Source organism: Ramlibacter sp. (genome assembly GCF_035627355.1).
Taxonomy (GTDB): Bacteria; Pseudomonadota; Gammaproteobacteria; order Burkholderiales; family Burkholderiaceae_C; genus Ramlibacter.
Map to the genome: position 1 here is coordinate 1 of NZ_DASPLW010000007.1, position 53,065 is coordinate 53,065.

Sequence of the window (53,065 nt, forward strand, 5' to 3'; positions counted from 1 at the left end):
CGCGGCGACCGCGTCAAGGGCCCGATCAAGTCGATCACCGACTTCGGCGTGTTCGTCGGCCTGGCCGCCGGCATCGACGGCCTGGTGCACCTGTCCGACCTGTCCTGGAACGAGCCGGGCGAGCAGGCCGTGCGCAACTACAAGAAGGGCCAGGAAGTCGAGGCCATCGTGCTGGCCGTCGACGTGGACCGCGAGCGCATCAGCCTGGGCATCAAGCAGCTCGACTCCGACCCGTTCACCACCTTCGTGTCGGTGCACGACAAGGGCTCGGTCGTCTCGGGCAAGGTCAAGACCGTCGACGCCAAGGGCGCCGAGATCGACCTGGGCAACGAGATCACCGGCTACCTGCGTGCCTCCGAGATCAGCCGCGACCGCGTGGAAGACGCGCGCAACGTGCTCAAGGAAGGCGACGAGGTCAGCGCCGTGGTGGTCAACATCGACCGCAAGACGCGCAACATCCAGCTGTCGGTCAAGGCCAAGGACATGGCCGACGAGCAGGGTGCCATGGCCAGCCTGAGCCAGCAGTCCGCACGCGAGAACGCGGGCACGACCAACCTGGGCGCGCTGCTCAAGGCCAAGCTGGATCGTTGATGGGGACCGGCTTCGCCGCCGTCCGCGGCGGCGAAGCCTCCGAGTGCAGCGAGCGTCATGACACGCAGTGATCTCGTCGAGGAACTGGCCGCCCGCTTCGGCCAGCTCACCCACCGCGACGCCGAGTACGCCGTGAAGGCCATCCTCGACGCCATGGGCGACGCGCTGGTGCGCGGCCACCGCATCGAGATCCGCGGCTTCGGCAGCTTCTCGATCAACCGGCGGCCGCCGCGCCTGGGCCGCAACCCGCGATCGGGCGAAAGCGTGCAGATCCCGGAAAAGCGCGTGCCGCACTTCAAGCCCGGCAAGGCCCTGCGCGAGTCGGTGGACGAGCGCACGGCGCAAATGCAGCGGGACGAGTAGCCCCTAGAATTCGGCGACGCCCCGGAAGCCGAATGAAATACCTCACGTGGCTGCTCAAGGCAGCCATTTTTTTCACCCTTTTCGCCTTCGCGCTGAACAACCAGCACGTGGCGACCGTGCACTTCTTCTTCGGCACGTCCTGGAGCGGCCCGCTGGTGCTGGTGGTGCTGGCGGCCTTCGCCGCCGGCCTGGTGGTCGGCGCGGCCGGCATGGTGCCGCGCTGGTGGCGCCAGCGCTCCGCCGCGCGGCGGAGCGGCGAAGCACCCTTGACGTCCATGGGCGACGACAGCCATGGAATTTGACCTGGCCTGGGTCCTGTGGGGGCTGCCGATCGCCTTCGTGCTCGGCTGGGTCGCCTCCCGGCTGGACCTGCGCCAGCTGCGCATCGAGAACCGGCAGGCGCCCAAGGCCTACTTCCGCGGCCTGAACTTCCTGCTCAACGAGCAGCAGGACCAGGCCATCGACGCCTTCATCGAGGCGGTGCGCAACGACCCCGACACCTCCGAGCTGCATTTCGCGCTGGGCAACCTGTTCCGCCGCCGCGGCGAATACGAGCGCGCGGTGCGCGTGCACGAGCACCTGCTCTCGCGCGGCGACCTGAGCCGGGCCGAGCGCCAGCGCGCCCAGCATGCGCTGGCGCTGGACTTCCTCAAGGCGGGGCTGCTCGACCGCGCCGAGGAGGCCCTGCGCAAGCTGGAGGGCTCCGCCTACGAGGGCCAGGCGCTGCTGGCGCTGCTGTCCATCTACGAGCGTTCGCGCGACTGGGCCCAGGCGGCCGAGATCGCGCGCCGGCTGGAAGCCTCCGGCCAGGGCAACTTCGACAGCCGCAGGGCCCACTACCTGTGCGAGCAGGCCGCGCTGTCCGATGCCGGACCGGCCGAGGCCCTGCTGCGCCAGGCCCGGCAGGTCGCCCCGGCGGCACCCCGCCCGGCGATGGAGCTGGCGGCCCTGCAGCGCAAGGCCGGCGATGCCGTCGCGGCCTTCGAGACGCTGGCCGGACTGGGCCAGTCCTCGCCCGCGGCCATTCCCCTGATGGCGCGGCAGCTGGCGCAGTACGCCGGCGCCTGCGGCCGGGAGGCCCAGGCCCTGTCCATGCTCAAGCACAGCTATGAGCTGTCGCCGTCGCTGGACGTGCTGGACGCGATCGTTTCGCTGGAGCCCGGTGCGCACCGCGACTGGTACGTGCGCCACCTGGAGCGCGAGCCCTCGCTGGTGGCCGCGGCCAAGTGGCTGGCCGATGAAAAACTGGAGCACCAGAACTACCATGGCCGGGTGCAGCGCGCGCTGGAACATGCGGCCAAGCCGCTCACCCGCTACCGCTGCGCCGCGTGCGGCTTCGAGGCCAAGCAGCATTTCTGGCAATGCCCGGGCTGCCAGGCCTGGGACAGCTACCCGCCCCGCCGCGTAGAAGAGCTCTGACCCCTTCACGAATGACGCATCCCTCCAAGCAACAGCTCGCCTCGGCCCGCGTCCTGGTCGTCGGCGACGCCATGCTCGACCGCTACTGGCATGGCGCGGTCGAGCGCATCTCGCCCGAGGCGCCGGTGCCGGTCGTCAAGGTCAGCCGCGAGGAAGAGCGCATAGGCGCCGCCGCCAACGTAGCCTACAACGTGGCCACCCTGGGGGCCCGCGCCAGCTTCCTGGGCGTGGTCGGCGACGACGAACCCGGCCGGCGACTGCAGGACCTGCTGCAGTCGACCGGCATCGAGGCCCACCTCAAGCGCGATCCCGGGCTCAAGACCACGGTGAAGCTGCGCGTCATCGGCCGCCAGCAGCAGCTGCTGCGCATGGATTTCGAGAACGAGCCCGACCACGAAGCGCTGGCGCTGCAGAACGAGACCTTCGGCCAGCTCGCGCCGGACCACGGGGCCATCCTGTTCTCCGACTACGGCAAAGGCGGCCTGGCCCACATTCCGGGCATGATCGAGCGCGCCCGCGGGCTGGGCAAGCCGGTGCTGGTCGATCCCAAGGGGTCCGACTACGTGCGCTATGCCGGCGCGACGGTGATCACACCGAACCGGGCCGAGCTGCAGCAGGTCGTCGGCGGCTGGCGTGACGCCGGCCAGCTGCGCGAGAAGGCGCAGCGCCTGCGCCAGGAACTGCGGCTCGAAGCCCTGCTGGTCACGCTGGGCGAGGACGGCATGAGCCTGTTCGATGCGGCCGGCGAGCTGCACGAGCCGGCGCTGGCCCGCGAGGTGTTCGACGTCACCGGCGCCGGCGACACCGTGATCGCCACGCTGGCGACGCTGGTGGCCGCCGGGTTGCCGCTGCGCGAGGCTGTGCCGCTGGCCAACCGCGCCGCCGGCATCGTGGTCGGCAAGTTCGGCACGGCCACCGTCTCGTACGAGGAGCTATTCGGCGGATGAAGCAGGGACAGCCAGCATGAGAATCGTCGTCACCGGCGCCGCCGGGTTCATCGGCAGCAACATCGTCAAGGGCCTCAATGCCCGCGGCATCGACTCCATCATCGCGGTCGACGACCTGACGCAGGGCGACAAGTTCCGCAACCTGGCCGACCTGCGGATCGAGGACTACCTGGACCTCGACGAGTTCTACGAGGCGTTCGCCGACGGCGCGTTCGGCAAGGTCGAGGCCGTGTTCCACGAGGGTGCCTGCAGCGACACCATGGAGCAGGACGGCAAGTACATGATGGACAACAACTACGGCTTGTCCTGCTCGCTCTTCGAGTCCTGCCGCCAGCGCGGCACGCGGCTGCTGTATGCCTCCTCGGCGGCCGTCTACGGCGGCTCGGCCACGTTCCGGGAGACGCCCGAGTTCGAGGCGCCGCTGAACGTCTACGGCTACTCCAAGCTGCTGTTCGACCAGCGCATGCGCCGCGAGTGCGGCCCCGACTTCCGGCGCACCAAGCGCCAGGTCGCGGGCTTCCGCTACTTCAACGTCTACGGCCCGCGCGAGCAGCACAAGGGCCGCATGGCCAGCGTGGCCTTCCACCAGTTCAACCAGTTCCGGGAACAGGGCAAGGTGCGCCTGTTCGGCGAGTACGGCGGCTACGCGGCCGGCGAGCAGCGGCGCGACTTCGTCTTCATCGACGACGTGGTGGCGGTCAAGCTGTGGTTCTTCGACCACCCCGAGCAGTCCGGCATCTTCAACCTGGGCACCGGCCGCGCGCAGCCGTTCAACGACGTGGCGCTGGCGGTGGTCAATGCGCTGCAACCCGGTGGCGCGCAGGATGCGGCCACCGCGGCGGACCTGGGCCTGCTGGACTACGTCCCCTTCCCGGACGCGCTGCGCGGCAAGTACCAGTGCTACACGCAGGCCGACCTGTCGGCGCTGCGCGAGGCCGGCTGCGACCATGCCTTCGCGGACGTGCAGACCGGCGTCGCCCGCTACATGGCGGAGCTGTCGGGGCAGCAAGCCCCTGGCTGAGTCAACGCGGCAGGGGCCGCGTCGTTGTGGGTATCCATCCAACTGGAAGGAGGACATCCATGGCGAAACCCTTGCTGGCCGTCCTGGCCCTGCTCGCGACCACCGCGGCCCTGGCGGCGGTCGACGTCAACCAGGCCACCGAGGCCGAACTGGACAGCGTCAAGGGCATAGGCCCCGGCACCAGCCGCGTCATCCTTCAGGAGCGCAGGAAGGGCGACTTCCGCAGCTGGGACGACTTCATCTCCCGCGTCAAGGGGCTCGGTCCGGCGCGCGCCGGCCACCTGTCGGATGCCGGCCTGACCGTGGGCGGCAAGGGCTACACGCCGTCCGCGGTTGCACCCCGACCGGCCGCCAGCGCCGCGACGACGAAGAAGTAGTCCGCGCTCACACCCGCGCGATCAGGTCGGTGACGCCGGGGTCCATGCCCGCCTGGGACAGCAGCGTGGTCACCTGCCCGCGGTGGTGGGCCTGGTGGTTGAAGAAGTGGGTGAGCGCCTTCCAGGCCGGGTGCTCGCGCTGCACGCCCTTGCTGTTGGCGTAGCGCATGGTGGCCAGCGGGAAGGCGGGGTCCATCTCCGCCGTCCAGCCCTCGATCGCTGCATCCAGCGCGCGGCGCGCCTGGCGCAAGGCAGCCCAGTCCTCGTACAGCATGGTCCCATGCATGGCACCGGCCGGCAGCGCCAGCACCGCTTCGGTCAGGCTCGCGAAGGCCACCCCCTGCGAAGCGAAGCGGCGCAACCACATGCGATCGCCCCAGACCAGGTGGTTCAGCGTGGCGTGGATGGAGCCGAAGAATGCGCCGCGATTGCGCCGGCGCTCCTCGTCCGGCAGCCGCTCGCAGGCGTCGTACAGGCGTTCGTTGAACCAGCGGTTGTAGCCGGCGAGGAAGCGGTAGTTCTCGAGGAAGGCCAGGGAAGGGTCGGTGTCCATGCCCGGGCATTGTGTCCAAAGCGGGCCCGCATGCGGGTATGAACGGGCAGCCAGCCCGCACGGCCGAGGCGAGAATGCCGCCTCCGGCCCGCAGCGTCGCGGGCCGGTCCAAGGACTCACCCGGATGCGAAGACTGCTGGATCTCCTCTACGACGGCGCGGCCTGGCTGGCCGCACTCGCCATGATCGGCGTGCTGGCCATGGTGCTGCTGTCCATCGTGAGCCGCCAGCTGGACTTCCACGTACCGGGCACCGATGCCTATGCCGGGTATGCGATGGCGGCAGCCGGTTTCCTGGCGCTGGCCCACACGCTCAAGCGCAACGAGCATATCCGGGTCACCCTGCTGCTCGGCCGCCTGAAGGGCCGGGCACGACACGGGCTGGAGATGTGGGCCCTCTCCGCCGCAGTGCTGCTCGCAGGCCTGTTCGCGTTCTACTCGGTGCGGCTGGCCATCGTGTCCTACCAGCTGAACGACATCTCCACCGGCAACGACGCCACCCCGCTGTGGATCCCGCAGATCGCGATGGCGGTGGGCACGGTGGTCCTGCTGGTGGCCTTCATCGATGAATGGGTGCAGGAACTGCGCGGCCGCCGGGTCGGCGAAGGTTCGGGGGAGGCCCTGCACAATGAGTGACGTCGCCATCACCGCGCTGCTGATCGTCTCGCTGTTCGCGCTGCTGGGCAGCAGCGTCTGGATCGGCCTCACGCTGGCTGGCGTGGCCTGGATCGGCATGGAGCTGTTCTCCTCGCGGCCGGCCGGCGACGCGATGGCCGTCACGGTCTGGGGCTCGTCCTCGAGCTGGACCCTCACCGCCCTGCCCCTGTTCATCTGGATGGGCGAGATCCTGTTCCGCACCAAGCTGAGCGAGAGCATGTTCCGCGGCCTGGCGCCCTGGGTGGGTCGCCTGCCCGGCCGGCTGCTGCACACCAACGTGATCGGCTGCACCATCTTCGCGGCGGTCTCCGGCTCCTCGGCCGCCACCTGCGCCACCATCGGCAAGATGACGCTGCCCGAGCTCGGGCGGCGCGGCTACCCGGAAGACATCACCATCGGCTCGCTGGCCGGCGCCGGCACCCTGGGCCTGCTGATCCCGCCCTCGATCATCATGATCGTCTACGGCGTGACGGCCGATGTCTCGATCGCCCGCCTGTTCGTGGCCGGCGTCATCCCCGGCGTGCTGCTGGCGGCGCTGTTCTCGGGCTACCTCGGCCTGTGGTCGCTGTTCAACCGGCGGCGCGTGCCGCCGCCGGAGCCGGCGATGAGCCTCGTGCAGAAGCTGCACGAGTCGCGCCACCTGATCCCGGTGGTGCTGCTGATAGGTGCGGTGCTCGGCTCCATCTATGCCGGCGTGGCCACCGCCACCGAGGCGGCGGCCGTGGGCGTGGTGGGCGCGCTGCTGCTGTCCGCCGCGCAGCGCTCGCTGAACTGGACCACCTTCCGCGAATCGCTGATGGGCGCTACCCGCCTGTACTGCATGATCGCGCTGATCCTCGCAGGAGCCGCGTTCCTGACGCTGTCCATGGGCTACATCGGCCTGCCGCGCAACCTGGCGGAATTCGTCGGCTCGCTCGGCCTGTCGCCCTTCGGGCTGGTGGTGGCGCTGACGGCCTTCTACATCATCCTGGGCTGCTTCCTGGACGGCATCTCCATGGTGGTGCTGACCATGGGCGTGATCCTGCCCACGGTGCAGGCGGCACAGCTGGACCTGGTCTGGTTCGGCGTGTTCGTCGTCATCGTTGTCGAAATGGCCCAGATCACGCCGCCCGTGGGCTTCAACCTGTTCGTGCTGCAGGGCATGACCGGCAAGGAGATCACTTGGATCGCCCGCGTGACCGCGCCCTTCTTCCTGCTCATGTGCGTGGCCCTGCTGATGCTCTGGTGGTTCCCGGGCATCGCCACCTGGCTGCCGTCCAAGATGTGAGCCGCTGCGCACCGCCCCGGTGCGCGCTTGGGGTAACACCGCATCCCCGCGGCCGGGCGAGCCCGTATCCTGAGCCGGCTTTCCAGAACCAACTTCCCGGAGCGCACATGAAACTCAAGCTCGCCCTCACCGCCGCGGCACTGGCCTTCTCGGCCCAGGCCATGGCCCAGGCCAAGTGGGACCTGCCGGCCGCCTACCCGGCCAGCAACTTCCACACCGAGAACCTCAACCAGTTCGCCAACGACGTGGACAAGGCGACCGGCGGCAAGCTCAAGATCACGGTGCACGCGAACGCCTCGCTGTTCAAGGCACCGGAGATCAAGCGCGCCGTCCAGGGCGGCCAGGCCCAGATCGGCGAGATCCTGCTGGTCAACTTCCAGAACGAGTGGCAGATCTTCGGCGCCGACGGCGTGCCCTTCCTGGCCGACAGCTACGACGAGGCCATGAAGCTGTACAAGGCCCAGAAGCCGCTGCTGGAGAAGAAACTCGGCGAGCAGGGCATGATGCTGCTGTACGCCGTGGCCTGGCCGCCGCAGGGCATCTACAGCAAGAAGCCGATCAACTCGGCGGCCGACATGAAGGGGCTCAAGTGGCGCGCCTACAGCCCGGCCACGGCGCGCATCGCCGAACTGGTCGGCGCCCAGCCGGTCACCGTGCAGGCGGCCGAGCTGTCGCAGGCCATGGCCACCGGCGTGATCGACTCGTACATGTCCTCCGGCTCCACGGGCTTCGACACCAAGACCTACGAGCACATCAAGAACTGGTACGACACCCAGGCCTGGCTGCCCAAGAACGCGGTGATCGTCAACAAGGCCGCGTTCAACGCGCTGGACAAGGCCACGCAGGACGCGCTGCTCAAGGCCGGTGCCGACGCCGAGACCCGCGGCTGGGCCGCCAGCAAGAAGGCCAACTCCGACTCGCTGGACAAGCTCAAGGCCAACGGCATGCAGATCCACCAGCCCTCGGCCCAGCTCAAGGCCGACATGAAGAAGGTCGGCGACACCATGCTCAAGGAATGGCTGGACAAGGCCGGCCCCGAGGGCAAGCAGCTGGTGGACGCGTTCCGCAAGATGTAGGGGCTCCCCGCCCTTCCACGCAAAGCGCCGCCACCGCGGCGCTTTGCTTTTGGCGCCACGCCGAGGCGGCTGCGCTGCCTCAGAGGCGGACGTCCTTCAGGGCCTCGATCAGCACTCGCACGCGCTGCGGCACCATCCGCGCCCCCGGGTAGACGATGGACAGCGGCATGGGCGCTGGCCGGGAGCCCCGCAGCACCTCCACCAGTTCGCCGGCCGCGAGCGGCTCGCGCACGAAGTACTCGGGCACCTGCGCCAGGCCGTGGCCGAGCAGCGCCGCCTGCACCAGGCCTTCGCCATCGTTGATCCGCACGCGCGAGCGCGGGTGCAGTTCGACGGCGCGCCCCTGCTGACGGAACTGCCAGGGGCGATCGCGCCCGGTGCTGGGCATGCGGAAGACCAGCGCGTCGTGGCCGTCGAGCTGCTCGATGCGCCGCGGCGTGCCCCGAGCGGCTACGTACGCCGGGCTGGCCACCAGCACCAGCGATTGCGAGCCTATGCGCCGCGACACCAGGGTCGAGTCCTTCAGCTCCCCGATGCGAACGGCCAGGTCGATGCCTTCCTTGACCAGGTCGACGTAGCTGTCGTGCAGGCGCACATCCAGCGACAGCCCCGGGTGGCGTTGCAGCAGGCCGGCCAGCACCGGCAGGAACCAGCGGCGGCCCAGCACGATGGGCATGTCCACGCGCAGCGTGCCGGTGACCGCCTGCCGCACGCCCGCCGCCTCGGCCTGCAGTTCCTCCACTTCCTCCAGCAGGCGCCGGCAGCGGTCGAACAGGCGCTCGCCGTCCGGCGTGAGGCTGACCTGTCGCGTGGTGCGATGGAACAGCCGCACGCCCAGGCGCTGCTCCAGCCGGCCCACCGCCTTGGCGAGGGTGGACGGTGCGTTGCCGGTCTCGCGGGCGGCGGCCGCGAAGCTGCCGTGCCGGGCCGTGTCGGTGAAGGCGGCGATCTGCTGCAGGCTGTTCATGATCGAGGAAGGAATGTCTTCAATGATAAGGCACTGACTCCCCTTGTTCCCCGGAACCGGAGGCCGGACACTGCCGCCCACGACCTGCGCAGGCGTCATCCCCGTCCACCATCCAGGAGCCCTTCCATGTACGTCCTCGAGCAACCCCAACCCACCGAGACACCGATCCCGGGCGTGAGCCACGCCACCTGGGCCGGCCGCGACGATGGCCTGCAGTCGCTGAGCCTGTGGCGCCAGTCCATCGCACCGGGCGGCGCCACACCGCCGCATTCGCACAGCTGCGACGAGGTCGTCATGTGCCTGTCGGGCCGGGGCGAAGTCCTCATCGACGGCGTCGCGCACGCCTTCGGCCGCAACCAGACCATCGTGCTGCCGGCCGGCGTGCCGCACCAGATCGTCAACAGCGGCACCGAGCCGCTGGAATCGACGGCCGTGTTCGCGGCCACGCCGGTGCCGGTCACGCTGCCGGACGGCAATGCACTCGAGCTGCCCTGGCGGTCCTGAACGGGCATGAAAAAGCCGGGGCTCGCCCCGGCTCGTGGACAAGGGGCGGCGTTCCAGCCGCCGCTGCGTGCCTCAGATCCCCAGGATCTTCTTGGCCTCGGTCAGCGCCGCCATCGATTCGGCGTGCTTGCCTTCCTTGTGGAACTTCTCGCCATCGGCGCGCAGCTTGGCGACCTTGTCCGCGTCGGCCTTGGACAGCTGCGGCTTGGTCTGCAGCTTGGCGTCGATCTCCTTCATTTCGTTCGGGCAGTTCGTGGCCCAGGCGGCACCGGCCAGCATCAGGCCGAGGATCAGGACGAGTGTGCGCATGTCGGCTCCAGCGAGGTTTGGAAGAGCCGCACGCTACAACCGGCCGGCACCTGCCTGCTGCTGGCAAACCCTAGGCGGCAACACCTTGCAGCGTTCGTTGCACTGCTCATCCGCCCATGCGGCCCGGCGCGCACACCAGCTCACCCGGATCGTTGGCCTTGATCGCGAGCTGGTTCTTGGCCTGCGCCACGTCGAGGTCTCGCGGCAGCGGCACGCCGTTCTTCACGGCCAGGATCTCGGCCATGACGCTGACCGCGATCTCGGGCGGCGTCTTGCTGCCGATGTAGATGCCGATGGGCCCGCGCAGGCGCGCCAGCGAGGCCTCGGTCTGGCCGAAGTGCTCGATCATGCGTTCGCGCCGCGCATCGTTGTTGCGCCGGCTGCCGATGGCGCCCACGTAGAACGCTTCCGTCTCCAGCGCCTCCAGCAGCGCCAGGTCGTCGAGCTTGGGATCGTGGGTCAGCGCCACCACGCAGCTGCGCCGGTCGGGCCGGAAGGCCTGCACCACGTCGTCGGGCATGTCCTTGACCAGGGTGGCGCCGGGCACGTCGAAGCCACTGCTGTATTCCTCGCGCGGGTCGCACACCGTCACCGCGAAGCCGCTGAACAGGGCCATGGTCGCCAGGTACTCGGTGAGCTGGCCGGCACCGATCAGCAGCATGCGGTACTCGGGACCGAAGGTGTTGGCCATGCGCGCCTCGTCCACGGCCAGGTCCGACGGCGTGTCGGCCGTCTCCAGCGTGACGGCGCCGTCGGCCAGGCGCACGGTGCGCCGCATGAGCTGGCCGGCTTCGAGTGCGCGGACCAGCTCGTCGAGGCTGTCCGGATCGGGCTCGAACTCCAGCAGCAGCTCCAGCGTGCCGCCGCACGGCAGCCCGAAGCGGTGCGCCTCGTCGGCCGTGACGCCGTATTTCACGAAGGCGGGTGGACCGCCGGGAATGGACCGCGCCGCACCGCCGACGGCATCGGGCTGGGTGAAGCGGTAGATCAGGTCGTCCTCGATGCAGCCGCCCGACACCGAGCCGACCACCACGCCGTCCTGCCCCAGCGCCATGATGGAGCCGACCGGCCGCGGCGACGAACCCCAGGTGCGCACCACGGTGGCGAGCAGGGCCCGCCGCCCCGCACGGCGCCAGTCGCGCAACGTGCGCAGCACCATCACGTCCAGGTTTTCCATGCGCAGCCTCCTTGTGCTCAGAACCGGTAGGAGCCGCTGGCGCCCGCCAGCCAGCGCCGGCCGGGCGCCGGCTCGAAGAACCGGCCGCTGCCCTCGTTGACGATCACCGAGCCAGCGTGGGCATTGTCCGTGACATTGTCGATCCGGATGAATTCCCTGAAGGTCCAGCGGCCTGTCGCCTGCTCCAGCGACAGGCGCAGGCTGGCCGTGGACGCGGCCGGTGCAGCATCGCTGTTGGCGTCGTCCACGGGCAGGCGCGCCACGCGCCGCCATTCCAGCGCGGCCTGCAGGCCCCAGGGGCGATGCGCCCACGCCAGTTCGCCGAACAGCTGGGTGCGCGGCACGCCGGGCAGCCGGTTGCCCGCGAACGGGCCGCTGCGGTAGCGCGCATCGATGACGGTCGCGGCCAGCTGGGTGGACCAGCCCCCGTCCCAGCGCCCGCCGCCCGCCAGCTCCAGCCCCTGGCGGCGCGTGGCACCCGCGTTCGCGAACACGCTGCGTCCGCCGCTGTTGCTGGCCACCACGATCTCGTTGCGCGTGCGCGCCTCGAACAGGGCGGCGTTCAGCGTCCAGTCCCGCGCGATGCGGGCCTTGGCGCCCACCTCCCATTGGCGGCTGCTGGCCTCGCGCAAGTCGAAGTTCAGGCCCGGCAGGCCGCCGGGCCGGTAGGACAGTTCGGCGAGCGTGGGGGTCTCGAAGCCGCGGCCGGCGGACGCGTACAGGTTGACCGACTCGCTGAGGTGGTAGACGGCGCCCAGCGCCGGCGTGAAGGCCGCGAAGCGCACGCTGCCGCTGTCATCCGGATTGCCGGGCGCCACGAAGCGGTCGCGCGAACGCATGCGCACCGTGGAGTGGCGCACGCCGGCCGACAGGCTCCAGCGCTCGGACGCGGCCCACTCGGCCTGCAGGTACGCGTCGACGTTGCGCGCGAGGTTGTCCTCGTCGCGGCGCAGGGCCCCGCGCACGCCCAGCGTGCCGCCGACGAAGTTCTCGAACCCGCGCCGGTCCTCGCGCACCTGGTCCGCCGCCAGGCCGGCGGTGAGCGTCACGGGCCGATCGCGCCAACGCATGCGGCGAATCCACCGTGCGTCCAGTCCCTGGTAGCGCCGGTCCAGGTCCACCACCCCGCCGGCGTGGGTGGGCGGCACCTGCACCGCCACCGGGATGGACAGGAACTGCAGCGTGCTGCGCTCGCCCCGATAGGCGGTGAGCTTCAGGTCATTGCGCGCATCGATCCGATGGTCGAGGACCAGGCCCAGCTGCTGCTGGCGCACGCTCTTGCGCGTGTCGAACAGCGTGGCCGCCGCAACCGCCTGGCGCGGATCGGCCTCGAAGGCGGTTCGCGTGAGGCCCAACGGATCCTGCACGTCCGGCATGTCGACGCCGTTGCCCACCAGGGTCAGCCGGGTGTCGTCCGAGAGTTGCCAGCCCAGCTTGCCGTTGAGCGTGCTGCGGCGCGCCGCACTGTGCTCGCGCCAGCCGTCGGTGCGAAATCGCATCGCACTCAGGTGGTATTGCAGCCGGCCGGTCTCGCCCGACAGCCGCAGGTTGTGGCGCTGCACGCCATCGCTGCCCCAGGCCGTGGCCGCATGCGCAACCGTGTCCGGGCCGCCGTCCTCGGTGAACAGGCTGATCACGCCGCCAGAGGAGTTGCCGTACAGGGCCGAGAACGGGCCGCGCAGCACTTCCAGCCGCCCGGCTGAGGCGAGGTCGAAATGGGAGACCTGCCCCTGCCCGTCCGGCGCGGTGGCGGGTATGCCGTCCACGTAGAGCCGGATGCCGCGCACGCCGAAGGTGGAGCGGGCGCCGAATCCGCGTAGCGAGATCTGCAGGTCCTGCGCATAGTTCTGCCGGTCCAGCGCGACCACGCCTGGCACGCGCGCCAGCGCCTCGGAGAGGTTGACCTGCAGCTGGCCGTTGCGCAGCACGTCGCCGTCGATCACGTCGATGGACGCCGGCGTGCCGAAGGCGGGCTGCTCGACGCCGGGCTGGACGGTGACCGTCAGGGGCGCCAGGCTGCGACGGGGCTGGTTCGGGTCGGCGGGCTGTGCGGCGCCCTCCCCGGCCGCACCCAGCGCCGCGGCCCCGCTCAGCGCAACAGCCAGTAGCCTGCCGCGGCGACGACGGCGGCGATCGCGATCCAGAGCCATGGGGCCATTGTGGAACGCTCTGGCGCAGCCGTGGGGGCGGCTGCAGCTTCCGTCGCTTCGGCAGGCGCGGCCGGCGCGTAGCGCTGCTGCATCTGCGCATCGAAGCGCTTGAAGAAGTCCTCGGCCATGGAGCGCGCCACGCCGTCTATGAGTCGCTGGCCGACCTGCGCGATCTTGCCGCCGACCTGGGCCTGCACCGTGTAATCCAGCTGGCAACCACCTTCGGCCGGCGAGAGCTGGACCTTGGCCGTGCCCTTGCCGAAACCGGCGGCGCCGCCCTGCCCGTCGAAGGCCAGCGTGTAGCGCTCCGGCGGCTGCACGTCGGACAGGGTGATCCGGCCGGCGAACCTGGCGGACACCGGCCCCACCTTCACCGCCATGCCGACGTTGAAGCGGTCGTCCGCCACGCGTTCGATCCTGTCGCAGCCGGGAATGCAGGCCTTGAGCACCTCGGGGTCGTTCAGCCCTTCCCAGGCCTGCTGCTGCGTGGCCGCGATCGTGCGGCTGCCTTGCATGTCCATCGTCGTCGTCCTTTTTGTTCAGGTTCTCATCACGCCGGCAATCGCCGCCGCCAGGTCCTCGAGCCGGGCGAGGTTGTGCACGGCGAGCATGCCATGGGCCTTGCGGTGCAGCACCGCGGCGCCGCGCGCCAGTGGCTGGTAGCCGTCGAAGCGCAGCAGCGGATTCAGCCACAGCAGCCGGCGGCTGTGCAGGCGCAACCAGTCCAGCTCGCGCGCCAGCGCTTCCGGTTCGCCTGTGTCCAGCCCGTCACTGATCAGCAGCACCAGCGTGCGGCCGCCCACGAGGCGGCGGCGGTGCCGCTGGCGCAAGGCGGCCAGCGATTCGCCCAGGCGGGTGCCGCCGCCGTAGTCGTCGATGGCGGCGCCGGCCGCGGCCAGCATGTGGTCGGTGTCCGCCAAGCGAAACGCCGGGCCCAGGTCGCTGAGGTGCGTGCCGAAGGCGAACACCTCGCGCCGCAGGCCGCGCGTGGCGCTGTGCAGGAAGGCGAGCAGCAGCCGCGCGTAGCGCTCCATGGAACCGGACACGTCCACCAGCACCAGCAGCGGTAGCGGCGCGCTGCGGCGGCGGCGCTGCAGCAGGCGCAGCAGCTCGCCGCCGCTGCGGCCTGCCTCGCGCAGCGTACGCGCCCAGTGAGGGCGGCGCCCGCGCCCGCCGGCGAGCGTGCGGCGCGTGCGGACCTCGGGGATGGCCAGCGAGATCTCGCGCGCGAGCCGCTCGACCAGCCGGTACTCGGCGGCGCCCAGCGCGTTGAAGTCGGCGTGCCGCAGCCGGTCCTGCTCGCTGGCGGTCATCGCGGCGTCGAGGTCGACGTCCTGGTCCTTGCGTGGCTGGCCGGCCCCGGTGGCCGGCCGCGGCGGCGACAGCGCCTCGCGAACGCGCGGCCGCCGCGACGGTTCGGCACTGCCCGGCGTGCGCGGCAGCATCTGCGCCAGCAGCTTGGCGGCCACGTCGGGGTCGCGGAAGAAGGCTTCGAACAATTCGGCGAACACGGCCCGGTCCTGCTCGCGGCAGACCAGCGTCGCCTCCAGCGCGGCGGCGAGGTCGGCCTTGCGGGCGACGCCGATCAGCGAAGCCGCCTGGCCAGCCAGCGCGATGCGCGAGCTGTCCACCGGCACGCCGGCGCGCCGCAGGGCACGACCGAAGGCGGCGATGTTGGCGGCCAGCTTGCCGCTGCGGGCGTCACCGAGCTGCACGGCGCCCAACCAGTAAATCCCGGCCGTCGCCGGGAGGGCCGGACGGAGCGGCGGTCAAGCCGCCTCCGGCTTCAGCAGGGCGGCGGCCATGTCGCTGGTCAGCGCCGCCACGTCCTCGCGCTGCTTGAACAGGATGCCGGCGGTGTCGGTGACCACTTCGGGGTCCAGCGCCAGCGTGTCCAGCGCCACCAGGGCGCGCGCCCACTCCACGCTTTCTGCGATGCCGGGAGCGCGCTGGAACGCGTCGGCGAACGGCTGGCTGCGCAGCCGGGCGACGAAGTCGGCCACCTGCCGGGCCAGCGTCTCGCCCAGGCCCGGCACCTGCGCCTGCACGATCGCCAGTTCGCGCTCGCGATCCGGGTAGTCCAGCCAGTGGTACAGGCAGCGGCGCTTGACCGCGTCGTGCAGCTCGCGCGTGCGATTGCTGGTGAGGATGGTCACGGGCGGCACGGCGGCGCGCACCACGCCCAGCTCCGGGATGCTCACCTGGTACTCGCCCAGGTACTCCAGCAGGAAGGCCTCGAAGGGCTCGTCGGCCCGGTCCACCTCGTCGATCAGCAGCAGCGCGCCCGGCGCCGGCGCCTGCAGTGCCTGCAGCAGCGGCCGGCGGATCAGGTAGCGCGGCTGGTAGACCTCGCGCTCGACCTCGTCCGACGTCGCGGTGCCCTCCGCCGCGCGCATGTGCAACAGCTGCGCCGCGTAGTTCCACTCGTACAGCGCGTCGCGGTGCTCCAGACCGTCGTAGCACTGCAGGCGCAGCAGCTCGCGCCCCAGCGCCTGCGCCAGCGCCTTGGCGAGTTCGGTCTTGCCGACACCCGGCTCGCCCTCCAGCAGCAGCGGGCGCTGCAGCCGAAGGGCCAGGAAGGCGGCGGTCGCCAGGCGCCGGTCGGCGAAGTACCCGGCGCCGCGCAGCGCCTGCTGCAGTTCGTCGATGCTGTCGGGCACCGTCAGGCCAGTGCCCGCGCCACGGCGCGCTGGGCCATCACGCCGATCAGGTTGGCGCGGTAGGCCGCCGTGGCGTGCAGGTCGGTGGACAGCCCCTCGGCCGAGATCTTCACCTCGGCGGCCGCCTCCGGCGTGAAGTTGCGGGTGAGCGCCTGCTCCAGGCCCTCGTGCCGGAACACGCCGTTGCCGCCGCCGGTGACCGCGACGCGCACCTGGCTGGCCCCCTGCGCGACGAACACGCCGATCAGGGCGAAGCGCGAGGCCGGCTGGCGGAACTTCATGTAGGCCGCCTTGCGCGGGATCGGGAAGCGCACCGCGGTGATCAGCTCGCCATCCTCCAGCGCGGTGCCGAACAGGCCGGTGAAGAAGTCGTCGGCCGGGATCTCGCGGTGCGTGGTCTTGATCGTCGCGCCCAGCGCCAGCACCGCGGCCGGGTAGCAGGCGGCCGGGTCGTTGTTGGCCAGCGAGCCGCCGATGGTGCCCAGGTTGCGCACCTGCCGGTCGCCGATGCCGCCGGCCAGCTCGGCCAGCGCCGGGATGGTCGAGCGGATCTCGGCGTTGGCGGCCACTTCGGCGTGGCGCGCCATGGCTCCGACCACGAACTGGTTGCCGTCGCGGCGGATGCCGGACAGCTCGCGGATGCCGCCCAGGTCGACCACGTTCTCCGGGTTGGCCAGCCGCAGCTTCATGGAAGCCAGCAGGGTCTGTCCGCCGGCCAGCGGCTTGGCGCCCGCGGCCACCAGCTTGGCGGCATCGCTGAGGGTGGAAGGACGTTCGAAGGTGAATGCGTACATGGCTTTCTCCTCTGTTCGGGCGCTCAGGCGCTGGCCTGCTGGATGGCCTGCCACACGCGGGCCGGCGAGGCGGGCATGTCGAGGTCCTTGACGCCCAGGTCGCGGACGGCGTCGAGCACCGCGTTGATCACCGCCGGCGGCGAGCCGATGGCGCCGGCCTCCCCGCAGCCCTTGGTGCCCAGCGGGTTGTGGGTACACGGGGTGCAGACCGTGTCGAGCCGGAACTCGGGGATGTCGACCGCGCGCGGCAGCGCGTAGTCCATCAGGCTGCCGGTCAGCAGCTGGCCGCTCTCGCGGTCGTAGACACAGTTCTCCAGCATGGCCTGGCCGATGCCCTGCGCCAGCCCGCCGTGCACCTGCCCTTCCACGATCATCGGATTGATGATGGTGCCGAAGTCGTCCACCGCCGTGAAGCGGTCGATGCGTGCCACGCCGGTGGCCGGGTCCACCTCGACCTCGCAGATGTAGGTGCCCGCGGGGAAGGTGAAGTTGGACGGGTCGTAGAACGCGGTCTCGTTCAGGCCGGGCTCCAGCTTGTCGAGCGGGTAGTTGTGCGGCACGTAGGCCGTCAGCGCCACCTGGCCGAAGGGGATCTTCTTGTCGGTGCCCTTGACCTTGAACTCGCCGCCCGAGAACTCGATGTCGGCGTCGCTGGCCTCCATCAGGTGCGCGGCGATCTTCTTGGCCTTGGCCTCAATCTTGTCCAGCGCCTTCATGATGGCCGCGCCGCCCACGCTGATCGAGCGCGAGCCGTAGGTGCCCATGCCGAAGGGGATGCGGCCGGTATCGCCGTGCACCACGTCGACGTTCTCGACCGGGATGCCCAGCCGCGCCGCCACCACCTGTGCGAACGTCGTCTCGTGCCCCTGGCCGTGGCTGTGCGCGCCGGTGAACACCGTCACGCTGCCGGTGGGGTGCACGCGGATCTCGCCGCACTCGAACAGCCCGGCCCGCGCGCCCAGCGCGCCGGCGATGTTGGACGGCGCGATGCCGCAGGCCTCGATGTAGCTGCTGTAGCCGATGCCGCGCTTCAGGCCCTTGGCCTCGCTGGCCTTGCGGCGCTCGGCGAAGCCTTCCACCTCGGCCAGCTTGTTGGCCTTGTCCATGGCGGCCAGGTAGTCGCCGGTGTCGTACTGCAGCGCCACCGGGGTCTGGTACGGGAACTGGGTGACGAAGTTGCGGCGGCGGATCTCGTCCTGCGCCAGCCCCATCTCCCAGGCGCAGCGGGTGACCAGGCGTTCCAGCAGGTAGGTCGCTTCCGGCCGGCCCGCGCCGCGGTAGGCGTCGACGGGCGCGGTGTTGGTGAACCACGCATCGACCTCGACGTGGATCTGCGGCGTCGTGTACTGACCGGCCAGCAGCGTCGCGTAGAGGATGGTGGGCACCGCGGTCGCGAAGGTGGACAGGTAGGCACCCAGGTTCGCATCCGTGTGTACTCGCAATGCCAGGAACTTGCCGTCCTTGTCCATCGCCATCTCGGCGTGGGTGACGTGGTCGCGGCCGTGGGCGTCGGTCAGGAAGGACTCGCTGCGCTCGGCGGTCCACTTGATGGCGCAGTTGAGCTGCTTGGCGGCCCAGGTCAGCGCCACGTCCTCGGCGTACAGGAAGATCTTGGAGCCAAAGCCGCCGCCCACGTCGGGCGCGATCACGCGCACCTTGTGCTCCGGCAGGCCCAGCACGAAGGCCGTCATCAGCAGGCGCTCGACGTGCGGGTTCTGGTTGGCCACGTACAGCACGTATTCGTCGTTGGCGCGGTTGTAGGAACCGATGGCCGAGCGCGGCTCGATGGCGTTGGGCACCAGCCGGTTGTTGACCAGGTCGATCCTGGTGACGTGCGCCGCGGCGGCGAAGGCGGCGTCCACCTGGGCCTTGTCGCCGATGGCCCACTGGTAGCAGTGATTGTCGGGCGCCGCATCGTGCAGCGCCGTCGCGCTGCGCGCATCGCGCACGTCGGTGCAGGCCGGCAGCACGTCGTAGTCGACGGCGACCGCTTCGGCCGCGTCCTTGGCCTGCTGCAGCGTGTCGGCCACCACCATCGCCACCGGGTCGCCGACGTAGCGCACCTTGCCCTGCGCCAGCACCGGGTGCGGCGGCTCCTTCATGGGCTGGCCGTCGGTGCCGGTGATCAGCCAGCCGCAGGGCAGGCCGTTGACCTTGCCCTCCAGGTCGGCACCGGTGAACACCGCGCTCACGCCCGCCATGGCCTTGGCCGCGTTCGTGTCGATGGCATTGATCCTGGCGTGCGCATGCGGCGATCGCACGAACACGGCGCAGCGCTGGTTGGCCAGCTGGATGTCGTCGGTGTACTGGCCGGCGCCGGTGAGGAAGCGCACGTCCTCCTTGCGGCGGATGGACTCGCCGATGTGCGGCAGGCTGGCGAAATCGGAAGCACCCATGGTCGTTCTCCTTCGCTCAGGCGTTGGCGCTGGCGGCCATGCCCTGCTTGACCGCCTTGACGATGTTCTGGTAGCCGGTGCAGCGGCAGATGTTGCCGTCGAGCTGTTCGCGGATCTGCTGCTCGGTGGCGTTGGGGTTCTGGCGCGCGAGGTCGAGCGCGCTCATCACCATGCCGGGCGTGCAGAAGCCGCATTGCAGGCCGTGGCAGTCCTTGAAGGCCGCCTGCATCGGGTGCAGCGTGCCGTCGGGCTGTGCCAGGCCCTCGATGGTGGTGATGTCGGCGCCTTCCTGCTGCACCGCCAGCGTGTTGCACGACTTGATGGCGCGACCGTTCACGATGACGGTGCAGGCGCCGCACTGCGCGGTGTCGCAGCCCACGTGGGTGCCGGTCAGGCGCAGGTGCTCGCGCAGCGCCGTGACCAGCAGGGTGTTGGGGGGAACGTCGATGCGTTCGGCGCGGCCATTGACCGTGAATTGAACCTGCATTCGTGTCTCCTTGTTCATCGGGTAGCGGGTCATTCTTGGATGGCCCAGCCACCCCCTCCCTAGGCGAAACCCTGATTCGACCGGCCCTTCATCCGAAATTCTCAAAATGGAACAATGGCCGCTTCGCCGCGCGCGCAGCCCCCGGAACACACCCGATGAGCGCCACCGCCCACAGCCCCGCCGAACGGCGCCTGCTGCAGATCGAGCAGGCGCGGCGGGCCGTGCTGATGGAAGGCAGCTCGGCCACGGATGTGCTGGTCGACGCGTGGTTCGAGCGCAGCTGGATCGAACGCTCCTGGCGCCGCTGCCTCGGCTATGGGCACCGGCCCGAGCAGGCGGTGGCCTTCGACCTGGTGCCCGCGCCCGCAGCGCGCAGGGCGACCGAGGCCAGCCACCCGCTGTTGGCCGCAGCGCGACCGGTGCTCGACCGGCTGGCGCGCGCGATCGCGCACAGCCGCTACTTCGCCATCCTCACCGATGCGCAGGGCGTGGTGATCGACGTCGATGGGCCGATCGACCGCAGCGACCCGCGCGCCCACCTGATCACGCGCATCGGCGTAGACCTGTCCGAGCGCGCGGTAGGCACCACGGCCATCGGCGCCGCGCTGGGCGAATTGCAGCCGGTGTGGCTGCACCGCGGCGAGCACTTCTTCCACGACACCAGCGTGTACAGCTGTGCTGGGGCGCCCGTGTTCGACCCGGACGGCGCCTGCGCCGGCATGCTGGACCTGACCGGCATCGAAGCGCCGGAGCGGCCCGAACTCAAGCACCTGGCCGCGCAGTCGGCGCGCAGCATCGAGAACGCGCTGGTGCTGGCGCGCCCGCACGCATTGCTGCTGCGGCTGAACTGGCCCGGCCGCGCCTTCGACGACCAGGACGGCCTGCTCTGCCTGGATGCCGACGGCCGCGTGGTGAGCGCCAACCCGTCCGCGCGCGAGATGCTCGGTCATCCGGCCATAGGTTCCACCCACTGCAGCGAACTGTTCGCCGCCGCCTGGGAAGCCCTGTTCGATGCCGCCGGCGGACCGGCCATGGAAGTACCCTTGTGGTCGGGCCTGACGCTGCAGGTACTGTCGCAGCTGCCCGGCCAGGCCATGGAGCCGCGGCCCGCCGCGCCCGACCAGCGCCTGCCGCTGAAGGACCTGGAGACCGAGCTGATCCACAAGGCCGTGCGCGACGCGCGCGGCAACGTAATGGCAGCGGCCCGGATGCTGGGCATCAGCCGCGCGACGGTCTATCGCAAACTGGGCAAGCGCGGCTGAAGCTGGAGCGTGGCCGACTACGGCAGCGCAATCACCACCGCCGACGGATCGACCCGCGCGACGGCGGCATGGCCCGCCCGCAAGCCGCTCCCCGCGGCGGCGAAGCCGACCAGTTGCAGCCCGCCCGCCAAGGTCAGCGCCACCTCGCCACCCTGGGCGCGCGGCGCGCGGTTCACGGTGCCCGACAGCACGTTGCCGTTCCAGTGCGTGGGCGCCGCGGCACACACCTCGACCGCGGTGGCCTTGCACAGGGCCAGCACGTCCTGCTGCCGCGCCAGGCCCAGCAGCTGGGCGCTTTCGCGCGTGATCCGCGAGCGCAGCACCGCGCCGGCCAGTTCCAGTTCCACCTCCATGGCGCCCGCCTGCTGGCGCAGTCGGCGGATGCGGCAGGGGAAATGGTTGCGCATGCTGGTGCGCAGGCCCAGCGCGCCGAGTGCCGGCGCACCGGCGCGCAGTTTGTGGAGCACCGCGTCGCGGGCCCGGGCCACTTCGCCGGCCGCCCGCAGCACCTGCTCGCCCGAGGGCGTGAGGCGCGCGCCGCCGCCGCCCGCGCCGCCGACCGCGCGTTCCACCAGCGCCGTGCCGGCCAGGTTGCTGAGCGTGTCCAGCGCCTGCCAGGCGGCCTTGTAGCTGACGCCGGCGTCGCGCGCCGCCTGCGAGATGGAACCCACGGTCGCGACGCGGCGCAGGATCTCCACGCGCTTGTCCACCGAGGCCTGGCCGAGGGCGCCGGCGAGCTGGAGCTTCTTGCGGGGCATGGCCGGGATTGTGCCGCCTATACTGTCGCTATTCCATATTTGAATAGCGAGTGCCGCCATGCCGCGCATCCTGGCCGCCACCCTGCTGGTCCTGCTGGCCACCGGCCCGCTGGCGGCGCTCGCCGCCACCGTGCAGGTCGCCGCGGCCGCCAACCTGGCCGCCCCCATGAAGGCGATCGCCGCCGGGTTCCAGGCGGCCACCGGCCACCGGGCGAGCGTGGCGCTGGGCTCCACGGGCAAGTTCTACGCACAGGTCCGCAACGGCGCGCCATTCGAGGTGCTGCTGGCCGCCGATGACGAAACGCCCGCCAGGCTGGAACAGGAGGGCCTGGGCGTGCGCGGCAGCCGCTTCACCTACGCGACCGGTCGGCTGGCGTTGTGGAGCGCCGAGGCGGACGTGGTCGATGCACAGCTGGCGGTGCTGCGCCAGCCGCCCGCCGGCAAGATGGCCATCGCCGACCCGCGCATCGCGCCGTACGGTGCCGCGGCCCTGCAGGTGCTGGCGAAGATGGGCGTGCGGGACGACTGGCAGCCGCACCTGGTGCAGGGCGAGAACATCGGCCAGGCCTTCCAGTTCGTCGCCAGCGGCAACGCTCGCCTGGGCTTCGTTGCGCTGTCGCAGGTGATGAGCGATGGCCGCATCCCGCGCGGATCGGCCTGGATCGTGCCGCCCGGGATGCACGCGCCGCTGAAGCAGGACGCCCTCCTCCTGTCGCCCGGCGCGAACAATCCCGCCGCCCGCGCGCTGCTGGACTACCTGCGCAGCGACGCCGCGCGCACCGTGCTGCGCAGCTACGGCTACACCTTCTGAGCATGTCCTTCGCCGCCGACGACCTGCAGGCGATCCGGCTCACGCTGGAACTGGCCGCGACCACCACGCTGGTGCTGCTGGTGCTGGCCGCGCCGCTGGCCTGGTGGCTGGCGCGCACCCGCTCGCGCTGGCGCGGCCCGGTGTCGGCGGTGGTGGCGCTGCCGCTGGTGCTGCCGCCCACGGTGCTGGGCTTCTACCTGCTGGTCTCGCTGGGGCCGCAGGGCTGGGGCGGCCAGCTCACGCAGGCCCTGGGCCTGGGCCTGCTGCCCTTCACCTTCGGCGGGCTGCTGGTGGGATCGATCGTGTACTCGCTGCCGTTCGCGGTGCAGCCGCTGCAGCACGCCTTCGAGGCGGTTGGCCGGCGACCGCTGGAAGCGGCCGCGACGCTGCGGGCCGGGCCCTGGGATCGCTTCTTCCACGTGGTGCTGCCGCTCTCGCGCGGCGGCATCGTGCAGGCGGCGGTGCTCACCTTCGCGCACACGGTGGGCGAGTTCGGCGTGGTGCTGATGATCGGCGGCAACATCCCCGAGCAGACCCGCGTGGTGTCCACCCAGATCTACGGCCACGTGGAGGCGCTGCAGTACACGCAGGCCCACGCGCTGTCGGCGGCCATGCTGGCGTTCTCCTTCGCGGTGCTGCTGGCGCTGGCGATGCTCAACCGCCGCAGCACGCGGGTGCTGGGATGAACGCGCCGCTGGAGATCCGCGCCCGGCTCGCGCGCGGCGACTTCACGCTGGACGTCGACCTGCGCCTGCCGGGCTCCGGCATCACGGCGATCTTCGGCGCCTCGGGCTCGGGCAAGACCACGCTGCTGCGCTGCGTCGCGGGGCTGGAGCGGGTCGCGCCGGCCCGCATCGCGATCGCCCGCGAGGTGTGGCAGGACTCGGCGTCGGGCCGCTTCGTGCCCACGCACCGGCGCGCGCTCGGCTACGTGTTCCAGGAAGCCAGCCTGTTCGACCACCTGGACGTGCGCGGCAACCTGGACTTCGCGCGCCGGCGCAGCGGCGACGGGAGGACAAGCCTGCAGCCGCTGCTGGAGCTGCTGGGCATCGCCGGCCTGCTCGATCGCCGGCCCTGGCAGCTCTCCGGCGGCGAGCGCCAGCGCGTGGCCATTGCCCGCGCACTCGCGACCCGGCCGCGCGTGCTGCTGCTGGACGAACCGCTGGCGGCGGTCGACCTGTCGCGCCGGCGCGAGATCCTGCCCTGGCTGGAGCGCCTGCGCGACGAGTTGCGCATCCCGATGCTGTACGTCACCCACTCGGGCGACGAGGTGGCTCGGCTGGCCGGCCACCTGGTGCTGCTGGAGGCCGGCACGGTGCGCGCCAGCGGGCCGCTGGCCGAGGTGCTGTCGCGCGTCGACCTGCCGGCGATCCCGGCCGAGGAGCGCGGCGCGCTGCTGCACGCCACGATCGGCGAGCGCGATGCGGCCTGGCACCTGGCGCACGCCCGCTTCGCCGGCGGTGCCGTGTGGGTGCAGGACCCGGGACTGGCCCCCGGCGCCGCCGTGCGCGTGCGCGTGCTGGCACGCGACGTCAGCCTGGCGCTGCAGCCGCCGGAGCGCAGCAGCATCCAGAACGTGCTGCCGTGCACGGTGCGGGCGATCGTGCCGGGCGCGCATCCCTCGCAGGCGCTGGTGCAGCTCGCCTGTGGCGAGTCGCTACTGCTGGCGCGCATCACGGCGCGCGCGGTGGACCAGCTCGGGCTGGCGCCGGGCGCGACCGTCTGGGCGCAGGTGAAGTCGGCCGCACTGGTGGCGTGAGCGGCCCCGTCGTCAGTTCGACGTGCCGGCGTTCGGGAAGAACAGCTGCTCGCCCCCGATCTGGTAGCCGGCGATGGCCTGCTGGCCGGCCGGCGAGATGACCCAGTCGACGAACTTCTGCGCGTCGGCCGCCTTCACGTGCGGATGTTTCTTCGGATTCACCACCATCACGCCGTACTGGTTGAACAGGCGCTTGTCGCCTTCCACCAGGATCGCGAGGTCGCCGCGGTTCCTGAAGCTGAGCCAGGTGCCGCGGTCGGTCAGGACGTAGGCGCCGCTGGAGGCCCCGATGTTCAGCGCCGGCCCCATGCCGCAGCCGCAGGCCTTGTAGCCGCTGCCCTTGGCGTCGGCCGCGCCGGCCTGCTTCCAGTAGCGCAGCTCGGCCGAGTGGGTGCCACTCTTGTCGCCGCGCGAGATGAAGGGCGCGTTGGTCGCGGCGATCTTCTTCAGCGCCTCGACGATGTCGTTGCCCTGGGTCTTGGCCGGATCGGCCTTGGGGCCCACCAGCACGAAGTCGTTGTACATCACCGGGTAGCGGCGCTCGGCGAAGCCGTCGGCCACGAACTTCTCCTCGGCCACCCGGTCGTGCACGAACAGCACGTCGGCATCGCCGCGGCGCGCGGTGTCGATCGCCTGGCCGGTGCCGACCGCGACCACCTTGACGTCCAGCCCGCTGGCCTGCTTGAAGATCGGCAGGATGTGGCCGAACAGCCCCGACTGCTCGGTCGAGGTGGTCGAGGCCATGGTGATGGACTGGGCCGAGGCCCAGCCGGCGGCCAGGGCGACGCAGGCTGCGGCGAAGCCGCGCCGGATGGAACGGGTCATGCGCTTTCCCCCTTGACGAACAGGTCGGCTTCCGGCGACAGGCCGGCCAATCGGGAACGGTCGAAGAACTGCTCCACCGGGGCGTCGGCCCGGATGAGGCCCTGCTCCAGGTAGACCACGCGGCTGGCCAGGCGCTTGACCTGGCCGAGGTTGTGGCTGGCGAACACCAGCGTCATGCCCGCCTGCGCGAACGAGGCCATCAGCGCCTCGACTTCGCGCTTGGCGTGCGGATCCAGGCTGGCCGTCGGCTCGTCGAGGAACAGCACCTGCGGCTGCAGCGCCCAGGCCCGGGCCAGCGCCAGCCGCTGCTGCTGGCCGCCGGACAGGGTGCGGGCGCTGCGCAGCGCCAGCTCGGCCAGCCCCACCCGCGCCAGCGCCGCCAGCGCCTGCTCGCGCGCCTCGCGCCAGCGCACGCCGCGCAGCCACAGGGCCAGCGCGACGTTGTTCAGGCTGCTGGTGCGCAGCATGTAGGGTCGCTGGAACACCATCGCCTGCCGGCTGGCGGCGTCGCGCAGCAAGGTGCCGCAGCCCGGCTCCAGCAGCCCGTTCAGCACGCGCAGCAGCGTGCTCTTGCCGCTGCCGTTGGCACCGATCAGGGCCAGCCGCTCGCCGGCCTCGATGCGCAGGTCCACGCCCTGCAGCGCCTGCACCGCTCCGAAGGCCACGCCCACGCCCTGCAGGCGGATCAGCCCGCCGTGCGCGGGCGCCCGGGTGGCCACCGAGGGCGGCGCGTCGAGCGCGGCCGGTTGCGAATTCACCCCGAGATCCCCGCGCTGGGCACCATCGCCGGCCCTTCGCTGCGACCCAGCCGCCAGCGGCGCAGCACCACCACCAGCGCATTGAGCACCAGCACCACCGACAGCAGCACGATGCCCAGCCCCAGCGCCAGCGGCAGGTCGCCCTTGCTGGTCTCCAGCGCGATGGCCGTGGTCATCACGCGGGTGAAGCCGTCGATGTTGCCGCCGACGATCATCACGGCACCCACCTCGGAGATCGCGCGGCCGAAGCAGGCGATCACCACCATCAGCAGCGCGTACCGCTCGTCCCAGGCGATCAGCAGGCTGCGCAGGAGCGAGCCCGCCCCCATCGAGGCCAGCTGCTCGCCGTGCTGCTGGTCGACGTCCTCCACCACCTGCCGCGTCAGCGCAGCGGCCACGGGCAGCACCAGGATGGACTGGGCCAGCACCATCGCCGGGAAGGAATACAGCCAGCCCAGCCAGCCCAGCGGCCCCGACCGCGACAGCAGCAGGTAGACCACCAGGCCGACCACCACGGACGGCACGGCCAGCGCGGTGTTCAGCAGGGCCAGCACGGCACCGCGCCCGCGGATGCGCGCCGCCCCGATCCAGGCGCCCAGCAGCAATCCCAGGGCGCATGCGATGGCACAGGCCGTGGCGCTGATCCCCAGCGAGCGGAACACGATGGACGCGAGCGTGGGATCGGGCGCCAGCACCAGGTGCAGCGCCAGCGCGAGGCTTTCGGAGAAGCTGCCCATGGCGCAGCGATGCTGGCATGCACCGTTCTCGGGCGGACTAGGTCCTACGCTTATGAATCCTGGTGCATAACGCATACTCATGCGCGCCATGCACAAGATCGAGCTCTCGTACGCGCTGACCCGGCTGCGGCGGGACGGCGGCATCCGCAATCCGCTCATCGAGCTGCTGCAGGCGGTGCGCCGCGAAGGCTCGATCTCGGGAGCGGCCCGCGCGCTGGGCCAGTCCTACCGCCATGTCTGGGGCGAGCTCAAGCGCTGGGAAACGGAGCTGGGACACGGCCTGATCGTCTGGGACAAGGGCCAGCCGGCCCGCCTCACCGCCTTCGGCGAGAAGCTGCTGTGGGCCGAGCGACAGGCGCAGGCGCGACTGGCACCGCAGATCGAGGCGCTGCACGCCGATCTTGAGCGTGCCTTCGCGGTCGCCTTCGACGACGCGACGCAGGTGCTGACGCTGTATGCCAGCCATGACGACGCGCTGGCCCTGCTGCGCGAGCACGCGGCCGGCAGCGCGCGGCTGCACCTGGACATCCGCTTCACCGGCAGCGTCGATGCGATCGCCGCCCTGAACGAGGGCCGCTGCACCATGGCGGGCTTCCATACGCCGCCGCGGCCGGCACCGGGCTCGGCCTTCGAGCGCGCCTACCACCCGCTCCTGCAACCGGGCCTGCACAAGATCATCGGCTTCGCACGCCGCAGCCAAGGGCTGGCGGTGGCGCCCGGCAATCCGCTAGGGCTGGCTTCGTTCGCGAATCTCTCGCGCGGCGCCCGCTTCGTCAACCGTGCGCTGGGCTCGGGCACGCGGCTGCTAGCCGAGGAGCTGCTGGCCGGCGCCGGGCTCGCGCCCGTGGCCATCGAGGGCTGGAACCGCGTCGAGCCCTCGCATGCCGCCGTGGCCCAGGCGGTGGCCTCCGGCAGCGCCGATGCCGGCCTGGTGATCGAGGCCACGGCGCGCGCGCGCGGGCTGGACTTCGTGCCGCTGGTCGAGGAGGACTACTACCTGGTGTGCCTGAAATCGCTGCTGGAGGACACGCCGGTGCAGGGCCTTCGCCAGGTGCTGGCGGCCCCCGCCTGGCAGGGGCTGTTGCGCACCCTGCCCGGCTACGAGCCGCTGCGCTCGGGCGAGGTGCTCAGCCTCAGCGAGCAGCTGCCGTGGTGGCGCTACGCGCGGGCCAAGCGCAAGTCGGCGCCTGCCCCCGGTTGACGCTACCGCCGTCCCGGCCGATCACAGCGCGCAGGTGCGAAAACCCGTGAAGTGGTCGTCGCGGTCGGGCATCGCCCAGCCGCGGGCCTTGGGCGACTTCAGGCGCGAGCGGGTGGCGAAGGAAGCGCCCCGCAGCACGCGGGCCTGGCCGAACACGGGCGTGGCCTCGAATTCGGTGTGGCGCGTCCAGGCGTGCGGCTCGAAGCCGGGATACGGCCGCAGCGTGCCGGCGGTCCACTCGTGCACCTCGCCCCAGCGGAAGCCCCGGCCGGCCGCCCGGTGCGCGGCCACCTCCCACTCCACCTCGGTCGGCAGGCGCCGGCCGCGCCAGCGGGCCCAGGCATCCGCCTCCCACCAGCTCAGGTGCATCGCGGGCTGCTGCGGCGCCATCCGCGTCGGCTTGCCGAAGAAGGACTGCAGCACGGCGCCGCTGGCGACGCCGATCTGCTCGACGTGGCGCGGGCCGCGCCGGCCCTCCGCCTGCGCCACCCGCTGCAGCCAGTCCCAGCCCTCGGGCCGCCACAGCTCCGGCCGGTCGTAGCCGCCGTCGTCCACGAACTCCACGAACTGGCTCCAGTTGACCGGCTGCGCGTCGATCTCGAACTCCGGGACGTCCACCTCGTGCGCCCACTGCTCGACGTCGAACACGAAACCTCCCGATTCCGATCCGAGGTGCCAGCGGCAGGCCGGCAGCTGCAGCGGCTCGCGCACCGCGGCGGCCGCGGGCGGCTGCAGCGTCAGCGTCATGCCCAGTTCCTGCGCCTGCCGGATCAGCTGCTCCCCGCGCAGGTCCTCATGGAACAGCGCCGCGCGATAGAAGTACAGCCCGTCGTCGCCGGCCGCCGCATGTTCCAGCTGCTCCAGCGTGCGCTCCAGCGTGTCCATCAGCCACGCGCGCAAGTCGGCGCCCTCGGGCAGCGGCATGTCCCAGCGCGCGTCGTGGGGCGCCAGCAGCGGGTGGTACCAGCGGTCCGCCATCGGCTCGACCGAGCCCAGGCGAGGTGCGTCGGCGGGGCACAACGTGCCGAGCGCCCGCCGCGGGTTGCGGCCGATCCAGTATTCGGCGAACCAGGCCACGTGGCCGGCGATCCACTGCGGCCGCTCGAGGCCGGGCTGCACGGGCAGCCGGAGCGCGCCGGCGTCGGCCTCCTCGTAGCGCGCCAGCAGCGCCAGCGTGTGGTTGCGCGCGTCCATCAGCGCCAGCGACAGCCGTTCGGCGCCGGCCCGGCGCATGTCCGGCTGGTCGATGCCCTGGGGCGCGAGCGCGGAGGCGGTCGATGCCATGCGGCCATTATGCGAACCGCGTCCACTAGGGGATAACACTGGCATCTTAAGTAATCATTTCGTCAGCTACCCCCACGCCCATACCCGACAATGACGGGTCTGAAAAAGCCGCCGGGCGCCGGGCTGCAACCGCAGCGGCGCCCGGTGTCACATACGAGCTTCCATTCCCCCGGAGACGGCATGCAGGCACTTCTGAAACTGTCCAGGGCCATCGACTGGCTCAATGGCCACGTGGGCCGCTGGGTCATCTGGCTGATCCTGGCCTCCACCGTGATCAGCGGCGTCAACGCCTCGGTGCGCAAGGCGTTCAACACCAGCTCCAACGCCTACCTCGAAGTGCAGTGGTACCTGTTCGCCGCCGCCTTCCTGCTGGCCGCCGGCTACACCCTGCTCAACGGCGAACACGTGAAGATCGACGTGTTCTATTCCCGCTTCTCGCGCAGGACGCAGAACTGGATCGACATCTTCGGCTTCACCTGTTTCCTGCTGCCCGTGGCGCTGGCGGTGCTGTGGTACGGCACGCCCTTCTTCCTGCAGGGCTGGCGCTCGGGCGAGATGTCCTCCAACGCCGGCGGCCTGATCCGCTGGCCGGTCTACCTGATGATGCCGCTGGGCTTCGCGCTGCTGCTGCTGCAGGGGCTGTCCGAACTGGTCAAGCGCATCGCCTTCGCCATGGGCCTGATCCCCGATCCGGCGGTCAAGAAGACGGAGAAGTCGGCCGAGGAGGAACTGGCCGAGGAACTCCGACGGCTGGCCGAGCAGCAGAACAAGGCCTGACGGGCCGCGCGAGGAACCAGAGGAGTCACGATGGAGTTCATCACGCAAAACATGGCCCCGATCATGTTCGTGGGCCTGATCTTCTTCCTGCTGCTGGGTTTCCCGGTGGCGTTCAGCCTGGGGGCCTGCGGGCTGTTCTTCGGCTTCATCGGCATCGAGCTGGGCGTGCTGCCCGAGTCGCTGCTGCAGGCGCTGCCGCTGCGCATCTTCGGGATCATGCAGAACGAGACGCTGCTGGCGGTCCCGTTCTTCACGCTCATGGGGCTGATCCTGGAGCGCAGCGGCATGGCCGAGGACCTGCTGGACACCATCGGCCAGCTGTTCGGCCCGATCCGCGGCGGCCTGGCCGTGGCAGTGGTGATCGTCGGCGCGCTGCTGGCGGCCACCACCGGCGTGGTGGCGGCTTCGGTGATCTCCATGGGCCTGATCTCGCTGCCCATCATGCTGCGCTACGGCTACGACCGGCGGCTGGCCTCCGGCGTGATCGCCGCCTCCGGCACGCTGGCGCAGATCATCCCGCCCTCGCTGGTGCTGATCGTGCTGGCCGACCAGCTCGGCCGCAGCGTGGGGGACATGTACAAGGGCGCCTTCATCCCCGGCTTCATCCTCATGGGCATGTACCTGCTGTGGGTGGTGATCCTGGCCGTCTTCAAGCCGCACATGGCACCGGCGCTGCCGCCCGAGGCGCGCACCTTCCGCGAGCCCGACGGCGGCAACGGCCTGCCCTCGCTGGTGATCCTGGCCGGCATCAGCATCGCCGTCGCCCTGCTGCTGGGGCAGAACTACCCGGCCGTGGTCAGCTGGTGGCGGGGCGCCGAAGTCACCAGCATGCCCAAGGACGAGACCATCGTGATGTCCATGGCGGCCGGGGTGCTGCTGGCGTTCCTCGCGGCCGTGATCAACAAGGTGCTGCGCCTGGGCCTGCTGTCGCGCATCGCCGAGCGCGTGACCTTCGTGCTGATCCCGCCGCTGTTCCTGATCTTCCTGGTGCTGGGCACCATCTTCCTCGGGATCGCCACGCCGACCGAAGGGGGCGCCATGGGTGCGCTGGGCGCCCTGGCGATGGCGACGGCTCGCGGCCGCCTGAGCTTCAACCTGCTCAAGCAGGCCCTGAACAGCACCACCAAGCTGTCCAGCTTCGTGCTGTTCATCCTGATCGGCGCCACCATGTTCAGCCTGAGCTTCCAGGGCGTGGACGGTCCGCGCTGGGTGGAGCACCTGCTCACCAGCCTGCCGGGCGGCCAGCTCGGCTTCCTGATCGTGGTGAACATCCTGATCTTCCTGCTGGCCTTCTTCCTGGACTTCTTCGAGCTGTCCTTCATCGTCATCCCGCTCCTGGCGCCGGTGGCCGAGAAGCTGGGCATCGACCTGATCTGGTTCGGCGTGCTGCTGGGGGTGAACATGCAGACCTCGTTCATGCACCCGCCGTTCGGCTTCGCGCTGTTCTACCTGCGCAGCGTGGCGCCCGAGAAGGAATACACCGACAAGCCGACCGGCAAGCGCATCGCGCCGGTGACCACCGGCCAGATCTACTGGGGCGCCGTCCCCTTCGTGGTGATCCAGGTCATCATGGTCGGCCTGATCATCGGCTTCCCGGGCATCGTGTCGCACGACAAGGTGGAGAAGATCGACCTCGACAAGGTCAAGATCGAGATCCCGGACATGCCGAACTACGGCACGCCCGACGTCAATCTGGCCCCGCCGCCGCCCCTGCAGGGAGGGTCCGATGCCGGCAGCGGCATGCCGTCGGCCGACGAGGAACAGAAGCGCATCGACGAACTGTTCAACAAGAAGTAGGCGGCGCGCGCCGCGAAAGAAGGGCCTGCGATGCAGGCCCTTTCTTTTTGCCACCGCGGAACCGGCTCCGCCGGGCCTATGCGCAGCGCTCGAGCACGTGCCGCGTCATCGCGCGCGCCAGTTCGTGCTCGCCCAGGAACACCTTGCCGGAGAGCTCGCGCTCCAGTAGTTCCGCTTCAGCGGCGTTGTGGCTGCGCACCACGATCTCGATCCCCGGGTTGAGCAGGCGGGCATTGTGCGCCATCTGGCGCACCCCCAGCGTATCGGAAGTGGCGATCACCAGCAGCCGCGCCCGGGCGATGTGGGCCTGCACCAGCACCTCCGGCTGCGCGGCGTCGCCGGCCACGGCGGCCATGCCCTCGGCCCGCAGCCGTTCCACCAGCTCGCGGTTGGCCTCCGCCACCACGAACGGCAGGCCGGCCTCGTGCAGCGCCGCCGCGATGTCACGGCCGACGCGGCCGTAGCCCACCAGCACCACCTGCCGCGCCAGGAACTTCTCGTCGGTGCTCAGGGGCAGCTCGGCCAGAGGGTCGTGGCGCGCGTTCAGGTCGCGCGCCAGCTGCGAGCGCGCCAGCAGCCAGCGCTGCAGCGGTTCGATCGCGCGGAACACCAGCGGGTTGAGCGCCATCGACAGGATGGATCCGGCGACCACCAGGCTCTGCGCTTCGGAGGGCACGACGTGCAGCGCGGCCGCGAGGTTGATCAGGATGAAGGAGAACTCGCCGATCTGGGCCAGGCTGGCGGAGACCGTCAGCGCAGTGTTCAGCGGGTAGCGCAGCGCCAGCACCACCACGGCGGCGGCCACCGACTTGCCCACCAGGATGATGGCAGTGACCCCGAGCACGCGCAGCGGCTGCTCGAACAGGACGGTGGGGTCGAACAGCATGCCCACCGAAACGAAGAACAGCACGGCGAAGGCGTCGCGCAGGGGCAGCGACTCCTGCGCGGCGCGGTGGCTGAACTCCGACTCGCGCAGCACCATGCCGGCGAAGAACGCGCCCAGGGCGAACGACACGCCGAACAGCATGGTGGCGGCGTAGGCCATGCTGACCGCCGCCGCGATCACGCACAGGGTGAACAGCTCGCGCGAGCCGACCTTTTGCACGTGCCACAAGGCCCAGGGGAACAGGCGCCGGCCGACGATCAGCATCAGGCCGATGAACAGGGCCACCTGCAGCAGCGTGGTGGCCAGGCCCCGCCACAGGCTGGGCATGGCGCCGCCCTGCCCCTGGCCCTGCCACATCGCCGCCAGCGGCGGCAGCAGCACCAGCGCCAGCACCATGGCCAGGTCCTCGACGATCAGCCAGCCGACGGCCGCGCGCCCGTTGAAGGTCTCCAGCAGGCCCACGCTCTCGAGCGCGCGTAGCAGCACCACGGTACTGGCCACCGACAGCGACAGGCCGAACAGCACCGCGGCCGGCAGGGACCAGCCCCAGGCGCTGGCCAGGCCGGCGCCCATGACCGTGGCCACCGCGATCTGCACGATCGCGCCGGGCACCGCGATCTTGCGCACCGCCATCAGGTCGCCCAGCGAGAAATGCAGGCCGACGCCGAACATCAGCAGCATCACGCCGATCTCGGCCAGCTGGGCCGCGAGATTGGCGTCGGCGACGAATCCAGGCGTGTGCGGGCCCACTACCACCCCGGCCAGCAGGTAGCCCACCAGCGCAGGCAAGCGCAGCCGGGCCGCCATGAAGCCCAGCAGCAGCGCCAGCCCCAGGCCCCCGGCCACGGTCGCGATCAGCGGCACATGGTGGTCCATCCCCCGAATCTAGCCGAGCCGACCCAAAAACAAAGGAGGCCCCGCAGGGCCTCCTTGGATTTCGAGCCGCGCGCAAGCGCGCGATCGCATCAGAGCTTGACCGACAAAATATAGTCGTCGTAGCGGTACTCGGAGAAGCGGCCCCACAGGATCTGGTCGCGCTGGAACGCGCGCATGTCCTGGTGGATCTTCTTGAACTCGGGCGACTTGGCCTCGTGCTCGGCGAACACCTCCATGGCGGCCTTGAAGCCGGCGTCCATGATGTCCTTGGAGAACGGACGCAGCTGGGTCTTGGCGGCCACCAGGCGCTTGAGCGCCGTCGGGTTGAGGGCGTCGTACTTGGCCGTCATGTCGCGCGCGGCCACGTTGGTGGCAGCCTGCAGGATGGCCTTGTTCTCGGCCGACAGCGCCTCGTAGGCCTTGGTGTTGACGAAGAACTCCAGTTCGGCGCCGCCTTCCCACCAGCCGGGGTAGTAGTAGAAGGGCGCGACCTTCTGGAAGCCCAGCTTCTCGTCGTCGTAGGGGCCGACGAACTCGGTGGCGTCCAGCGTGCCCTTCTCCAGGGCCTGGTAGACCTCGCCGGCCGGCATGTTCTGGGCGACCACGCCCAGCTTGGCCATGGTCTCGCCGAACAGGCCGCCGCCCAGGCGCATCTTCAGGCCCTTGAGGTCGGCCGCGGTCTTGATCTCCTTGCGGTACCAGCCGCCCATCTGGGTGGTGGTGTTGCCGGCCGAGAAGCTCTTCATGTTGTACTTGGCATAGAAGGCATCCATCAGCTTGCGGCCGTTGCCATGCTCCATCCAGGCGTCCATGTGGCGGGCGGTCAGGCCGAAGGGCACCGCGCAGCCGAAGGCGAAGATGGGGTCCTTGCCGGTGAAGTAGTAGGGGGCGGTCTGCCCCATCTCGATGGTGCCGTTCTGCAGAGCGTCGACGTTGCCGAAGGCCGGCATCAGCTCACCGGCGGCATGCACGGAGATCTCGAACTTGCCGCCCGACATCGCCTTGACGGTGCGCGACAGGGTCTCGGCGCTGCCGAAGATGGTGTCCAGCGACTTCGGGAAGCTCGAGGACAGGCGCCAGCGCACTGCCGCCTGAGCGTGCACGGCCGGCGCGGCGCCCGCGGCCAGCACGGCCGCGATGCCGCCGTGCTTGAGAATGGAACGACGATCCATGGATGGGGTACTCCTGTGAGTTCGCTTGTAAAAAGGGCGCGCTGATGATGGGCTGGCCCATGCCCCAACCCTTGCAGAAGGCTGGCATCGGTTGCAGGACGCGTATTCAAACGACCCGATCCACGAATGAAAAAAGCCGCAAATCGTGCGGCTTCAGCATGAGATTGAGTTCCTTGGACCTATGCGATCCCGGAAGAAGAAAAGCCGCACCCGAGTGCGGCTTTTCTTTCGAGCGGGGGCCGCTTAGAGCTTCTGGCTCTGCATGAAGCGGTCGAAGGTGGCTTCCGTGAAGCGGAACCACAGGTTCTGGTCCGCGCGGAACTTGCTGTAGTCCGCGTAGATCTTCTTCCACATCTCGTTCTTCTGGTTGAGCTCCTCGTACAGCTCCAGCGAGGCCTTGAACGCGGCGTTCATCACGTCGGCCGGGAACGGGCGCAGCTTGCTGCCGCCACCCACCAGCTGCTTCAGCGCCGCCGGGTTGCGGGCGTCGTAGCGGGCCTGCATGACCACCAGCGCCTCGGTCGCCGCGGTCTCGATGATGGCCTTGTTCTCGGCGGACAGGCTGTCGAAGGCCTTCTGGTTGATGAACACGTCCAGCTGCGGGCCGCCTTCCCACCAGCCGGGGTAGTAGTAGAACGGCGCGACCTTGTTGAAACCCAGCTTCTGGTCGTCGTACGGGCCCACCCACTCGGCGGCGTCCAGCGTGCCCTTCTCGAGCGCCTGGTAGATCTCGCCGCCAGGGATGTTCTGCGGCACCGCGCCCAGGCGCTCCATCACCTTGCCGGCGAAGCCGCCGACGCGGAACTTCAGGCCCTTCACGTCGTCGACGTTCTTGATCTCCTTGCGGTACCAGCCGCCCATCTGGGCGCCGGTGTTGCCGGCCGGGAAGCTGATCATGTTGTAGCGGGCGTAGAACTCGCGCATCAGCTTCAGGCCGTTGCCCTCGTACATCCAGGCCGTCATCTGCCGGCTGTTCAGGCCGAACGGGATGGCGCAGCCCAGCGCGAAGCACTCGTCCTTGCCGAAGAAGTAGTAGGGCGCGGTGTGCGCCACTTCCACCGTGCCCTGCTGCACGCCGTCGACCACGCCGAAGGCGGGCATCAGCTCGCCGGCCGCGTGGGTGGAGATCTCGAACTTGCCGCCCGACATGGCCTTGACCTTGGCCGCGAACACTTCGGCGCCGCCGTAGATGGTGTCCAGGGACTTGGGGAAGCTGGAAGCCAGGCGCCAGCGGATGGCGGCCTGCGCGTGTACCGCGGGAGCCACCCCGGCGGCGAGCACGCCCGCAATGCCGGCGTGCTTGATCAATGAACGACGATCCATGTGTGGGAGCTCCTCTGTCGATACGAAAAAGGGATGACAACGAATGTCGGCGCCATTCTAGAAACGCGCACACCAAGGTACTCAGGGGTTTTCCCTTGCGGGTCCACCCGAGTACTTTCGTCTAGAGGAGAGGCGTCAGAAAACCTTCAGCCTTGCAGTCGCCCCGTGCAGGGCTCGGCGTGGGCGGTCAGCCCACGACCTTGAGCGCGGGCGCCGCCCGCACCACCCACTCGCCGAAGCGGCTGCGGATCGATCCTTCGATGCCGGCGGCATCCAGCCCCTGCAGCGACAGCAGGCGCGCGGGATCGCCATGCTCGATGAAGGTGTCGGGCAGGCCCAGTTGCAGCAGCGGCTTGCGAATGCCCGCCGCATGCAAAGCCTCGCTTACCGCGCTGCCGGCGCCGCCCGCGATGCAGCCTTCCTCCACGGTGACCAGCGCCTCGTGGCGCTGCGCCAATTCCAGCAGCAGGCGGGTGTCCAGCGGCTTGGCCCAGCGCATGTTGGCCACCGTGGCATCCAGCCGCTCGCCGGCCTCCAGGGCCGGGTACAGCAGGGTGCCGAAGGCGAGGATGGCGATGCCCTTGCCGGCCTCGCCCGTTCGCGTGCGGCGCACCTCGCCCTCGCCGAAGGGCAGCGCCTGCAGGCCCGGCTGCACGGCGACGCCGGCGCCGGCGCCCCGCGGGTAGCGCACCGCCACCGGATGGTCCTGGCCAAAGGCAGTCGTCAGCAGCTGGCGGCATTCGTTCTCGTCGGCCGGGCAGGCGACGCTGACGTTGGGGATGCAGCGCAGGTAGGCGATGTCGTAGGCGCCGGCATGGGTGGCCCCGTCGGCGCCCACCAGCCCGGCCCGGTCGAGCGCGAACACCACCGGCAGGTTCTGCAGCGCCACGTCGTGGATCAACTGGTCGTAGGCGCGCTGCAGGAAGGTGGAATAGATCGCCACCACCGGCTTCAGGCCCTCGCAGGCCAGGCCGGCGGCGAAGGTGACGGCATGCTGCTCGGCGATGCCGACGTCGAAGTAGCGCTCCGGGAAGCGCTTCTCGAATTCGACCAACCCCGAGCCCTCGCGCATGGCCGGCGTGATGCCCACCAGCCGCTTGTCCTGCGCGGCCATGTCGCACAGCCACTGGCCGAACACCTGGGTGAAGGTCTGGCGCGGCGGCGTGGCCGGCGGCCGCAGGCCCACCTTGGGATCGAACTTGCCGGGCCCGTGGTAGGCCACCGGGTCGGCTTCGGCCAGCTTGTAGCCCTGGCCCTTCCTCGTGACCACGTGCAGGAACTGCGGGCCGCGCAGGTCGCGGATGTTCTCCAGCGTGGGGACCAGCGATTCCAGGTCGTGGCCGTCGATCGGGCCGATGTAGTTGAAGCCGAACTTCTCGAACAGCGTGGCCGGCACCACCATGCCCTTGGCCTGCTCCTCCAGCCGCTTGGCCAGCTCGAACAGCGGGGGCGCGACCTTGAGCACGTTCTTGCCTACGTTCTTGGCCGCCGCGTAGAAGCGCCCGCTCATGAGCTGCGCGAGGTAGCGGTTCAGCGCGCCCACCGGCGGGCTGATCGACATGTCGTTGTCGTTCAGGATCACCAGCAGGTCGCAGTCGGCCACGCCGGCGTTGTTCAGGGCCTCGAAGGCCATGCCCGCGGTCATGGCGCCGTCGCCGATGATGGCCACCGACCGGCGCGCCTCGCCCTTGCGCTGCGCGGCGATCGCCATGCCCAGCGCGGCCGAGATGCTGGTCGAGGAATGCGCGGTGCCGAAGGTGTCGTACTCGCTCTCGGCACGCTGCGGGAAGCCCGACAGGCCGCCGAGCTGGCGCAGGGTGGGCATGCGATCGCGCCGCCCCGTCAGGATCTTGTGCGGGTAGGTCTGGTGGCCCACGTCCCACACCAGCCGGTCGTGCGGCGTGTCGAAGACGTAGTGCAGCGCGATGGTCAGTTCCACCGTGCCGAGGTTGGAACTGAGGTGCCCGCCGGTGCGCGACACGCTCTCGAGCACGAAGTTGCGCAGTTCGACGGCCAGCTGGGGCAGCTGGGTCCGCGGCAGCCGGCGCAGGTCGGCGGGTGAGTTGATCGATTCGAGCAGCGATGCCATGGATCTAGTTCTTGCGTTCCACCACCATGCGGGCGAGCGCGGCCAGCGCGCGGGTGTCGGCCAGCCCGCTGGCGTCCAGCGCGGCGAGCGCCTCGGCCAGCAGTTCGCGGGCATGGGCCCGCGAGGGCTCCAGGCCCAGCAGCGACACGTAGGTGGGCTTGTCCTGCCGGGCATCCTTGCCGGCCGTCTTGCCCAGCGTCTGCGAATCGGCCGTGACGTCCAGGATGTCGTCCACCACCTGGAAGGCCAGGCCGATGGCCGCGCCGTAACGGTCCAGGGCCTCGCGGGCCCGGGCCTGCGGCGCGCCGCAGGCGGCGCCCATGGCCACGCTGGCCTGCAGCAGCGCCCCGGTCTTGAAGCGGTGCATGCGGCGCAGCTGGCCTTCGTCCAGCGCCCGGCCGACGCTGGCCAGGTCGATCGCCTGGCCACCGGCCATGCCCTGCGCGCCGGCGGCGCGCGCCAGCAGGCGGCACAGCGAGGCCTGCACCGCGTCGGCGATGCCCACGCCGTCCGGCGCCAGCAGTTCGAAGGCCAGCGCCTGCAGCGCATCGCCCGCCAGCAGCGCCTGGGCCTGGCCGAAGCGCACGTGCACGGTGGGCTTGCCCCGGCGCAGCACGTCGTCGTCCATGCAGGGCATGTCGTCGTGCACCAGCGAATAGGCGTGGATCAGTTCCACGGCGCAGGCCGCGCGCAGCGCCGCCTGCGGATGGCCGCCGACCGCCTCGGCCGCCGCCAGCACCAGCAGCGGCCGCAGCCGCTTGCCGCCGTCGAGCACGGCGTAGCGCATGGCCTCGCCCAGGCCCGCCGGCGCATCGGCCGGCACCCAGTCGGACAGGGCGGCCTCCACCTGCGCCAGGCGCGCGGTGCTCCAGGCCGGCAGGTCGAACGGCGCGAACGCCGGGGTCGCGCTCACTGCGGCGTCCATGGCTTGAGCGTGCCTTCGTCGAGCACCCGGATCTGGTTCTCCACGGCTTCGAGCTTGTCCCGGCAGAAGGCCAGCAGCTCGGCACCTCGCTTGTAGCCCGAGAGCAGCTGCTCCAGCGGCAACTGGCCGGACTCGATCACCTGCACCAGCTGGTCCAGCTCCTGCAGGGCCGCCTCGTAGCTCACGGGCGGGTTGGACGGATCCTCTGGCATGGATTTCTCGGGGAAAAACCGTGGATTTTAGGGCGGCGGGCCCCATCCTGACCCCAGGGCTACAATCGCCCTCCCTTTGCGCGCCCCTGTCCGCAGGACCATGCGCTTTCCCTGCCCCTTCATAGGGGGAGTCTCTAGGTCAGGTGAAATGTCTGATTTAAGTCTTCAGTTCCAGCAGGCCCAAAGCCAACTTCCCGTCAGCAGCTACTTCGACGAGGCGCTCTTCCGGCGCGAGATGGAGACGATCTTCCAGCGCGGGCCCCGCTACGTGGGGCACGCCCTTTCCGTCCCCGAGGTCGGCGACTACTACGCCCTGCCCCAGGAGGGCGAAGGCCGTGCGCTGCTGCGCACTCCCAAGGGCGTGGAGCTGATCTCCAACGTCTGCCGGCACCGCCAGGCCGTGATGCTGCGCGGCAGCGGCTCGACCGCCGGCGCCGGCGGCAACATCGTGTGCCCGCTGCACCGCTGGACCTACAGCGCCGGCAGCAACGGCAGCCAGGCCGGCACCCTGATGGGCGCGCCGCATTTCCCGCAGGACCCCTGCCTGAACCTGAACAACTCGCGCCTGCGCGAGTGGAACGGCCTGCTGTTCGAGGACAACGGCGTGGACATCGAGGCCGAGCTGGCCGGCATGCGCCAGCGCGCCGACCTCGACTTCACCGGCATGGTGCTGGACCGCGTCGAGCTGCACGAGTGCGACTACAACTGGAAGACCTTCATCGAGGTCTACCTGGAGGACTACCACGTCGGCCCGTTCCATCCCGGCCTGGGCAACTTCGTCACCTGCGACGACCTGCGCTGGGAGTTCAAGGAGCACTTCTCGGTGCAGACGGTCGGGGTCGCCAACCGGCTGGGCAAGGCCGGCAGCCCGGTGTACGAACGCTGGCAGAACGAGCTGCTGGCCTACCGCAAGGGCGAGCCGCCGAAGTACGGCGCGATCTGGCTGACCTACTACCCGCACATCATGGTGGAGTGGTATCCGCACGTGCTCACGGTGTCGACGCTGCACCCGGTATCGCCGCAGAAGACGCTCAACATGGTCGCCTTCTTCTACCCGGAGGAGATCGCCGCCTTCGAGCGCGGCTTCGTCGAGGCGCAGCAGGCCGCCTACATGGAGACCTGCGTGGAGGACGACGAGATCGCCCTGCGCATGGACGCGGGCCGCAAGGCCCTGATGGAGCGCGGCGAGAACGAGGTCGGCCCCTACCAGAGCCCGATGGAAGACGGCATGCAGCACTTCCACGAGTGGTACCGCCGGCGCGTCGGTGCGGGACGCTTCGCCATCTGATGCCTTCCTTCCCGGACGGTCGCCACGGCGGCACGGTGGTGCCGCTGGACCGCCCCAACGTCGACACCGACGCGATCTTCCCCAAGCAGTACGGCCGGTCCACCGCGCGCAGCGGCTACGGCCCCGTGCTGTTCGACAACTGGCGCTACCTGGATCCGGGCGACCTGGACAGCGACCACTCGCGGCGCCGACCCAACCCGGACTTCCCGCTCAACCGCCCGGAACTGCGCGGCGCCACCGTGCTGCTGGCGCGCGAGAACTTCGGCTGCGGCTCCAGCCGCGAGCACGCCGTGTGGGCGCTACGCGACCAGGGCTTCCGCGCCGTGCTGGCGCCCAGCTTCGGCGACATCTTCCGGCAGAACTGCCCGCTCAACGGCGTTGCGGCCCTGGTGCTGGCGCCGGCTGCCGTCGATCGCCTGTTCGCGCTGGCCGCCGCGGCACCGTTGCGGGTGGAAATTGACGTGCTGCAGCGCCGGGTAACCGCCGGCGGCGAGTCCTTTTCCTTCGCGCTGAGCGCCCGCGAGACCCTGCTGCTGACCGAGGACATCGACTGGATCGGCGCCACGCTCGCCCAACGCGAGCGCATCGCCGACTTCGAGCAGCGGCGGCTGGCCGCCCAGCCGTGGCTCGCGCGAACCTGGCCCGAGTGATGGACCACCCCGAAGCGCCTGCGGCGCCTCCCCTCAAGGGGCGCCACCAGCGGCCCGGCAGAGCCGGTTCCGCGGTGGCACTGGACTTGGGCCATGCGATTCCGTACACCGCGCCTCGTTCCGTGCACCGTTGAAGAACTGGCTACGACCCGTGCAAGCCCTCTGGATGATCCTGGCGGCCTTCTCGTTCGCCTCGATGGCGGTGTGCGTGAAGGTGGCCTCCGAATGGTTCAACGCGGCCGAGCTGGTGTTCTACCGCGGCCTGGTCGGCATGCTGCTGATGTGGCTGATGGCGCGCCGCCAGGGCACGACGCTGCGCACCGCCTATCCGGGCATGCACGCTTGGCGCAGCCTGGTCGGCGTGATGTCGCTGGGCGCCTGGTTCTATGCCATTGCCGGCCTGCCGCTGGCCACCGCGATGACGCTCAACTACATGAGCAGCGTCTGGATCGCCGCCTTCCTGGTCGGTGGCGCGCTGCTCGCCTGGAACCCGAGGGCCGGCGCGCTGCGCCAGGGGCCGCTGGCGCTGGCGGTGCTGGCCGGCTTCGTCGGCGTGGTGATGATGCTGCGACCCACCATCGAGCAGAACCAGGTCTTCGCGGGCCTGGTGGGGCTGCTGTCGGGGCTGGGGGCGGCCTTCGCCTACATGCAGGTGATGGCGCTGGGCCGCATCGGCGAGCCGGAGGCGCGCACGGTGTTCTATTTCGGGGTCGGGTCGGCCGTCGCGGGCGGCGGCGGCATGCTCGTGATCGGCGCCTCGCCCTGGGGCTGGTACGCGCTCTGGCTGCTGCCCATGGCCCTGCTGGCCTCGCTCGGCCAATGGGCGATGACGCGCGCCTACAGCCAGGGCGCCACACTCGTGGTGGCCAATTTGCAATACTCGGGACTCGTGTTCGGCGCCCTGTACGGCGTGCTGCTGTTCGGCGAGATCATCCCGCCGATCGGCTGGGCCGGCATGGCACTGATCATCGCCAGCGGCATCGCCGGCACCGTGCTGCGCGCGCGTGCGGCACCCCACGCCCCGGCCGAGGAGCATTGAGGATGTTCACCACCCTGATCACCGCCGAGCAACTGATGGCGCTGCGCGTCCCGGACGCCCGCCTGATGGTGTTCGACTGCAGTTTCGAGCTCACCAACCCGGCGGCCGGCGAGGAGCAGTACCGCAACGCGCACCTGCCGGGGGCCGTCTACGCCAACCTGGACACCGACCTGTCGGACCAGGGCGTGGTCGATCCCGACGGCCGCCACCACCCCCACGCCGATGCAGCCTCGGGCGGCCGCCATCCCCTGCCCAGCCGCGAGAAATTCGCGATGTGGCTCAGCAGCGTCGGCTTCGCGAACGACATGCAGGCGGTGGTCTACGACCGCCAGAACGCCGCGTATTGCGGCCGCCTCTGGTGGATGCTCAAGTGGGCAGGCCACGACGCCGTGGCCGTGCTCGATGGCGGCCTGCAAGCCTGGCAGGCCGCCGGCGGCGAGGTGGTGGCGGGCGAGGAGCCCGCGCACTTCCAGTCCAACTTCCGGCTCGGCGCACCGCTGCGCCGGCTGGTGCGCACCGACGACGTGCTGGCGGCACTGCAGGGCGGGCGGCAGACGCTGGTGGATGCCCGTGCCGCGGCGCGCTACCGCGGCGAGGTCGAGCCGTTCGACCCCATCGCCGGACACATTCCGGGCGCGCTGAACCGGCCGTCGTCGCTGAACATCGGCCCCGACGGGCGTTTCCGGCCGCCGGCCGAGTTGCGCGCCGAGTTCGAACAACTGCTGCAGGGGCGCGACCCGGCCGGCGTGGTCCATCACTGCGGCAGCGGAGTCAGTGCGGTGCCCAACCTGATCGCGATGGAACTGGCGGGCCTGGGCCCGACCGGCCTCTACGCCGGCAGCTGGAGCGAGTGGTCGCGCGATCCGGCGCGGCCGGTCGCCACCGGCGGCTGACGACGCGGCGCCGGACGGGCGGTCAGCGACTGCCCGTGGCGCTGGATCGATTGCTGCTTCCGGGAGGCGCCGCGGACCCGCTCGGGGCCGATGCCGCCGGCGCGGCCCCCATGGCGGTACGCCCCTCGCCCAATCCGCCGCCGAGGCCGGCACCGGAGCCACTGCCCTGGGTGCCGCTCCCGGTGGCACCGGCGACCGGCTCGCCGCCGGACGAGCCCGGATGCGGTGCCGAGCCCTTCACGCCCGACGGGCCGCCGGGCGGGCCATCGGGCGCCTGCGGCGCCCGTGCCTGGGTGGGATTGCCGGTGCCCGGACTGCCCTGGGCATTCGGGTTGGCGGTGGCGCCGCTGTCGGCGCCCCGCCCGCAGGCCACCAGCGCGGCCGTCGCGAGGATGGCCGCGGCGAAGGCAGGCAGCATCAACGGGTCGACGTGCTGGTGCTGCTGGTGGAGCCGGAGGCGCCCATCGAGCCGGAACCGGAACCGCTGCTGCCGGAGGTGCTGGAATCGCTGGAGCCGCTCGAGCCGCTGGTGCTCGGGCTGGTGCTGCTGCCGGAGCTGCCGCTGGCGCCCATGCCGCTGGTGCCGGAGGAACCGGAGGAGCCGGAGCTGCCCGCGGTGCTCGGCGAGGTGCTGGGCGAAGTGCTGCTGCCGCTGGCCGAACCGGACGCGCCGGTGCTGCCGCTGCTGCCCATGCTCGTGGACCCGCCGCTGCTCGAGGGCGAAGTGGTGCTGCCGCTCGTGCCGGCCGTGCTGCTGCCGGAGCGCGTGCCGGCCGTGTCGCTGCCGCCGTTCTGGCCGCAGCCGGCCAGTGTCAGGGCTGCTGCTGCGATCACGGCCAGCGCGGCGCCGCGCGGAAAGTGGGATGCGTTCATCTGGATCTCCTTGGTTGATGTCTCTTGGGAAGACGAGGACTGCCGGCAGCCCGTGGCTGCCTGCGCCCACTCTAGGGGTGCCCAACGGGGAGGCTGTCGTCTCGCACTGTCGAACTCTGTAGGACAAGCGCAGGCCGGGAGCACGGGCCTGCGGAGCCCGGCTGCTCAGGCGATGGCCGAGGCCAGCAGTTCCTCGCGCAGCGCCTCGGGCACGGCCTGCAGCTCGCCGCGGCGCAGGGCCAGCCGCTGGCCCAGCCGTAGCAGGTCCAGGCCGCTGGCGCGCAGCCGCGGGAAGACTGCGTCGCGTTCCTCCATGAAGTGGTGTCGCGCGTACTCGCCCAGCACGAGGACCTTGGCGTCGTACAGGTCCTCGTGGGCGTCCATGGCCAGGATCTGCCCCACCAGGTCGCTCAAGGTGGCGTGCTCGACCTCCGCACGGTCCATCAACTCCCCGGCCCGGGTCGCTTCGCGCGCCGCGGGGTAGAACAGCTCGTCCTCGAGCTTGGCATGGATGGTCAGTTCCAGGCAGATCTGTTCGGCCAGCGACTTGCGGCGGGCTTCGGCCGCACGGTTGGCGGCCAGCACCTCGTAGTCCCGGAACAACTGGCGCAGGGCTTCGTGGTCGGACTCGAGCAACTCGAGTGCGTCCGGCACGGTGGACGTCATGGGCACGCCCGCGCTCAACGACGCCGCTCGCCGGACTCGGCGTCCGTCTTGCTCGCCTGCTTCATCGCCTTCTCGGCGGCGGTGCCCTGGCGCGGCGCCGGGTCGTTGCCGCTCTCGGCCGTTCCGGCATCCTCGGGCTGCATGTCGGGCGCGGGCGTGTTGCGCGTGCGGTCCTGCTCGGATTCGGGCGCGCGCTCGCCGCTGCGGGGCTGTCTGGGGGAATTCACGGGACCTCCTGTTGTGGCCATGGATGGCATTGGCTGCACTCTAGGCAGGCGGCATTCCCGGCCTCGTCAGCTTGCCTCTGCCGCTGCTGTAGGACGCGGCACCACGGCAGGCCGCGCGGCTCAGGAGCGCGGCGTGCGCGGCGTCTTCTTCGCGTCGGGGTCGCTCGGCCCGTTGTGGTCGGACAGTCCCGGGCCGGGCGCCTTGCCCAGCTCGCCGCCGTCGCCGCCCTGCGCCTCCCAGGTGCCCTGGCTGCGCGCCGTGTTGCCGCGCGGGCGGATCTCGTCGTCGTCGTCCAGGTTCACCGGCCCGCCGGCCATGGGCTTGTCTTCCGCCGCGCCGTGGTCGCGCTGGTTGACGCCGCTGGGCGCCACCAGCTCCGGCTGGCGATCGCTGGTGAGGCCGACCTTGCCCTCGGCTTCAGGGGCCTGGCCGCGGCGGTCCTGCCGGCCTTCGGATCGGTCGGCGGCGTCCTGGCGCGGCGCGCCGCCGGTGGATGGGGTCTGCTTGCTCATCGGGCCTCCGGATGGGTGATCCCCATCCTTGCGCCCTCAGCGCGCGGCGGCTGTAGGCGCCTCGCCGGACGCGGCGTAGGAGGCCGGGGTCGCGCCCAGCACCGCCAGTCCGGCCAGCGCCGACGCCACCGCCTGCCGGAACGACGGGAAACGATGCAGGTCGCCGTGCCCCGCGCCTTCCACCAGCAGCATGCGGCACTGGGGCAGCAGCTTGCGGATCGCCTCGCTGTGGTGATGGCCGATCAATTCGTCGCGGTCCCCGTGCACCAGCATCAGCGGCCCCTTCACCTGGCAGGCATGGTCGGCCGTGGTCAGCGGGTAGCGCAGCACCCGGCTGGGCACCCAGGGATAGAGCTCGTCGGCGAGGGCGCGCATGCTGCTGTAGGGCGAGATCAGCAGGGTGAGGTCCGGCGGCTGCCCGGCGGCGCCCAGTTCCGCCGACAGCCGTGCGGCCAGGGCGGTGCCGAGCGACTGCCCGGAGACCACGATGCGGCGCCCGGCGTAGTCGCCGGCCACGGCATTCCACACCGCCCGCACGTCGTCATGCAGTTGCGCCTCGCTCTCGATGCAGCCGGTGCTCTTGCCGTAGCCGCGGTAGTCGGGCATGACCAGGTCGAAGTTCAGTTCCCGGAAGGCATCGAGCCCGCCGAACCACTTGCGCAGGTTGCCCGAATTGCCATGCAGGTAGAACACGACGCCGCGCGGCTGCGGCAGCCTGAGCTGGGCGACGGACAGGCGGGCGCCGGGCACGTCCACCATGAATTCGCGCACGTCGGGATCGTCGAACAGGGGTTCGTCGGCCGGCAGCGGCGCCGGCTCGAACAGCAGCCGCTCCTGGCGGAACCACAGCCAAGTGAGCGCCGCTGCATACAGCGCCGCACCGAGTGCGGGCACGCCGATCAGGGGATACAGCAGCTTGCCCATGGTTGCCGCCATGGTGGGCACGCGCGGGACGGCGCATCTGTCGGCGCCGCGCGGCCAACGGAGTAGGAGAACGGCAGGGCTTGGCGTGCGCCGCCAGTCGATGAATGCGCCGGCCGCGACGCCCGCTGCTTGCAGGCGCAGGACCCGCGCGCTCAGCGGCAATAGAGCGCGCGCAGGCGATCGCGCTCGGCCGGGCCCAGGCCCAGGCCTTCGCGCAGGTAGGCCTCCAGGCCGCCGTAATCCTGGTCGATCGCGTCCAGCGAAGCCTGCAGGAATTCCGGCTGCACGCCCCACAGCACGCGTGCCACGTGCGGCTCGAGGCCGCGCCAGGCCCAGGACGGCGGCTTCATGCGCTGGTTGGTGAGCAGGTAGTCGTGCATCACCTCCTCGCGCGTGGCACCCAGCGCATGCAGCACCAGCGCGGCCGCGAAGCCGGTGCGGTCCTTGCCGGCGGTGCAATGGAAGACCGTCGGTTCGTCCGACGCCAGCAGCAGCCGGAAGAACTCGGCGAACCGGTGGCTGCTGGTGCGCACGAAGCCGCGGTAGGTGTCCTGCATGTGGCCCACCACCTCGACCTCGCTGGGCCTGTGGCCGCCCTCCAGGAGCTCGGACAGCACCTGCACGATGGTGGGCTCTATGGCCAGCGAGTGGACCTGCACGTCGGGCAGCGCGCACATGGCTGCGGTGCGTTCGTCGACGCCGCGGAAGTCGAGCACGCGGCGCACGCCCAGCGAGCGGATCTGCTGCGCGTCGTTCGCATCGAGGGCGCCGAGGTGGTCGGAGCGGAACAGGACCTGGGGGCGGATGGCCACGCTGCGGACGTTGGCGGCGAGGTCCCGGAAATTGGAAGCGTGGGTGATCGGGAGAAAGACTGCGGACATTGCCCCCATTGTCGGCCAAGGGAGGCCCCTGGCCTGTCGCGGGGGTGGCCCCGCCCGCCGGGCGGGGCGTGCCAGGCGCGCCGCCGGCGGCGCGCGGCTCAGCGGCTCTTGCTGCGGCTGCTGCTGCCCGTCCGGGACGGGTTGCCGGTGCTGGCGGTGCGTGCGCCCTTGCCACCGGACTCGGGGCGGCTGGTGCTGCTGGCTTCGCTGCTGCCCATGCTGCCGCTGTTGGCCTGGCCGCGGCTGCCGCGGCTTCCGGCATTGCCGCTGCTGCGGCTCGCGCCGGGGGAAGAAGTCTTGGACGATCGCATGGCTCTCTCCTTGGGATGTGCGCCCGTGGCACACCGTGCACCCGTGCGCGCGCTGACTGTAGGCGGCACACCGGCACGGTCTGTAGTCAGGGATGCGGCCGTGGTGTAGGAGGTCTTCCGCTTCACGCGGCGGGCGCCGCCGCCAGCGAACGTGCCACCGCCAGGTGGCTTCGCAGGGCCGGCAACTGGCTGGCGAACCAGGCGCGCAGGCCGGCATCCTGCACGGTGCTCGCCGAAGTGGCGTACTCGGCGAGCAGGCGCTCGTGGTCCTCCAGTCCGGCGACCTGCACGAAGTGCTGGTCGAAGCCCGCGCCGCCACCGGGCCGCAGCCGCGCCAGCCGCAGTTCCAGCCAGGCCGGCATGGCGCGAGGCGGTTCGACGCCGCGCGACTGGAGCAGGCTGAGCAGTGATGCGTTGGCGGTTTCGTGGTGCTCGGCGAGCAGGCGGCCGAAGGCCTGCAGTTCGCTCCGCCCCGCGTGCACCTGCGCGAGCCGGCCGGCGGACAGCTCGTACAGGCCGATCCCGGCGGCGCGCAGCGCCTGCTCCTCGTCGTCCGGCGCCAGGCGCGAGGTCCGGCCCGTCGTGGCGCAGCCGGCGAGCAGCAGCATCGCGAGCGCAGCACAGCAGTCGCGACGGGAGGGGCGGTCGATGCAGGGCGTCATGGATGCCTCCGGTTGCCCGGCCGGCAGCAAGCCATGTGCCCGTGCGGACATCGAGTCCGGGCCCGCGCTGCCCCAACCGCTCCACCCCACCATGCGGCCTTGTCTGGCGCGCGAGGACGCGCCGCTTTGCTATCGTGTCGGCATGGCTTTCCACCGGCTGACCCTGCTGGCCTGTGCCCTCGGACTGGGCGCCGCCATCGGCGCGCATGCGAACGGCGATGACACCCATGCGCGTCCACCGGCCGAGGTGGCGGGGCTGTGGTGCGGCGACGGGCTGCTGCACGAATTCAGCCTGCGGCTGAACCAGCGCGAGGAGCAGGTCGAGGGCGAACTGCTGCGCAAGGGACGCAGCCGCAGCATCGAGGGGCGCATCGAAGGGCAGGTGCTGCGCACCCAGTCCACCAAGGTCGGCGCCCTGGTGCTGGAAAAGCAGGGCGACGAACTGCGCGTGACCGGCGGCGACGGCCCGATCGCGCTGGCGCGCGGGACCTCGTTCCGCCGCAGCGAAGCGGCGACCTGCACCGGGTAGCGCCGAGGCAGGGCTACGTCGACGCGCGCGCCGCTGGCTCACGGATGCGGCCGGCCGGCTCCTACAAAGCCCCGCCAGCCTGCGTCCGACACTGGCGCGGCATCATCGGCAACGGGGTTCGCGTCGTGCAGGAACTGACGTTCGGCACCCTTCTGTATCGCTACTTCTTCTTCGGCTGGCTGTTCAGGGACGTGACCCGGGGCAGCGTGTTCGAGCGGGCCGCGGCCTGGCGCCACAACCGCGAACAGGCACGCTGGCTGCCCACCTACCTCTGGCGCTGGATGGGATGGGGTTTGTTCTTCTACGGGCTGGGCGGGGTGGTCGAGATCATCCTGGAGTCACCCGTGCTGTCGCTGCTGTTCTACGTGCCCAGCGCGCTCAGCGTGCCGGTCGCCGCCGTGACGCTGGCGGCCTGGATCGGCCTGAAGGCGATCCGCGGTCCGCTCTGATGGCGGGCAAGGACGGCCGCAGCAGCCGTCCTCGACATGCGTCACGCCCTCACAGCCGGCCGAGGTCGGTGATCGCGTCCACCACCATCGAGGTGCCGACCGCGATCAGCAGGATGTCGGTGGCCACCCGCACGTACTTGTGGCCGTGCGGCGGGGGCGGCAGCTGCACCACGATGGCTGCCGGTACCGGGTACATCACCACGCCGGCCGGCAGCGGCCGGCCGACCGCGTACTTCCTGGCCTGCCCCGGCGGCATGCAGCCGTTGTTCTTCTTCGCCAGTCCGGGCGGGCAGCCCTTGCGTCCACCGCCGTAGTGGTCGTCGTACCAGCCGTGCGCCACGCGCCGGTCACGGTCGTCGAAATAGCGGCCCACGCGCGGTTCGCGACGGTCGCCGTGCCCCCCGTGCTTGTCCTTGCCGGCCTTGTGCCGGTCCTTGCCCTGGCCGGCCCATTCCGGCTTGTCGGCCCATGCAGGGCCCAGGGCCATGGCCAGCAGTCCTGCCACCAGCGCGCCGTTGGCTCGTCGCTTGTTCATTCGTTCCCCTCGTGGAAGCTCAGGCATGCAGTTTGGCTCGGCCGTATCGGCGCCCGGTGTCCGGCCGGGCAAGACCTGTTACCAAAAGCAGCCCCGTCGGGGCGCGCTCAGACCGCGGCCAAGGCGGGTTCGACGGCGGCGCGCGTCAGTTCCAGCCGCTGGGGCGAGACGTACTGCTGGCGATAAGCCTCGAAGTCCAGCTTGTCGCTCGCCTCGATGTCCTTCTGCTCCTGCAGCGAGTGGCGCGCCAGTTCGGCGAAGCGCGCCTGCTCGGACGTGCTGAAGGGCAGCGACACCAGCTTGGCGTGGATCTGCTGCGACTGCGCGCGCACGAAGCGCAGGAAGGAGTTGCCGTAGTCCTGCCGCATGACGTGCAGCACGCGGGCCGAGGGCAGCAGGGACGGATCCTCGAGCATGGTGCGCGCGGCACGCAGCGCATCGGCATGGTCGCTGGCGCCGTGCGCGGCATCGAGCGCGGCCGCCACCGGCGCGAAGGCGTCCAGCAGTTCGTGCGCCCAGTCGGTGAGCGCCACCTCCTGGCCGCCGCGCTCCAGCCGCAGCCCCGGCTGGCGCCCGAAGGCCGCCGTCTTGTGCTGGTTGCGGCCGATCTGCGCGATCTCGGCCGGCGTGTCGGGCGGGCTGTCGGCCAGCAGGCAGTGCAGCAGGAAGACGTCGAGGAAGCGCACCGTCGTGGCCTTGAGGCCCACCGCCACGAAGGGATCGAGGTCGAGCAGGCGCACCTCCACGTACTCGACCCCGCGCTCGCGCAGCGCATGCAGCGGCCGCTCGCCCGGGCGGATCACGCGCTTGGGCCGGATGGTGCCGTAGAACTCGTTCTCGATCTGCAGCAGGCTGGTGGCGAGCTGGTTGTATTCGCCGCCGGGGTTGGTCAGGCCCACCGCCTCGTACGGCGGATAGGGCCGGGTCAGCGCCTCGTGCAGCGAAGCCGCGTAGCCGTCCAGCCCGTTGTAGCTCACTGCCAGGCTGGCCTGGGCCTCGCTCTGGTAGCCCAGGCGCCCCATGCGCAGCGAGGTGCCGTAGGGCATGTACAGCGTGCCCTCCGCCAAGGTCTGCAGCTCGTGCGGGCGGCCGTCGACGAAGGACGAGGCCACCGCCGGCGAGGCGCCGAACAGGAACAGCAGCAGGAAGGCGTGGCGCCGGAAGTTGCGGATCAGCGCGAAGTACTCGTCGCTGCCCACGCCCGGCATCGACCAGTTGTAGTGGATGCCGGAGATGGTCTGCATGCGGCGGCCGTAGCGGTGCGCCAGGCCCATGCGATAGACGCTCTTGGCGCGGGCGACGTTGGAGCAGCCGTAGCGCCCGATCGGGATGGTCTCGGCGGGCGGCAGCCGGCACGGCATGCTGGACGCCCACATCATCTCGTCCTGCAGGCTGCGCGCGGTGAACTGGTGGATGCGCAGCAATTCCTCCAGGCAGGTCTCGGGCGTCGCGTGCACGCCCGTGATCAGTTCCAGCTGCGACTCGCTGTAGTCGGTGGTGATGTGGGGATGCGTCAGCGCCGAGCCGAGCGCCGCCGGGTGCGGGGTGAGCGCCAGGCTGCCTTCCGGGGTGGCCCGCAGGCTTTCCTTCTCGACGCCGCGGCGCACGCCCCGGAGCCGGTCGGCGGACAGTCGGTTCAGGGCTTGTTGCAGTCGGCTCATGGAAGGATGGGAGGGGCGGATCGCGCGTCGGGGTCTGCCACGAAGGTAACACCATCGGCGAAATCCCGGCGCCCGCCACAGGGAATCGCAGTTGGGCTAAACACGGGCTGCGGGCGTGCGCCGGCGGCTGGCAGAATCGCCGGACAGCACAACAGGAGAGCCGGATGGCGATCACCGTTCCCGTTCACATGGGCTACGAGCTCGAAGTCAGGGCCAAGGCGGCCGAGGTGTTCGAGCTGCTGTCGGACGTGCCGGCTTCGGTGTCGTTCTTTCCCAAGGTCCACAAGCTCACCGACCTGGGCGACGGCGTGTACCAGTGGGAGATGGACAAGGTCGGCACCCCGCAGGTGAACATCCAGACCATCTACGCCAGCCGCTACAGCGCCAGCAAGGCCAAGGGAACGATCACCTGGAAGCCGGTGCCCGGCATCGGCAACGCCCAGGTGGGCGGCGGCTGGAAGATCACGGACCGCAAGACTTCCACCCACATCGAGCTGAAGATCGACGGCGAACTGACGGTTCCGCTGCCGGCCCTGATGAAGGTGGTGGTGGCGCCGGTGGTCGAGTCCGAGTTCGAGAAGCTGGTCGAGAAATACCTCTCGAACCTCGCCAAGCGTTTCGGCGGCGAAGTTTGACCCCGCGCCAGCAGCCTGCGTTGTCCTACACCTCGTGCGCAAGCACGTGGCCACACTGGTGGCTGCAGCACAAGCATGAAAGGACAGCCGCATGCAGGTTCTGGTGAACACCAGCAATGGCATCGAGAACAAGGACAGCCTCGAGCGCTGGGCCTCCGAATTCCTGAACGACGCGCTGGCGCGGTTCGGCCACGACGTCACCCGCATCGAGGTCCAGTTGAGCGACACCAACAGCAGCCGCAGCGGCTCGCACGACAAGCGCTGCATGCTCGAGGCGCGCATTGCCGGGCACGAGCCGGTGGCGGCCACGCACCATGCTCCCTCGCAGGACGAGGCCTTCCGCGGCGCGACCCAGCGGCTGACCCACCTGCTGGAGCGCACCCTGGGCAAGCTGGACCGGCGCGAGCACCGCGGCCGCGAGACGATCCGGCGCGAGGGCGAACCCGCCGAGTGATTCTTCTTCCCGCCGCGCTGGCTCAGTACTCGACCGGGGTGCTGTAGCGCGGATCGCGGTGCAGGTCCCAGTAGGCCTGCAGCAGGCGCTGCGTGAGCGGCCCGACCGCGCCGCTGCCGACGGCCTGCCCGTCGACCCGCGTGACCGGCAGCACGCCGCCGCCCGAGCTGCTGAGGAAGGCCTCCTGCGCGCCGCGCAGTTCGCCGGCGGGCAGGGGACGGAGGGCCACCGGGATGCCGAGCGACTGCGCCAGTTCGATCACGGTGCGCCGCGTGATGCCCTCCAGCACGCCTTCGGCCGGCGTGACCAGGGTGCCGTCCACCACCGCGAACACGTTGAAGCCCGGACCCTCCACCACGTTCCCGGCGGCGTCGGACAGCAGCACCGTGTCGCCGCCGGCATCGAGTGCGCCGAGCAGGCCCATGGTGAGGTCGTTCCAGTGGTAGTTCTTGGCCCGCGGGTCCACGCTGGACGGCGGGATGCGGTGCACGTCGCTGACGATCACGTGCAGGCCGCGGCGCCGCTGGTCCTCGTTGGCGATCCACACGTAGGGCACCGCGAAGGCGTGGAACTGGTTGGCCGCCTGGCGCGGATCGCGCGAACCCCAGGGCGGCTGGCCGCGCGTGACGATCATCTCCACGTAGGACTCGCGCAGCCCGGCGCGCCGCACGCACCCGGCCAGGATCTGCGCCACCTCGTCGCGCGAACGG

At 70.7% G+C, this 53,065-nt stretch carries 60 protein-coding genes (1 of these 60 cut by a window edge); 26 read left to right on the forward strand and 34 right to left on the reverse strand.

The window, feature by feature from the left end; translation table 11 throughout:
- The 7 genes from VEC03_RS01365 to VEC03_RS01395 form a co-directional block, all read left to right on the forward strand.
- Positions 1 to 591: S1 RNA-binding domain-containing protein (locus tag VEC03_RS01365; RefSeq protein WP_324912332.1), on the forward strand; the 591-nt coding region annotated here is incomplete at its 5' end.
- Between the two features lie 57 nt (positions 592 to 648).
- Positions 649 to 954: an integration host factor subunit beta gene (locus VEC03_RS01370; RefSeq protein WP_324912333.1), complete on the forward strand. Its 306-nt coding sequence runs from the start codon at positions 649 to 651 to the stop codon at positions 952 to 954.
- A gap of 32 nt (positions 955 to 986) precedes the next feature.
- Positions 987 to 1,256: a LapA family protein gene (locus VEC03_RS01375; protein WP_324912334.1), complete on the forward strand. Its 270-nt coding sequence runs from the start codon at positions 987 to 989 to the stop codon at positions 1,254 to 1,256.
- Complete coding sequence (gene lapB / locus VEC03_RS01380; RefSeq protein WP_324912335.1) at positions 1,246 to 2,373, forward strand: lipopolysaccharide assembly protein LapB; 1,128 nt, start codon at positions 1,246 to 1,248, stop codon at positions 2,371 to 2,373. Before VEC03_RS01375 ends, lapB begins: the two co-directional genes overlap by 11 nt.
- 11 nt (positions 2,374 to 2,384) lie before the next feature.
- Positions 2,385 to 3,320, forward strand: coding sequence for a D-glycero-beta-D-manno-heptose-7-phosphate kinase (rfaE1, locus tag VEC03_RS01385; protein WP_324912336.1), 936 nt, complete (start codon positions 2,385 to 2,387; stop codon positions 3,318 to 3,320).
- A 16-nt stretch (positions 3,321 to 3,336) separates the two neighbouring features.
- On the forward strand, positions 3,337 to 4,341 hold the full coding sequence (gene rfaD, locus VEC03_RS01390) for an ADP-glyceromanno-heptose 6-epimerase (protein WP_324912337.1): 1,005 nt from the start codon (positions 3,337 to 3,339) through the stop codon (positions 4,339 to 4,341).
- A gap of 59 nt (positions 4,342 to 4,400) precedes the next feature.
- Positions 4,401 to 4,718 (forward strand): ComEA family DNA-binding protein, encoded by a 318-nt coding sequence (locus VEC03_RS01395; RefSeq protein ID WP_324912338.1) that lies wholly within the window; start codon positions 4,401 to 4,403, stop codon positions 4,716 to 4,718.
- A gap of 7 nt (positions 4,719 to 4,725) precedes the next feature.
- Here the strand turns inward: VEC03_RS01395 and VEC03_RS01400 are convergent, their stop codons facing one another.
- On the reverse strand, positions 4,726 to 5,271 hold the full coding sequence (locus tag VEC03_RS01400; RefSeq protein ID WP_324912339.1) for a DinB family protein: 546 nt from the start codon (positions 5,269 to 5,271) through the stop codon (positions 4,726 to 4,728).
- A 124-nt stretch (positions 5,272 to 5,395) separates the two neighbouring features.
- On the opposite strand from VEC03_RS01400, the gene VEC03_RS01405 reads away from it, so the two are divergent.
- The 3 genes from VEC03_RS01405 (at position 5,396) to VEC03_RS01415 (ending at position 8,269) form a co-directional block, all read left to right on the forward strand.
- Positions 5,396 to 5,905 carry a TRAP transporter small permease gene (locus VEC03_RS01405; RefSeq protein ID WP_324912340.1) on the forward strand — a complete coding sequence of 170 codons (510 nt, stop codon included), beginning with the start codon at positions 5,396 to 5,398 and terminating at the stop codon, positions 5,903 to 5,905.
- Positions 5,898 to 7,193: a TRAP transporter large permease subunit gene (locus tag VEC03_RS01410; RefSeq protein ID WP_324912341.1), complete on the forward strand. Its 1,296-nt coding sequence runs from the start codon at positions 5,898 to 5,900 to the stop codon at positions 7,191 to 7,193. The genes VEC03_RS01405 and VEC03_RS01410 overlap by 8 nt, the downstream gene beginning before the upstream one ends.
- A 107-nt stretch (positions 7,194 to 7,300) precedes the next feature.
- Positions 7,301 to 8,269, forward strand: coding sequence for a TRAP transporter substrate-binding protein (locus VEC03_RS01415; protein WP_324912342.1), 969 nt, complete (start codon positions 7,301 to 7,303; stop codon positions 8,267 to 8,269).
- Positions 8,270 to 8,348: 79 nt separating this feature from the next.
- On the opposite strand, the gene VEC03_RS01420 is transcribed toward VEC03_RS01415, so the two are convergent.
- Positions 8,349 to 9,236 (reverse strand): LysR family transcriptional regulator, encoded by an 888-nt coding sequence (locus tag VEC03_RS01420; protein ID WP_324912343.1) that lies wholly within the window; start codon positions 9,234 to 9,236, stop codon positions 8,349 to 8,351.
- 126 nt (positions 9,237 to 9,362) lie between these two features.
- On the opposite strand from VEC03_RS01420, the gene VEC03_RS01425 reads away from it, so the two are divergent.
- Positions 9,363 to 9,740 carry a cupin domain-containing protein gene (locus tag VEC03_RS01425; protein WP_324912344.1) on the forward strand — a complete coding sequence of 126 codons (378 nt, stop codon included), beginning with the start codon at positions 9,363 to 9,365 and terminating at the stop codon, positions 9,738 to 9,740.
- Between the two features lie 72 nt (positions 9,741 to 9,812).
- Here VEC03_RS01425 and VEC03_RS01430 read toward each other — a convergent pair whose 3' ends face one another.
- The 9 genes from VEC03_RS01430 to VEC03_RS01470 all read right to left on the reverse strand — a co-directional run bounded on the left by VEC03_RS01430 (position 9,813) and on the right by VEC03_RS01470 (position 19,713).
- The gene (locus VEC03_RS01430; RefSeq protein ID WP_324912345.1) at positions 9,813 to 10,049 is read right to left on the reverse strand and encodes a hypothetical protein; all 237 of its coding nucleotides are present in this window, start codon (positions 10,047 to 10,049) and stop codon (positions 9,813 to 9,815) included.
- 106 nt (positions 10,050 to 10,155) lie between these two features.
- On the reverse strand, positions 10,156 to 11,226 hold the full coding sequence (locus VEC03_RS01435) for an XdhC family protein (protein ID WP_324912346.1): 1,071 nt from the start codon (positions 11,224 to 11,226) through the stop codon (positions 10,156 to 10,158).
- 17 nt (positions 11,227 to 11,243) lie between these two features.
- Positions 11,244 to 13,376, reverse strand: a complete 2,133-nt coding sequence (locus VEC03_RS01440) for a TonB-dependent receptor (protein WP_324912347.1) — start codon at positions 13,374 to 13,376, stop codon at positions 11,244 to 11,246.
- On the reverse strand, positions 13,316 to 13,897 hold the full coding sequence (locus VEC03_RS01445) for a carbon monoxide dehydrogenase subunit G (RefSeq protein ID WP_324912348.1): 582 nt from the start codon (positions 13,895 to 13,897) through the stop codon (positions 13,316 to 13,318). The genes VEC03_RS01440 and VEC03_RS01445 overlap by 61 nt, the downstream gene beginning before the upstream one ends.
- Positions 13,898 to 13,915: 18 nt before the next feature.
- The gene (locus VEC03_RS01450; RefSeq protein ID WP_324912349.1) at positions 13,916 to 15,091 is read right to left on the reverse strand and encodes a vWA domain-containing protein; all 1,176 of its coding nucleotides are present in this window, start codon (positions 15,089 to 15,091) and stop codon (positions 13,916 to 13,918) included.
- Positions 15,092 to 15,145: 54 nt separating this feature from the next.
- The gene (locus VEC03_RS01455; protein ID WP_324912350.1) at positions 15,146 to 16,036 is read right to left on the reverse strand and encodes a MoxR family ATPase; all 891 of its coding nucleotides are present in this window, start codon (positions 16,034 to 16,036) and stop codon (positions 15,146 to 15,148) included.
- Between the two features lie 2 nt (positions 16,037 to 16,038).
- On the reverse strand, positions 16,039 to 16,830 hold the full coding sequence (locus tag VEC03_RS01460) for a xanthine dehydrogenase family protein subunit M (RefSeq protein WP_324912351.1): 792 nt from the start codon (positions 16,828 to 16,830) through the stop codon (positions 16,039 to 16,041).
- Positions 16,831 to 16,853: 23 nt separating this feature from the next.
- Entirely contained in the window at positions 16,854 to 19,226 is a 2,373-nt protein-coding gene (locus VEC03_RS01465; RefSeq protein WP_324912352.1) for a xanthine dehydrogenase family protein molybdopterin-binding subunit, read from the reverse strand.
- Between the two features lie 16 nt (positions 19,227 to 19,242).
- Positions 19,243 to 19,713: a (2Fe-2S)-binding protein gene (locus VEC03_RS01470; protein WP_324912353.1), complete on the reverse strand. Its 471-nt coding sequence runs from the start codon at positions 19,711 to 19,713 to the stop codon at positions 19,243 to 19,245.
- Between the two features lie 155 nt (positions 19,714 to 19,868).
- Here VEC03_RS01470 and VEC03_RS01475 point away from each other — a divergent pair, with 155 nt between their 5' ends.
- Entirely contained in the window at positions 19,869 to 20,975 is a 1,107-nt protein-coding gene (locus tag VEC03_RS01475) for a helix-turn-helix domain-containing protein (RefSeq protein WP_324912354.1), read from the forward strand.
- A gap of 17 nt (positions 20,976 to 20,992) precedes the next feature.
- Here VEC03_RS01475 and VEC03_RS01480 read toward each other — a convergent pair whose 3' ends face one another.
- The gene (locus VEC03_RS01480; protein WP_324912355.1) at positions 20,993 to 21,733 is read right to left on the reverse strand and encodes a TOBE domain-containing protein; all 741 of its coding nucleotides are present in this window, start codon (positions 21,731 to 21,733) and stop codon (positions 20,993 to 20,995) included.
- A gap of 58 nt (positions 21,734 to 21,791) precedes the next feature.
- Between VEC03_RS01480 and modA the strand changes: the two genes are divergently transcribed.
- From modA to modC, 3 genes are read left to right on the forward strand one after another with little or no spacing between them, the layout of a single operon-like run.
- Positions 21,792 to 22,544, forward strand: coding sequence for a molybdate ABC transporter substrate-binding protein (modA, locus tag VEC03_RS01485; protein ID WP_324912356.1), 753 nt, complete (start codon positions 21,792 to 21,794; stop codon positions 22,542 to 22,544).
- Between the two features lie 2 nt (positions 22,545 to 22,546).
- Positions 22,547 to 23,230, forward strand: a complete 684-nt coding sequence (gene modB / locus VEC03_RS01490; protein ID WP_324912357.1) for a molybdate ABC transporter permease subunit — start codon at positions 22,547 to 22,549, stop codon at positions 23,228 to 23,230.
- Positions 23,227 to 24,303 carry a molybdenum ABC transporter ATP-binding protein gene (modC, locus tag VEC03_RS01495; RefSeq protein ID WP_324912358.1) on the forward strand — a complete coding sequence of 359 codons (1,077 nt, stop codon included), beginning with the start codon at positions 23,227 to 23,229 and terminating at the stop codon, positions 24,301 to 24,303. Before modB ends, modC begins: the two co-directional genes overlap by 4 nt.
- Positions 24,304 to 24,315: 12 nt before the next feature.
- Here modC and VEC03_RS01500 read toward each other — a convergent pair whose 3' ends face one another.
- The 3 genes from VEC03_RS01500 to VEC03_RS01510 are packed head-to-tail and all read right to left on the reverse strand — an operon-like array spanning position 24,316 to position 26,623.
- Positions 24,316 to 25,128, reverse strand: a complete 813-nt coding sequence (locus VEC03_RS01500) for an extracellular solute-binding protein (RefSeq protein ID WP_324912359.1) — start codon at positions 25,126 to 25,128, stop codon at positions 24,316 to 24,318.
- A complete protein-coding gene (locus VEC03_RS01505; RefSeq protein WP_324912660.1) occupies positions 25,125 to 25,847 on the reverse strand; it encodes a phosphate ABC transporter ATP-binding protein in 723 nt (240 codons plus the stop codon). Before VEC03_RS01505 ends, VEC03_RS01500 begins: the two co-directional genes overlap by 4 nt.
- A gap of 35 nt (positions 25,848 to 25,882) precedes the next feature.
- Positions 25,883 to 26,623: an ABC transporter permease gene (locus tag VEC03_RS01510; protein WP_324912360.1), complete on the reverse strand. Its 741-nt coding sequence runs from the start codon at positions 26,621 to 26,623 to the stop codon at positions 25,883 to 25,885.
- A gap of 88 nt (positions 26,624 to 26,711) precedes the next feature.
- Here VEC03_RS01510 and VEC03_RS01515 point away from each other — a divergent pair, with 88 nt between their 5' ends.
- Positions 26,712 to 27,824, forward strand: a complete 1,113-nt coding sequence (locus VEC03_RS01515; RefSeq protein ID WP_324912361.1) for a substrate-binding domain-containing protein — start codon at positions 26,712 to 26,714, stop codon at positions 27,822 to 27,824.
- 21 nt (positions 27,825 to 27,845) lie between these two features.
- Here VEC03_RS01515 and VEC03_RS01520 read toward each other — a convergent pair whose 3' ends face one another.
- Complete coding sequence (locus VEC03_RS01520) at positions 27,846 to 29,108, reverse strand: SUMF1/EgtB/PvdO family nonheme iron enzyme (RefSeq protein WP_324912362.1); 1,263 nt, start codon at positions 29,106 to 29,108, stop codon at positions 27,846 to 27,848.
- 180 nt (positions 29,109 to 29,288) lie between these two features.
- Between VEC03_RS01520 and VEC03_RS01525 the strand changes: the two genes are divergently transcribed.
- Entirely contained in the window at positions 29,289 to 29,885 is a 597-nt protein-coding gene (locus tag VEC03_RS01525) for a TRAP transporter small permease subunit (RefSeq protein ID WP_324912363.1), read from the forward strand.
- 30 nt (positions 29,886 to 29,915) lie between these two features.
- Complete coding sequence (locus VEC03_RS01530; protein WP_324912364.1) at positions 29,916 to 31,682, forward strand: TRAP transporter large permease subunit; 1,767 nt, start codon at positions 29,916 to 29,918, stop codon at positions 31,680 to 31,682.
- 76 nt (positions 31,683 to 31,758) lie between these two features.
- On the opposite strand, the gene VEC03_RS01535 is transcribed toward VEC03_RS01530, so the two are convergent.
- The 6 genes from VEC03_RS01535 to VEC03_RS01560 form a co-directional block, all read right to left on the reverse strand.
- Entirely contained in the window at positions 31,759 to 33,444 is a 1,686-nt protein-coding gene (locus VEC03_RS01535; protein ID WP_324912365.1) for a cation:proton antiporter, read from the reverse strand.
- Positions 33,445 to 33,533: 89 nt separating this feature from the next.
- The gene (locus VEC03_RS01540) at positions 33,534 to 34,616 is read right to left on the reverse strand and encodes a TRAP transporter substrate-binding protein (protein WP_324912366.1); all 1,083 of its coding nucleotides are present in this window, start codon (positions 34,614 to 34,616) and stop codon (positions 33,534 to 33,536) included.
- 243 nt (positions 34,617 to 34,859) lie between these two features.
- Positions 34,860 to 35,939 carry a TRAP transporter substrate-binding protein gene (locus VEC03_RS01545; protein ID WP_324912367.1) on the reverse strand — a complete coding sequence of 360 codons (1,080 nt, stop codon included), beginning with the start codon at positions 35,937 to 35,939 and terminating at the stop codon, positions 34,860 to 34,862.
- Between the two features lie 187 nt (positions 35,940 to 36,126).
- Positions 36,127 to 38,028, reverse strand: coding sequence for a 1-deoxy-D-xylulose-5-phosphate synthase (dxs, locus tag VEC03_RS01550; protein ID WP_324912368.1), 1,902 nt, complete (start codon positions 38,026 to 38,028; stop codon positions 36,127 to 36,129).
- Between the two features lie 4 nt (positions 38,029 to 38,032).
- Positions 38,033 to 38,953 (reverse strand): farnesyl diphosphate synthase, encoded by a 921-nt coding sequence (locus tag VEC03_RS01555; RefSeq protein ID WP_324912369.1) that lies wholly within the window; start codon positions 38,951 to 38,953, stop codon positions 38,033 to 38,035.
- Complete coding sequence (locus VEC03_RS01560; protein ID WP_324912370.1) at positions 38,938 to 39,165, reverse strand: exodeoxyribonuclease VII small subunit; 228 nt, start codon at positions 39,163 to 39,165, stop codon at positions 38,938 to 38,940. Before VEC03_RS01560 ends, VEC03_RS01555 begins: the two co-directional genes overlap by 16 nt.
- A gap of 148 nt (positions 39,166 to 39,313) precedes the next feature.
- Between VEC03_RS01560 and VEC03_RS01565 the strand changes: the two genes are divergently transcribed.
- From VEC03_RS01565 to VEC03_RS01580, 4 genes are all read left to right on the forward strand, one after another.
- Positions 39,314 to 40,453 (forward strand): aromatic ring-hydroxylating dioxygenase subunit alpha, encoded by a 1,140-nt coding sequence (locus VEC03_RS01565; RefSeq protein ID WP_324912371.1) that lies wholly within the window; start codon positions 39,314 to 39,316, stop codon positions 40,451 to 40,453.
- Positions 40,453 to 41,103, forward strand: coding sequence for a 3-isopropylmalate dehydratase small subunit (gene leuD, locus VEC03_RS01570; protein ID WP_324912372.1), 651 nt, complete (start codon positions 40,453 to 40,455; stop codon positions 41,101 to 41,103). The genes VEC03_RS01565 and leuD overlap by 1 nt, the downstream gene beginning before the upstream one ends.
- Positions 41,104 to 41,254: 151 nt before the next feature.
- Positions 41,255 to 42,142, forward strand: coding sequence for a DMT family transporter (locus VEC03_RS01575; RefSeq protein ID WP_324912373.1), 888 nt, complete (start codon positions 41,255 to 41,257; stop codon positions 42,140 to 42,142).
- Between the two features lie 2 nt (positions 42,143 to 42,144).
- Entirely contained in the window at positions 42,145 to 43,035 is an 891-nt protein-coding gene (locus VEC03_RS01580) for a sulfurtransferase (protein ID WP_324912374.1), read from the forward strand.
- Positions 43,036 to 43,057: 22 nt separating this feature from the next.
- On the opposite strand, the gene VEC03_RS01585 is transcribed toward VEC03_RS01580, so the two are convergent.
- The 9 genes from VEC03_RS01585 to VEC03_RS01625 all read right to left on the reverse strand — a co-directional run bounded on the left by VEC03_RS01585 (position 43,058) and on the right by VEC03_RS01625 (position 48,092).
- Positions 43,058 to 43,453, reverse strand: a complete 396-nt coding sequence (locus VEC03_RS01585) for a hypothetical protein (protein WP_324912375.1) — start codon at positions 43,451 to 43,453, stop codon at positions 43,058 to 43,060.
- The gene (locus VEC03_RS01590) at positions 43,453 to 43,908 is read right to left on the reverse strand and encodes a hypothetical protein (RefSeq protein ID WP_324912376.1); all 456 of its coding nucleotides are present in this window, start codon (positions 43,906 to 43,908) and stop codon (positions 43,453 to 43,455) included. The genes VEC03_RS01585 and VEC03_RS01590 overlap by 1 nt, the downstream gene beginning before the upstream one ends.
- Positions 43,909 to 44,073: 165 nt before the next feature.
- Positions 44,074 to 44,574 carry a hemerythrin domain-containing protein gene (locus tag VEC03_RS01595; RefSeq protein ID WP_324912377.1) on the reverse strand — a complete coding sequence of 167 codons (501 nt, stop codon included), beginning with the start codon at positions 44,572 to 44,574 and terminating at the stop codon, positions 44,074 to 44,076.
- A 14-nt stretch (positions 44,575 to 44,588) separates the two neighbouring features.
- Positions 44,589 to 44,801, reverse strand: coding sequence for a hypothetical protein (locus tag VEC03_RS01600; RefSeq protein ID WP_324912378.1), 213 nt, complete (start codon positions 44,799 to 44,801; stop codon positions 44,589 to 44,591).
- A 120-nt stretch (positions 44,802 to 44,921) separates the two neighbouring features.
- On the reverse strand, positions 44,922 to 45,314 hold the full coding sequence (locus tag VEC03_RS01605; RefSeq protein WP_324912379.1) for a hypothetical protein: 393 nt from the start codon (positions 45,312 to 45,314) through the stop codon (positions 44,922 to 44,924).
- Positions 45,315 to 45,350: 36 nt separating this feature from the next.
- Complete coding sequence (locus tag VEC03_RS01610; RefSeq protein ID WP_324912380.1) at positions 45,351 to 46,238, reverse strand: alpha/beta hydrolase; 888 nt, start codon at positions 46,236 to 46,238, stop codon at positions 45,351 to 45,353.
- Between the two features lie 152 nt (positions 46,239 to 46,390).
- Positions 46,391 to 47,119: a tyrosine-protein phosphatase gene (locus VEC03_RS01615; RefSeq protein ID WP_324912381.1), complete on the reverse strand. Its 729-nt coding sequence runs from the start codon at positions 47,117 to 47,119 to the stop codon at positions 46,391 to 46,393.
- Between the two features lie 98 nt (positions 47,120 to 47,217).
- On the reverse strand, positions 47,218 to 47,430 hold the full coding sequence (locus VEC03_RS01620; protein ID WP_324912382.1) for a hypothetical protein: 213 nt from the start codon (positions 47,428 to 47,430) through the stop codon (positions 47,218 to 47,220).
- A gap of 122 nt (positions 47,431 to 47,552) precedes the next feature.
- The gene (locus VEC03_RS01625) at positions 47,553 to 48,092 is read right to left on the reverse strand and encodes a DUF4142 domain-containing protein (RefSeq protein WP_324912383.1); all 540 of its coding nucleotides are present in this window, start codon (positions 48,090 to 48,092) and stop codon (positions 47,553 to 47,555) included.
- A 142-nt stretch (positions 48,093 to 48,234) separates the two neighbouring features.
- Between VEC03_RS01625 and VEC03_RS01630 the strand changes: the two genes are divergently transcribed.
- Together VEC03_RS01630 and VEC03_RS01635 are read left to right on the forward strand one after the other, a co-directional pair.
- A complete protein-coding gene (locus VEC03_RS01630) occupies positions 48,235 to 48,621 on the forward strand; it encodes a hypothetical protein (protein ID WP_324912384.1) in 387 nt (128 codons plus the stop codon).
- Between the two features lie 125 nt (positions 48,622 to 48,746).
- Positions 48,747 to 49,070: a hypothetical protein gene (locus VEC03_RS01635; RefSeq protein WP_324912385.1), complete on the forward strand. Its 324-nt coding sequence runs from the start codon at positions 48,747 to 48,749 to the stop codon at positions 49,068 to 49,070.
- Between the two features lie 49 nt (positions 49,071 to 49,119).
- Here the strand turns inward: VEC03_RS01635 and VEC03_RS01640 are convergent, their stop codons facing one another.
- Positions 49,120 to 49,605 carry an RcnB family protein gene (locus VEC03_RS01640; protein ID WP_324912386.1) on the reverse strand — a complete coding sequence of 162 codons (486 nt, stop codon included), beginning with the start codon at positions 49,603 to 49,605 and terminating at the stop codon, positions 49,120 to 49,122.
- A 107-nt stretch (positions 49,606 to 49,712) separates the two neighbouring features.
- On the reverse strand, positions 49,713 to 51,266 hold the full coding sequence (gene gshA / locus VEC03_RS01645; RefSeq protein WP_324912387.1) for a glutamate--cysteine ligase: 1,554 nt from the start codon (positions 51,264 to 51,266) through the stop codon (positions 49,713 to 49,715).
- A 164-nt stretch (positions 51,267 to 51,430) separates the two neighbouring features.
- Here gshA and VEC03_RS01650 point away from each other — a divergent pair, with 164 nt between their 5' ends.
- Together VEC03_RS01650 and VEC03_RS01655 are read left to right on the forward strand one after the other, a co-directional pair.
- Positions 51,431 to 51,901, forward strand: a complete 471-nt coding sequence (locus tag VEC03_RS01650) for an SRPBCC family protein (protein WP_324912388.1) — start codon at positions 51,431 to 51,433, stop codon at positions 51,899 to 51,901.
- A 91-nt stretch (positions 51,902 to 51,992) separates the two neighbouring features.
- On the forward strand, positions 51,993 to 52,355 hold the full coding sequence (locus VEC03_RS01655) for an HPF/RaiA family ribosome-associated protein (protein WP_324912389.1): 363 nt from the start codon (positions 51,993 to 51,995) through the stop codon (positions 52,353 to 52,355).
- Between the two features lie 22 nt (positions 52,356 to 52,377).
- On the opposite strand, the gene VEC03_RS01660 is transcribed toward VEC03_RS01655, so the two are convergent.
- A protein-coding gene (locus tag VEC03_RS01660; protein WP_324912390.1) for an aminotransferase class IV crosses the window boundary here: on the reverse strand, positions 52,378 to 53,065 show its 3' portion. Its footprint extends 218 nt past the window's final position; only the last 688 of its 906 coding nucleotides appear in the window; its start codon lies off the right edge, out of view; it ends in the stop codon at positions 52,378 to 52,380.

Excerpts from the sequence above, each read along its gene's own strand:
- VEC03_RS01530 (WP_324912364.1), top strand. The coding sequence starts at position 29,916 with ATGGAGTTCATCACGCAAAACATGGCCCCGATCATGTTCGTGGGCCTG.
- VEC03_RS01465 (WP_324912352.1), bottom strand. The coding sequence starts at position 19,226 with ATGGGTGCTTCCGATTTCGCCAGCCTGCCGCACATCGGCGAGTCCATC.
- VEC03_RS01595 (WP_324912377.1), bottom strand. The coding sequence starts at position 44,574 with ATGACGTCCACCGTGCCGGACGCACTCGAGTTGCTCGAGTCCGACCAC.
- VEC03_RS01375 (WP_324912334.1), top strand. The coding sequence starts at position 987 with ATGAAATACCTCACGTGGCTGCTCAAGGCAGCCATTTTTTTCACCCTT.
- VEC03_RS01610 (WP_324912380.1), bottom strand. The coding sequence starts at position 46,238 with ATGGGCAAGCTGCTGTATCCCCTGATCGGCGTGCCCGCACTCGGTGCG.
- VEC03_RS01400 (WP_324912339.1), bottom strand. The coding sequence starts at position 5,271 with ATGGACACCGACCCTTCCCTGGCCTTCCTCGAGAACTACCGCTTCCTC.
- leuD (WP_324912372.1), top strand. The coding sequence starts at position 40,453 with ATGCCTTCCTTCCCGGACGGTCGCCACGGCGGCACGGTGGTGCCGCTG.
- VEC03_RS01415 (WP_324912342.1), top strand. The coding sequence starts at position 7,301 with ATGAAACTCAAGCTCGCCCTCACCGCCGCGGCACTGGCCTTCTCGGCC.
- VEC03_RS01475 (WP_324912354.1), top strand. The coding sequence starts at position 19,869 with ATGAGCGCCACCGCCCACAGCCCCGCCGAACGGCGCCTGCTGCAGATC.
- VEC03_RS01430 (WP_324912345.1), bottom strand. The coding sequence starts at position 10,049 with ATGCGCACACTCGTCCTGATCCTCGGCCTGATGCTGGCCGGTGCCGCC.
- VEC03_RS01625 (WP_324912383.1), bottom strand. The coding sequence starts at position 48,092 with ATGACGCCCTGCATCGACCGCCCCTCCCGTCGCGACTGCTGTGCTGCG.
- VEC03_RS01435 (WP_324912346.1), bottom strand. The coding sequence starts at position 11,226 with ATGGAAAACCTGGACGTGATGGTGCTGCGCACGTTGCGCGACTGGCGC.
- VEC03_RS01545 (WP_324912367.1), bottom strand. The coding sequence starts at position 35,939 with ATGGATCGTCGTTCATTGATCAAGCACGCCGGCATTGCGGGCGTGCTC.
- VEC03_RS01605 (WP_324912379.1), bottom strand. The coding sequence starts at position 45,314 with ATGAGCAAGCAGACCCCATCCACCGGCGGCGCGCCGCGCCAGGACGCC.
- VEC03_RS01515 (WP_324912361.1), top strand. The coding sequence starts at position 26,712 with ATGCACAAGATCGAGCTCTCGTACGCGCTGACCCGGCTGCGGCGGGAC.
- VEC03_RS01585 (WP_324912375.1), bottom strand. The coding sequence starts at position 43,453 with ATGCTGCCTGCCTTCGCCGCGGCCATCCTCGCGACGGCCGCGCTGGTG.
- VEC03_RS01500 (WP_324912359.1), bottom strand. The coding sequence starts at position 25,128 with ATGACCCGTTCCATCCGGCGCGGCTTCGCCGCAGCCTGCGTCGCCCTG.
- VEC03_RS01620 (WP_324912382.1), bottom strand. The coding sequence starts at position 47,430 with ATGCGATCGTCCAAGACTTCTTCCCCCGGCGCGAGCCGCAGCAGCGGC.
- VEC03_RS01555 (WP_324912369.1), bottom strand. The coding sequence starts at position 38,953 with ATGGACGCCGCAGTGAGCGCGACCCCGGCGTTCGCGCCGTTCGACCTG.
- VEC03_RS01650 (WP_324912388.1), top strand. The coding sequence starts at position 51,431 with ATGGCGATCACCGTTCCCGTTCACATGGGCTACGAGCTCGAAGTCAGG.
- VEC03_RS01630 (WP_324912384.1), top strand. The coding sequence starts at position 48,235 with ATGGCTTTCCACCGGCTGACCCTGCTGGCCTGTGCCCTCGGACTGGGC.
- VEC03_RS01460 (WP_324912351.1), bottom strand. The coding sequence starts at position 16,830 with ATGTACGCATTCACCTTCGAACGTCCTTCCACCCTCAGCGATGCCGCC.
- gshA (WP_324912387.1), bottom strand. The coding sequence starts at position 51,266 with ATGAGCCGACTGCAACAAGCCCTGAACCGACTGTCCGCCGACCGGCTC.
- VEC03_RS01480 (WP_324912355.1), bottom strand. The coding sequence starts at position 21,733 with ATGCCCCGCAAGAAGCTCCAGCTCGCCGGCGCCCTCGGCCAGGCCTCG.
- VEC03_RS01565 (WP_324912371.1), top strand. The coding sequence starts at position 39,314 with ATGTCTGATTTAAGTCTTCAGTTCCAGCAGGCCCAAAGCCAACTTCCC.
- VEC03_RS01560 (WP_324912370.1), bottom strand. The coding sequence starts at position 39,165 with ATGCCAGAGGATCCGTCCAACCCGCCCGTGAGCTACGAGGCGGCCCTG.
- VEC03_RS01540 (WP_324912366.1), bottom strand. The coding sequence starts at position 34,616 with ATGGATCGTCGTTCCATTCTCAAGCACGGCGGCATCGCGGCCGTGCTG.
- VEC03_RS01615 (WP_324912381.1), bottom strand. The coding sequence starts at position 47,119 with ATGTCCGCAGTCTTTCTCCCGATCACCCACGCTTCCAATTTCCGGGAC.
- VEC03_RS01640 (WP_324912386.1), bottom strand. The coding sequence starts at position 49,605 with ATGAACAAGCGACGAGCCAACGGCGCGCTGGTGGCAGGACTGCTGGCC.
- modA (WP_324912356.1), top strand. The coding sequence starts at position 21,792 with ATGCCGCGCATCCTGGCCGCCACCCTGCTGGTCCTGCTGGCCACCGGC.
- VEC03_RS01590 (WP_324912376.1), bottom strand. The coding sequence starts at position 43,908 with ATGAACGCATCCCACTTTCCGCGCGGCGCCGCGCTGGCCGTGATCGCA.
- rfaD (WP_324912337.1), top strand. The coding sequence starts at position 3,337 with ATGAGAATCGTCGTCACCGGCGCCGCCGGGTTCATCGGCAGCAACATC.
- VEC03_RS01425 (WP_324912344.1), top strand. The coding sequence starts at position 9,363 with ATGTACGTCCTCGAGCAACCCCAACCCACCGAGACACCGATCCCGGGC.
- VEC03_RS01395 (WP_324912338.1), top strand. The coding sequence starts at position 4,401 with ATGGCGAAACCCTTGCTGGCCGTCCTGGCCCTGCTCGCGACCACCGCG.
- VEC03_RS01405 (WP_324912340.1), top strand. The coding sequence starts at position 5,396 with ATGCGAAGACTGCTGGATCTCCTCTACGACGGCGCGGCCTGGCTGGCC.
- VEC03_RS01580 (WP_324912374.1), top strand. The coding sequence starts at position 42,145 with ATGTTCACCACCCTGATCACCGCCGAGCAACTGATGGCGCTGCGCGTC.
- rfaE1 (WP_324912336.1), top strand. The coding sequence starts at position 2,385 with ATGACGCATCCCTCCAAGCAACAGCTCGCCTCGGCCCGCGTCCTGGTC.
- VEC03_RS01520 (WP_324912362.1), bottom strand. The coding sequence starts at position 29,108 with ATGGCATCGACCGCCTCCGCGCTCGCGCCCCAGGGCATCGACCAGCCG.
- lapB (WP_324912335.1), top strand. The coding sequence starts at position 1,246 with ATGGAATTTGACCTGGCCTGGGTCCTGTGGGGGCTGCCGATCGCCTTC.
- VEC03_RS01535 (WP_324912365.1), bottom strand. The coding sequence starts at position 33,444 with ATGGACCACCATGTGCCGCTGATCGCGACCGTGGCCGGGGGCCTGGGG.
- VEC03_RS01470 (WP_324912353.1), bottom strand. The coding sequence starts at position 19,713 with ATGCAGGTTCAATTCACGGTCAATGGCCGCGCCGAACGCATCGACGTT.
- VEC03_RS01370 (WP_324912333.1), top strand. The coding sequence starts at position 649 with ATGACACGCAGTGATCTCGTCGAGGAACTGGCCGCCCGCTTCGGCCAG.
- dxs (WP_324912368.1), bottom strand. The coding sequence starts at position 38,028 with ATGGCATCGCTGCTCGAATCGATCAACTCACCCGCCGACCTGCGCCGG.
- VEC03_RS01525 (WP_324912363.1), top strand. The coding sequence starts at position 29,289 with ATGCAGGCACTTCTGAAACTGTCCAGGGCCATCGACTGGCTCAATGGC.
- modC (WP_324912358.1), top strand. The coding sequence starts at position 23,227 with ATGAACGCGCCGCTGGAGATCCGCGCCCGGCTCGCGCGCGGCGACTTC.
- VEC03_RS01510 (WP_324912360.1), bottom strand. The coding sequence starts at position 26,623 with ATGGGCAGCTTCTCCGAAAGCCTCGCGCTGGCGCTGCACCTGGTGCTG.
- VEC03_RS01410 (WP_324912341.1), top strand. The coding sequence starts at position 5,898 with ATGAGTGACGTCGCCATCACCGCGCTGCTGATCGTCTCGCTGTTCGCG.
- VEC03_RS01655 (WP_324912389.1), top strand. The coding sequence starts at position 51,993 with ATGCAGGTTCTGGTGAACACCAGCAATGGCATCGAGAACAAGGACAGC.
- VEC03_RS01420 (WP_324912343.1), bottom strand. The coding sequence starts at position 9,236 with ATGAACAGCCTGCAGCAGATCGCCGCCTTCACCGACACGGCCCGGCAC.
- modB (WP_324912357.1), top strand. The coding sequence starts at position 22,547 with ATGTCCTTCGCCGCCGACGACCTGCAGGCGATCCGGCTCACGCTGGAA.
- VEC03_RS01445 (WP_324912348.1), bottom strand. The coding sequence starts at position 13,897 with ATGGACATGCAAGGCAGCCGCACGATCGCGGCCACGCAGCAGCAGGCC.
- VEC03_RS01440 (WP_324912347.1), bottom strand. The coding sequence starts at position 13,376 with ATGGCTCTGGATCGCGATCGCCGCCGTCGTCGCCGCGGCAGGCTACTG.